The sequence below is a fragment of the Mycobacterium appelbergii genome (genome assembly GCF_032883035.1).
Classification (GTDB): Bacteria; Actinomycetota; Actinomycetes; order Mycobacteriales; family Mycobacteriaceae; genus Mycobacterium; species Mycobacterium appelbergii.
This window is the reverse complement of the sequence record NZ_JAMQTH010000013.1, coordinates 115,344-171,767: the sequence shown is the minus strand read 5'-3', so window position 1 is coordinate 171,767 and position 56,424 is coordinate 115,344. Positions and strand designations below refer to the sequence as shown.

At 65.7% G+C, this 56,424-nt stretch carries 58 protein-coding genes and 1 pseudogene (1 of these 59 cut by a window edge); 39 read left to right on the top strand and 20 right to left on the bottom strand.

Going from position 1 to position 56,424, the window contains the following annotated elements; genetic code table 11:
• Positions 1-1,104, bottom strand: the 5' portion of a protein-coding gene (locus M1247_RS27060) for a spirocyclase AveC family protein (protein WP_317159482.1). The gene continues 66 nt to the left of window position 1, outside the view; the window shows 1,104 of its 1,170 coding nt (coding positions 1-1,104); its start codon is at positions 1,102-1,104; the stop codon falls past the left edge of the window.
• Between the two features lie 168 nt (positions 1,105-1,272).
• Between M1247_RS27060 and M1247_RS27055 the strand changes: the two genes are divergently transcribed.
• Positions 1,273-1,875 (top strand): TetR/AcrR family transcriptional regulator, encoded by a 603-nt coding sequence (locus tag M1247_RS27055; RefSeq protein WP_317159481.1) that lies wholly within the window; start codon positions 1,273-1,275, stop codon positions 1,873-1,875.
• Here M1247_RS27055 and M1247_RS27050 read toward each other — a convergent pair.
• Entirely contained in the window at positions 1,872-3,014 is a 1,143-nt protein-coding gene (locus tag M1247_RS27050; protein WP_317159480.1) for an amidohydrolase family protein, read from the bottom strand. The genes M1247_RS27055 and M1247_RS27050 overlap by 4 nt on opposite strands.
• A 12-nt stretch (positions 3,015-3,026) precedes the next feature.
• Entirely contained in the window at positions 3,027-4,469 is a 1,443-nt protein-coding gene (locus M1247_RS27045) for an aldehyde dehydrogenase (protein ID WP_317159549.1), read from the bottom strand.
• Positions 4,470-4,611: 142 nt separating this feature from the next.
• Between M1247_RS27045 and M1247_RS27040 the strand changes: the two genes are divergently transcribed.
• The 11 genes from M1247_RS27040 to M1247_RS26990 all read left to right on the top strand — a co-directional run bounded on the left by M1247_RS27040 (position 4,612) and on the right by M1247_RS26990 (position 14,357).
• The gene (locus M1247_RS27040) at positions 4,612-5,883 is read left to right on the top strand and encodes an aromatic ring-hydroxylating oxygenase subunit alpha (RefSeq protein ID WP_317159479.1); all 1,272 of its coding nucleotides are present in this window, start codon (positions 4,612-4,614) and stop codon (positions 5,881-5,883) included.
• Between the two features lie 6 nt (positions 5,884-5,889).
• Positions 5,890-6,210: a hypothetical protein gene (locus tag M1247_RS27035; protein ID WP_317159478.1), complete on the top strand. Its 321-nt coding sequence runs from the start codon at positions 5,890-5,892 to the stop codon at positions 6,208-6,210.
• Entirely contained in the window at positions 6,207-7,469 is a 1,263-nt protein-coding gene (locus M1247_RS27030; RefSeq protein WP_317159477.1) for a metal-dependent hydrolase family protein, read from the top strand. Before M1247_RS27035 ends, M1247_RS27030 begins: the two co-directional genes overlap by 4 nt.
• Before the next feature lie 16 nt (positions 7,470-7,485).
• On the top strand, positions 7,486-7,938 hold the full coding sequence (locus M1247_RS27025) for a MarR family winged helix-turn-helix transcriptional regulator (RefSeq protein WP_317159476.1): 453 nt from the start codon (positions 7,486-7,488) through the stop codon (positions 7,936-7,938).
• A gap of 96 nt (positions 7,939-8,034) precedes the next feature.
• Positions 8,035-9,477, top strand: coding sequence for an FAD-binding oxidoreductase (locus tag M1247_RS27020; protein WP_317159475.1), 1,443 nt, complete (start codon positions 8,035-8,037; stop codon positions 9,475-9,477).
• 60 nt (positions 9,478-9,537) lie between these two features.
• The gene (locus M1247_RS27015; RefSeq protein WP_317159474.1) at positions 9,538-10,563 is read left to right on the top strand and encodes a 2Fe-2S iron-sulfur cluster-binding protein; all 1,026 of its coding nucleotides are present in this window, start codon (positions 9,538-9,540) and stop codon (positions 10,561-10,563) included.
• A 16-nt stretch (positions 10,564-10,579) separates the two neighbouring features.
• The gene (locus M1247_RS27010) at positions 10,580-11,323 is read left to right on the top strand and encodes an SDR family NAD(P)-dependent oxidoreductase (protein ID WP_317159473.1); all 744 of its coding nucleotides are present in this window, start codon (positions 10,580-10,582) and stop codon (positions 11,321-11,323) included.
• Between the two features lie 18 nt (positions 11,324-11,341).
• Positions 11,342-12,604, top strand: a complete 1,263-nt coding sequence (locus tag M1247_RS27005) for an aromatic ring-hydroxylating oxygenase subunit alpha (RefSeq protein ID WP_317159472.1) — start codon at positions 11,342-11,344, stop codon at positions 12,602-12,604.
• On the top strand, positions 12,601-12,942 hold the full coding sequence (locus tag M1247_RS27000; RefSeq protein WP_317159471.1) for a hypothetical protein: 342 nt from the start codon (positions 12,601-12,603) through the stop codon (positions 12,940-12,942). Before M1247_RS27005 ends, M1247_RS27000 begins: the two co-directional genes overlap by 4 nt.
• Before the next feature lie 33 nt (positions 12,943-12,975).
• Positions 12,976-13,821: a TauD/TfdA dioxygenase family protein gene (locus M1247_RS26995; protein ID WP_317159470.1), complete on the top strand. Its 846-nt coding sequence runs from the start codon at positions 12,976-12,978 to the stop codon at positions 13,819-13,821.
• The gene (locus tag M1247_RS26990) at positions 13,818-14,357 is read left to right on the top strand and encodes a carboxymuconolactone decarboxylase family protein (RefSeq protein WP_317159469.1); all 540 of its coding nucleotides are present in this window, start codon (positions 13,818-13,820) and stop codon (positions 14,355-14,357) included. Before M1247_RS26995 ends, M1247_RS26990 begins: the two co-directional genes overlap by 4 nt.
• A gap of 4 nt (positions 14,358-14,361) precedes the next feature.
• On the opposite strand, the gene M1247_RS26985 is transcribed toward M1247_RS26990, so the two are convergent.
• The gene (locus M1247_RS26985) at positions 14,362-14,550 is read right to left on the bottom strand and encodes a ferredoxin (RefSeq protein WP_317159468.1); all 189 of its coding nucleotides are present in this window, start codon (positions 14,548-14,550) and stop codon (positions 14,362-14,364) included.
• Between the two features lie 243 nt (positions 14,551-14,793).
• Between M1247_RS26985 and M1247_RS26980 the strand changes: the two genes are divergently transcribed.
• The gene (locus tag M1247_RS26980; RefSeq protein WP_410506951.1) at positions 14,794-16,629 is read left to right on the top strand and encodes an HNH endonuclease signature motif containing protein; all 1,836 of its coding nucleotides are present in this window, start codon (positions 14,794-14,796) and stop codon (positions 16,627-16,629) included.
• 267 nt (positions 16,630-16,896) lie between these two features.
• Here the strand turns inward: M1247_RS26980 and M1247_RS26975 are convergent, their stop codons facing one another.
• Together M1247_RS26975 and M1247_RS26970 are read right to left on the bottom strand one after the other, a co-directional pair.
• Entirely contained in the window at positions 16,897-18,315 is a 1,419-nt protein-coding gene (locus tag M1247_RS26975; protein ID WP_317159467.1) for a WS/DGAT/MGAT family O-acyltransferase, read from the bottom strand.
• Positions 18,316-18,339: 24 nt separating this feature from the next.
• Positions 18,340-19,563 (bottom strand): alpha/beta hydrolase fold domain-containing protein, encoded by a 1,224-nt coding sequence (locus M1247_RS26970; protein WP_317159466.1) that lies wholly within the window; start codon positions 19,561-19,563, stop codon positions 18,340-18,342.
• A gap of 124 nt (positions 19,564-19,687) precedes the next feature.
• Between M1247_RS26970 and M1247_RS26965 the strand changes: the two genes are divergently transcribed.
• Positions 19,688-21,850, top strand: a complete 2,163-nt coding sequence (locus M1247_RS26965; protein ID WP_317159465.1) for an acyl-CoA dehydrogenase family protein — start codon at positions 19,688-19,690, stop codon at positions 21,848-21,850.
• A 10-nt stretch (positions 21,851-21,860) separates the two neighbouring features.
• Here M1247_RS26965 and M1247_RS26960 read toward each other — a convergent pair whose 3' ends face one another.
• The 5 genes from M1247_RS26960 to M1247_RS26940 are packed head-to-tail and all read right to left on the bottom strand — an operon-like array spanning position 21,861 to position 26,873.
• Positions 21,861-22,658 (bottom strand): ABC transporter permease, encoded by a 798-nt coding sequence (locus M1247_RS26960; RefSeq protein WP_317159464.1) that lies wholly within the window; start codon positions 22,656-22,658, stop codon positions 21,861-21,863.
• Complete coding sequence (locus tag M1247_RS26955; RefSeq protein ID WP_317159463.1) at positions 22,633-23,526, bottom strand: 2-aminoethylphosphonate ABC transporter permease subunit; 894 nt, start codon at positions 23,524-23,526, stop codon at positions 22,633-22,635. The genes M1247_RS26960 and M1247_RS26955 overlap by 26 nt, the downstream gene beginning before the upstream one ends.
• Positions 23,523-24,689 carry an ABC transporter ATP-binding protein gene (locus M1247_RS26950; RefSeq protein WP_410506950.1) on the bottom strand — a complete coding sequence of 389 codons (1,167 nt, stop codon included), beginning with the start codon at positions 24,687-24,689 and terminating at the stop codon, positions 23,523-23,525. Before M1247_RS26950 ends, M1247_RS26955 begins: the two co-directional genes overlap by 4 nt.
• 1 nt (position 24,690) lies before the next feature.
• The gene (locus M1247_RS26945; protein WP_317159462.1) at positions 24,691-25,737 is read right to left on the bottom strand and encodes a 2-aminoethylphosphonate ABC transporter substrate-binding protein; all 1,047 of its coding nucleotides are present in this window, start codon (positions 25,735-25,737) and stop codon (positions 24,691-24,693) included.
• Positions 25,738-25,781: 44 nt separating this feature from the next.
• Entirely contained in the window at positions 25,782-26,873 is a 1,092-nt protein-coding gene (locus tag M1247_RS26940) for a TIGR03364 family FAD-dependent oxidoreductase (protein ID WP_317159461.1), read from the bottom strand.
• Between the two features lie 110 nt (positions 26,874-26,983).
• On the opposite strand from M1247_RS26940, the gene M1247_RS26935 reads away from it, so the two are divergent.
• The 8 genes from M1247_RS26935 (at position 26,984) to M1247_RS26900 (ending at position 34,180) form a co-directional block, all read left to right on the top strand.
• Positions 26,984-27,499 (top strand): HD family phosphohydrolase, encoded by a 516-nt coding sequence (locus M1247_RS26935; RefSeq protein WP_317159460.1) that lies wholly within the window; start codon positions 26,984-26,986, stop codon positions 27,497-27,499.
• A 53-nt stretch (positions 27,500-27,552) separates the two neighbouring features.
• On the top strand, positions 27,553-28,200 hold the full coding sequence (locus tag M1247_RS26930; protein ID WP_317159547.1) for a GntR family transcriptional regulator: 648 nt from the start codon (positions 27,553-27,555) through the stop codon (positions 28,198-28,200).
• 52 nt (positions 28,201-28,252) lie between these two features.
• The gene (locus tag M1247_RS26925) at positions 28,253-29,167 is read left to right on the top strand and encodes a DMT family transporter (protein WP_317159459.1); all 915 of its coding nucleotides are present in this window, start codon (positions 28,253-28,255) and stop codon (positions 29,165-29,167) included.
• 228 nt (positions 29,168-29,395) lie between these two features.
• On the top strand, positions 29,396-32,008 hold the full coding sequence (locus M1247_RS26920; protein WP_317159458.1) for a sensor histidine kinase: 2,613 nt from the start codon (positions 29,396-29,398) through the stop codon (positions 32,006-32,008).
• Entirely contained in the window at positions 32,005-32,442 is a 438-nt protein-coding gene (locus tag M1247_RS26915) for a roadblock/LC7 domain-containing protein (RefSeq protein ID WP_317159457.1), read from the top strand. Before M1247_RS26920 ends, M1247_RS26915 begins: the two co-directional genes overlap by 4 nt.
• A gap of 8 nt (positions 32,443-32,450) precedes the next feature.
• The gene (locus M1247_RS26910) at positions 32,451-32,816 is read left to right on the top strand and encodes a DUF742 domain-containing protein (RefSeq protein WP_317159456.1); all 366 of its coding nucleotides are present in this window, start codon (positions 32,451-32,453) and stop codon (positions 32,814-32,816) included.
• Complete coding sequence (locus M1247_RS26905) at positions 32,797-33,381, top strand: GTP-binding protein (RefSeq protein WP_317159455.1); 585 nt, start codon at positions 32,797-32,799, stop codon at positions 33,379-33,381. The genes M1247_RS26910 and M1247_RS26905 overlap by 20 nt, the downstream gene beginning before the upstream one ends.
• A gap of 13 nt (positions 33,382-33,394) precedes the next feature.
• Entirely contained in the window at positions 33,395-34,180 is a 786-nt protein-coding gene (locus M1247_RS26900) for an MHYT domain-containing protein (protein ID WP_317159454.1), read from the top strand.
• Positions 34,181-34,188: 8 nt separating this feature from the next.
• On the opposite strand, the gene M1247_RS26895 is transcribed toward M1247_RS26900, so the two are convergent.
• Together M1247_RS26895 and M1247_RS26890 are read right to left on the bottom strand one after the other, a co-directional pair.
• On the bottom strand, positions 34,189-34,596 hold the full coding sequence (locus tag M1247_RS26895) for a transglycosylase family protein (protein WP_458695254.1): 408 nt from the start codon (positions 34,594-34,596) through the stop codon (positions 34,189-34,191).
• Positions 34,597-34,986: 390 nt separating this feature from the next.
• Positions 34,987-35,544, bottom strand: a complete 558-nt coding sequence (locus M1247_RS26890; RefSeq protein ID WP_410506955.1) for a MerR family transcriptional regulator — start codon at positions 35,542-35,544, stop codon at positions 34,987-34,989.
• A gap of 118 nt (positions 35,545-35,662) precedes the next feature.
• Between M1247_RS26890 and M1247_RS26885 the strand changes: the two genes are divergently transcribed.
• Positions 35,663-36,562, top strand: coding sequence for an alpha/beta hydrolase (locus M1247_RS26885; protein WP_317159452.1), 900 nt, complete (start codon positions 35,663-35,665; stop codon positions 36,560-36,562).
• Here M1247_RS26885 and M1247_RS26880 read toward each other — a convergent pair.
• Positions 36,509-36,793, bottom strand: coding sequence for a hypothetical protein (locus M1247_RS26880; RefSeq protein ID WP_317159451.1), 285 nt, complete (start codon positions 36,791-36,793; stop codon positions 36,509-36,511). The genes M1247_RS26885 and M1247_RS26880 overlap by 54 nt on opposite strands.
• A 22-nt stretch (positions 36,794-36,815) precedes the next feature.
• On the bottom strand, positions 36,816-38,348 hold the full coding sequence (locus M1247_RS26875) for an APC family permease (protein WP_317159450.1): 1,533 nt from the start codon (positions 38,346-38,348) through the stop codon (positions 36,816-36,818).
• Positions 38,349-38,547: 199 nt separating this feature from the next.
• Here M1247_RS26875 and M1247_RS26870 point away from each other — a divergent pair, with 199 nt between their 5' ends.
• Genes M1247_RS26870 through M1247_RS26825 form a run of 10 tightly spaced genes read left to right on the top strand, consistent with a single transcriptional unit; the run spans position 38,548 to position 46,409 of the window.
• Complete coding sequence (locus M1247_RS26870) at positions 38,548-39,828, top strand: class-III pyridoxal-phosphate-dependent aminotransferase (RefSeq protein ID WP_317159449.1); 1,281 nt, start codon at positions 38,548-38,550, stop codon at positions 39,826-39,828.
• Positions 39,825-41,372: an aldehyde dehydrogenase family protein gene (locus M1247_RS26865; RefSeq protein ID WP_317159448.1), complete on the top strand. Its 1,548-nt coding sequence runs from the start codon at positions 39,825-39,827 to the stop codon at positions 41,370-41,372. Before M1247_RS26870 ends, M1247_RS26865 begins: the two co-directional genes overlap by 4 nt.
• Positions 41,373-41,376: 4 nt before the next feature.
• Positions 41,377-41,982 carry a BMC domain-containing protein gene (locus tag M1247_RS26860; RefSeq protein ID WP_317159447.1) on the top strand — a complete coding sequence of 202 codons (606 nt, stop codon included), beginning with the start codon at positions 41,377-41,379 and terminating at the stop codon, positions 41,980-41,982.
• Positions 41,979-42,506, top strand: coding sequence for a hypothetical protein (locus tag M1247_RS26855; protein WP_317159446.1), 528 nt, complete (start codon positions 41,979-41,981; stop codon positions 42,504-42,506). Before M1247_RS26860 ends, M1247_RS26855 begins: the two co-directional genes overlap by 4 nt.
• A gap of 25 nt (positions 42,507-42,531) precedes the next feature.
• On the top strand, positions 42,532-42,801 hold the full coding sequence (locus M1247_RS26850) for a EutN/CcmL family microcompartment protein (RefSeq protein WP_317159445.1): 270 nt from the start codon (positions 42,532-42,534) through the stop codon (positions 42,799-42,801).
• A 10-nt stretch (positions 42,802-42,811) separates the two neighbouring features.
• On the top strand, positions 42,812-43,093 hold the full coding sequence (locus M1247_RS26845) for a BMC domain-containing protein (RefSeq protein ID WP_085150254.1): 282 nt from the start codon (positions 42,812-42,814) through the stop codon (positions 43,091-43,093).
• Between the two features lie 2 nt (positions 43,094-43,095).
• Entirely contained in the window at positions 43,096-43,761 is a 666-nt protein-coding gene (locus M1247_RS26840) for a microcompartment protein (protein WP_317159444.1), read from the top strand.
• A 31-nt stretch (positions 43,762-43,792) separates the two neighbouring features.
• Positions 43,793-44,776 (top strand): phosphotransferase enzyme family protein, encoded by a 984-nt coding sequence (locus tag M1247_RS26835; protein WP_317159546.1) that lies wholly within the window; start codon positions 43,793-43,795, stop codon positions 44,774-44,776.
• A gap of 32 nt (positions 44,777-44,808) precedes the next feature.
• A complete protein-coding gene (gene fabG, locus M1247_RS26830) occupies positions 44,809-45,588 on the top strand; it encodes a 3-oxoacyl-ACP reductase FabG (RefSeq protein WP_317159443.1) in 780 nt (259 codons plus the stop codon).
• Positions 45,589-45,641: 53 nt separating this feature from the next.
• On the top strand, positions 45,642-46,409 hold the full coding sequence (locus tag M1247_RS26825) for a GntR family transcriptional regulator (RefSeq protein WP_317159442.1): 768 nt from the start codon (positions 45,642-45,644) through the stop codon (positions 46,407-46,409).
• A gap of 6 nt (positions 46,410-46,415) precedes the next feature.
• On the opposite strand, the gene M1247_RS26820 is transcribed toward M1247_RS26825, so the two are convergent.
• Together M1247_RS26820 and M1247_RS26815 are read right to left on the bottom strand one after the other, a co-directional pair.
• A complete protein-coding gene (locus M1247_RS26820; protein WP_317159441.1) occupies positions 46,416-46,673 on the bottom strand; it encodes a hypothetical protein in 258 nt (85 codons plus the stop codon).
• 39 nt (positions 46,674-46,712) lie between these two features.
• The gene (locus tag M1247_RS26815) at positions 46,713-47,747 is read right to left on the bottom strand and encodes an alpha/beta hydrolase (protein WP_317159440.1); all 1,035 of its coding nucleotides are present in this window, start codon (positions 47,745-47,747) and stop codon (positions 46,713-46,715) included.
• 77 nt (positions 47,748-47,824) lie between these two features.
• Between M1247_RS26815 and M1247_RS26810 the strand changes: the two genes are divergently transcribed.
• A complete protein-coding gene (locus M1247_RS26810; protein WP_317159439.1) occupies positions 47,825-48,487 on the top strand; it encodes a UdgX family uracil-DNA binding protein in 663 nt (220 codons plus the stop codon).
• A gap of 1 nt (position 48,488) precedes the next feature.
• On the opposite strand, the pseudogene M1247_RS26805 reads toward M1247_RS26810, so the two are convergent.
• Together M1247_RS26805 and M1247_RS26800 are read right to left on the bottom strand one after the other, a co-directional pair.
• A pseudogene (locus M1247_RS26805) lies at positions 48,489-49,250 on the bottom strand (Orn/Lys/Arg family decarboxylase); the annotation flags it as partial.
• 176 nt (positions 49,251-49,426) lie between these two features.
• Positions 49,427-49,558 (bottom strand): hypothetical protein, encoded by a 132-nt coding sequence (locus M1247_RS26800; RefSeq protein WP_317159438.1) that lies wholly within the window; start codon positions 49,556-49,558, stop codon positions 49,427-49,429.
• Between the two features lie 105 nt (positions 49,559-49,663).
• Between M1247_RS26800 and M1247_RS26795 the strand changes: the two genes are divergently transcribed.
• The 5 genes from M1247_RS26795 (at position 49,664) to M1247_RS26775 (ending at position 55,308) form a co-directional block, all read left to right on the top strand.
• Positions 49,664-50,122 (top strand): hypothetical protein, encoded by a 459-nt coding sequence (locus M1247_RS26795; RefSeq protein ID WP_064964392.1) that lies wholly within the window; start codon positions 49,664-49,666, stop codon positions 50,120-50,122.
• Positions 50,123-50,237: 115 nt separating this feature from the next.
• A complete protein-coding gene (locus M1247_RS26790; protein ID WP_064885223.1) occupies positions 50,238-51,443 on the top strand; it encodes an ImmA/IrrE family metallo-endopeptidase in 1,206 nt (401 codons plus the stop codon).
• 22 nt (positions 51,444-51,465) lie between these two features.
• Complete coding sequence (locus M1247_RS26785; RefSeq protein WP_079633040.1) at positions 51,466-52,671, top strand: tyrosine-type recombinase/integrase; 1,206 nt, start codon at positions 51,466-51,468, stop codon at positions 52,669-52,671.
• Positions 52,658-54,898, top strand: a complete 2,241-nt coding sequence (locus M1247_RS26780) for a site-specific integrase (RefSeq protein ID WP_079632868.1) — start codon at positions 52,658-52,660, stop codon at positions 54,896-54,898. Before M1247_RS26785 ends, M1247_RS26780 begins: the two co-directional genes overlap by 14 nt.
• A complete protein-coding gene (locus M1247_RS26775) occupies positions 54,895-55,308 on the top strand; it encodes a DUF6262 family protein (protein WP_064884951.1) in 414 nt (137 codons plus the stop codon). Before M1247_RS26780 ends, M1247_RS26775 begins: the two co-directional genes overlap by 4 nt.
• A 224-nt stretch (positions 55,309-55,532) precedes the next feature.
• On the opposite strand, the gene M1247_RS26770 is transcribed toward M1247_RS26775, so the two are convergent.
• Positions 55,533-56,222 carry a TetR/AcrR family transcriptional regulator gene (locus M1247_RS26770; RefSeq protein WP_064884953.1) on the bottom strand — a complete coding sequence of 230 codons (690 nt, stop codon included), beginning with the start codon at positions 56,220-56,222 and terminating at the stop codon, positions 55,533-55,535.
• Positions 56,223-56,424: the final 202 nt, after the last annotated feature.

Below are 56,424 nucleotides of genomic sequence, written 5' to 3'. Positions count from 1 at the left end.
GTCGGTGTTGATGAAGCCGGACCGCTTGGTGGGGATCGGCAGCACCGGGTCGGGGCACGGTGTGTCGGTGCCGTCACCGCAGATGCCGCCGGTGAAGTACGAACGCTTCATGTGGTCCTCGGGCCACGGGTCGGAGTGCATGCCGATCCACTGCGCGGGCAGGTTGTAGAAGAAGAAGAAACATGCACTGACGCCGGCGAAGATGGCCAGGAAGCGGACGAACTGCTGCTTGGCGAAACCGCCTCGGACCCGGTCGATTCCGCGCTCGACGACGGTACGGCCGCGGTCATCGGTGAAGAAGCGCAGGCAGCACAACGCCGCCTGGACTCCGCCCCACATCAGGCCCTCGTAGATCGGCCATTGGTAGTAGGTGCCTGCGTTGAACGACACCGAACGGATTGCGCCCGGATAGGTGTAGAACCCGATGGGCAGCATGACGAGGGCTTCCATGATGAAGTCGAAGACGAACGCCATCGCGTAGGTCGCCAGGATCAGCCGCAGGTTGCTGATGTTGGGCCAGCGGTTCTTGATCTTGCGCATGAGCCAACAGCCGACGATCGTGATCAGCAGGACACCGTAGGCGTAGCCTGGCACATTCGTCAGCAGCGGTTCGGCGACCTGTCGGCCCGGTTCTTCCGGTGAAACCCAGCCCGGGATGCTCGAGGACCACGAACCGCGATTGAACGACCAGGTGTTGTAGGTACACCAGGTGTTGAAGTAGTTCAGCAACGGATCCTGGAAGAACATCAGACCCATCGATACGAACAGCATGCCGTCCAACGTGATTCGTCGTTCTCGCCGCCAGGGTCTGATGAAGAACCACCAGATGGCGAATGGCAGCCCGACCCAGAGGACGACCGCGTTCGCGATCATCGGGATCTTCATGTACAGCGGCGGCTCGTGGATGCCGCCGGGCACCCGCTCGAAATAGGGGCCGCTGATCCAGCTGATCCACACATACAACTGCAGTGCCAGCAATGCCCCACCGACGACGGCCCAGATCTGGACCGGCTTGACCGTCGGCTGCACCTGGGCGCCGACAGCTGCTGCTCCGCCGAGCGATTCCGTCGTCGGGGGCTTCTTCTTGTTCGACAGATCGCTCACGACGCTGCCTCCTTGTGGTTCTGCGCGATATCGCGCGTGGCTCGAGTGCGGAAAGCGAGTCGGCGAAAAGTTCGCCGCAACAGGATCGTCGGGCATCGCCGCACCAAAATATACCAGTGGGTATCTGAGCATCCAAGGGGTATTTTAGATTTGTGGCAGGATCGCGGCATGGTTGAGAGATGGACGCGGGAACGGCGCCTGGAGCGCACCCGCACGCTTCTCTTGGATGCCGCAGAGGCGGTCTTTGCCGAAAAGGGCTTCACTGCAGCCACTCTCGACGACATTGCAAACGTCGCCGGCTACACCAAAGGCGCGATCTACAAGCACTTCGCCACCAAAGAGGACCTGTTCCTGGCGGTGAGCGACCGCTACTGGCGTCGCTATTTCGACAACTTCGCCGAGGTGATGTCGTCGGCACGGCAGATCGGAGCCCGTGAACTCGACGAGATCGCCACCCGGTGGCGCCAGCTGAGCCGCGACCGCGGCGCCGAGCATGCCGCGTTGGGCCACGAGTTCACCCTCTACCTGCGCCGCAATCCCGAGGCACGGGAGCGGGTGGCCACCAAACGGGCCGAGGTCGTCGAGGCCCTCGGCCGCTTCATCATCGAGGGCGTCGACCGCATGGGCGCAACGCTGCGGATGCCTCCGCTGACGTTCGCCCAGGTACTGATCGCCACGAGCGAGGGCGTGGTGCTGGGAAGCGAACTCGACGACGTCGATCTCTACCGACCGATGGTGGAGATGTACGTATCGGCCATCAATCTGCCCTAGAAAACCCGCACCTGCCCTTCGAGCACCGGAACCGTTTCGGGCAGTTTGTAGGTCGCAATACCGTTGCGGAACATGACATTCTCGCGCGCATGCTCCGGTAGGTGCTTGACCAGCCAGCGCGGATCGTCAAAGGTCCAGTGCGGGTAGTCCGACGAGAACAGCAGAATCTTCTCGCACTCCATCCACTCGAATGCACGCGACAGTTCGGTCTTGTCCTCGGGATAGTCGAGCGGCTGCGTGGTGAATTTGATGTGGTCCTTGACGTATTCACTTGGCTTACGCTTGATGTCCATCCACGACTTACGCTTGTCGTAGATCGCATCCATGCGCCACATCAGCGGCAGGATCCAGGTGAACGCGTGCTCGACGAACACGATGCGCAGGGTCGGGAAGCGGTCGAAGACGCCGTCGAAGATCAGGCTCATCACCTGATTGGCTGCGAGCAGTGAATAGGTGACCATGAAATCGTGGTTGTAGCTCGGGAACCCGACGGGCGGCATCGGCAACTCGTCGTGATGGCTGCGCGACAGATGGCAACTGACGGTGATGTCGTGTTTGGTGGCCGCGGCCCAGACCGGGTCGTAGATCGGATCACCCCAGGACGGGCGGTTCTCGGCCTTGATCAACACCTGCGCCATGTACGGGTGACCGGCCCACCGCTCGATCTCGCGTGCGGCGGCCTCCGGCGCTTCGATTGCGACGCAGATGGATCCGCGCCACCGCTCGTGCCAGTTGTTGTGGCTGTCCAGCCAGTGATTCGCCTGCCAATCGTTCAGTGCGCAACTCATGGCGTGATTGGGCTCGGGCAGGCGCGCGGGGTAGGCGCCGGGTTCCAGGATCGCGATGTCGGCGCCGGCCTCCATGATCAACTGCCGAAACGCGAGATCGGGGCTGCTGCCGGGGAATCCGCCGTCCGGAGGGAAGGTGTCCGCGCGCATCGCGTAGGCATGCGCATAGTCGGGCGCGTCGTAGTAGATCTGATCGCCGACCTCGCGCGCCTCGTAATACTTGCTGCGCCACGGTTCCGGGATGTACTGGCCCAGCTCGCCGCGGGCGGGCACGGGGTGCACATCGGAGTCCACGCACCTGACCGCGATCCGTTCGGTGGCCGGGATTCGGGGTGACGCTGTCGTTGTCATCTGGTTCTCCCTTCAGGCGCCGGCCGCGACGGCGATGGACTTGGTGTCGAGGTAGCTCTCGAGCCCTTCGCGTCCGAGTTCGCGGCCGTATCCGCTGTCCTTGATCCCGCCGAACGGTGCATACGGATCCATTGTGTACCCCTGGTTTACCCCGAAGGTGCCGGTCCGAACACGTTCGGCGATCCCGACGCCACGCTCGGGATCGGCGGTCCACACCGAACCGGCCAGCCCGTAGTCGGAGTCGTTGGCGATCGCGATCGCCTCGTCCTCGTCACGGTAGGCGATGACGGTCAGTACCGGACCGAAGATCTCTTCGCGGGCGATGCGCATCGAGTTGTCCGCGCCGGCGAACAATGTCGGCCGGACGTACCAGCCGGTGTCCAGTCCGGCGGGCTGTTCGGCGCCGCCGACCACCAGGCGGGCACCCTCGTGGCCGCCGATCCCGATGTAGTCGCGCACCCGGTGCTGCTGCCGCTGCGACACCAGCGGACCGAGTTCGGTGGCCGGGTCCGCGGGGTCACCGACGACGAGCGCGCTCATCCGTTCCGCCAGGGCATCGACGAACTCCTGTTCGCGGGCGGCGGGCACGACGATTCGGGTGAGCGCATTACAGATCTGGCCGCTGTTCGACAGACTCGCCGCGCGCACCCCGGCAGCCACGGTCTCGGGGTCGGCGTCGTCGAGGATGATGGCCGCAGATTTGCCACCGAGTTCCAGGCTCACTTTCGTCAGGTTCCCCGCACAGGCTGCGGCGACGGCCCGGCCTGCGGCACTCGAGCCGGTGAACGACACCTTGTCGACACCCGGGTGGCTGACCAGGTGGGCACCGAGGGCAGCATCGCCCGGCACGACGCTGACGAGGCCGTCGGGCAGGCCGACCTGCCCGAGCATCTCGGCGAGCAGCAACGCGTCCAGCGGCGACTCCGGCGCCGGCTTCACCACCACCGCACAACCGGCCAGCAGCGCGGGAACCAGCTTCGTGATGATCAGGAACTGCGGCATGTTCCACGGCACGATCGCCGCGACCACGCCGACGGGGTCTTTCCGGAGATGGACATCCGACCCGAAGAATCCGGTGCGCACGTCCTGCCACGGGTATGTCTCGGCGAGGCCGCAGAACGCCGACATCATCATCGCGGGCAACCCGACCTGCGCGCGCTGGGCGAACCGGATCGGGGCGCCGATCTCGCGTGAGATCAGCTCGGCCATCTCGTCGCGCCGCTGTCCGTAGAGCTCAGCGAGGCGCCGCACGGCCGCTATGCGCTCCTGAGGTGGGGTCCGGGGCCACGGCCCGTGATCAACGGCGGCCCGCGCCGCGGCCACCGCGGCATCAACCGCGGCGGGCTGGGCCGCGGCGATGCGCGCGATAAGCAGCTCGGTGTGCGGCGAGATCACCTCGATCGTGTCCGCCTCGTCGTCGCTTCGGCTCCAGTCCGTATCGACGCCGATGCACATTCCAAGATGTTGATCCACCGCGGATCCTCCCGCCTCAGTCGCTTCCGATTATGGGCCGTCACCCACACGAATATCAACTACTTGTCATTAATCTGCCGACCAGATAGCGTCGGCGCCAAGCCACTGTGGGACAGGAGTAACGATGCCGCGTTTCCCGAAGCCGCCGGAGGGCAGCTGGACAGAGCACTACCCCGAACTGGGCACCGAACCCGTGTCCTATGAGGACTCGATCAGCCCGGAGATCTACGCGCTGGAGCGCGAGGCGATCTTCAAACGGGCCTGGCTCAACGTCGGCCGCGTCGAGTCGCTGCCCCGCAAGGGCAGCTACGTGACCAGGGAACTGGCCGTGGCCAACACCTCGATCATCCTGGTACGCACCACCTCCGGGGAGATCAAGGCGTACCACAACGTCTGTAGGCACCGCGGAAACAAGCTGGTGTGGAATGACATGCCGCGCGAGGAGACCAGCGGGGTGTGCCGCCAGTTCACCTGCAAGTACCACGCGTGGCGTTACGACCTGGACGGAAACCTGGCCTTCGTACAGCAGGAGGAGGAGTTCTTCGACCTCGACAAGTCCCGCTATGGCCTGGTGAAAGTGCACTGCGAGGTTTGGGAAGGGTTCATCTTCGTCAATTTCGCGACGACGCCCGAGCAGTCGTTGCGTGAGTTCCTCGGCCCCATGGTCCTTGGGCTGGAAGGCTATCCGTTCGACCGGATGACCTCCAGGTGGCAGTACCGCTCAGAGGTCAACGCGAACTGGAAGCTCTATATGGACGCGTTCCAGGAGTTCTATCACGCACCGGTTCTGCATGCGAACCAGTCGCCGACGGCCTATTCGAAAGCGGCGGCCGAAGCCGGTTTCGAGGCCCCGCACTACCGTCTCGACGGACCCCATCGGCTGGTGAGCACTTCGGGCGTGCGCGCCTGGGAGATGGCCGACGAGATGCGCAAGCCCATCGAGGACATCTGTCAGAGCGGATTGTTCGGCCCGTGGGACAAGCCTGACCTGGGCCCGATGCCTGCCGGACTGAATCCGGCGAAATGCGATCCGTGGGGCCTGGATTCGTTCCAGTTGTTCCCGAACTTCGTGATTCTGTTCTGGGGCCAGGGTTGGTACCTGACCTACCACTACTGGCCGACGTCGTACAACACCCATATCTTCGAGGGCACCCTGTATTTCCCGCAGCCGCGGACTCCGCGTGAGCGCATCGGCCAGGAGTTGGCGGCCGCCTCGTTCAAGGAATACGGCCTTCAGGATGCAAACACGCTGGAAGCGACCCAGACGATGATCGAATCCCGCGCGGTGGACAGATTCCTGCTCAACGACCAGGAGATCCTGCTCCGGCACCTGCACAAGGAGACGGCCGCCTGGATCTCCGAATACCAGCAGCGGACCTCGACAGTGGGAGTGTGATCACCCGTGTTACCAGTCGAATTCGCCGACCTCGAGCCGTTCGCCGGCTGGTGTCTGCCCACCGAGGCGCAACGCTATGCCAAGCGACTGTCCAGTTCGATGACCGACATGCAGGCGTTCTACGACGCGATCACCGCACGCGCGGAGGAAGCGATCGCCTACTGCGACAAGTTCCCGCTAGACGACTTTCCTGATGACGTCCTGGCGCTCATGCACATGCTGTATTCGATGATCACCGTGTCCTTCCCGGCGGAATGCTGGAAGCAGCCCCGGGTTCCCGATTCGGGCGCCACGATGCTGGACTGCGTAGCCGAGCCCGTTCCATGACAGAGCGCATCGTCTTGCGCGCAGCGCGGTGGGCCGATGTCGATGCGCGAGCAGTCCGTTCGCCGGCAGTGGTGGTGGTCGAGGGTAACCGCATCACCGATGTCAATCCCCCAGGGCCGCTGCCCGATCCGGCCACCGTCATCGATCTCGGCGACGTCACGCTGTTGCCCGGTCTGATGGACATGGAGCTGAACCTGCTCATCGGCGGGCCCGGCGGTCTCGAGGGCCTGCCCACGCCCATGCACGGCGTTCAGGACGATCCGGCCTACCGCACGTTACGGGGTGCGGTCAACGCGCGCACCACGCTGGATGCCGGTTTCACCACCGTTCGCAACCTCGGTCTGATGGTCAAGACCGGTGGATACCTGCTCGACGTGGCCTTGCAACGCGCGATCGAGCAGGGCTGGCATGCGGGGCCCCGTATCTTTCCGGCCGGCCATGCCGTCACGCCGTACGGCGGACACTTGGACCCGACAGTGTTTCAGCGGCTGGCTCCGGGGATCATGCCCCTGTCCGTGGCCGAGGGCATCGCCAACGGGGTGCCGGACGTGATCGCCTGTGTGCGTTATCAGATCCGGCACGGCGCCAAGCTGATCAAGGTGTCCGCATCGGGCGGGGTGATGTCGCACAGCACCGCCCCCGGTGCCCAGCAGTACTCCGACGCCGAGTTCGCCGCCATTGCCGACGAGGCGCACCGCGCGGGGGTCCGGGTCGCCGCCCATGCCGTTGGTGACACCGCGATCCGGGCCTGCATCCGCGCCGGCATCGATTGCATCGAGCACGGCTTTCTGGCCAGCGACGAGACCATCCAGATGATGGTCGACCACGGCACCTTCCTGGTCTCCACGACCTATCTCACCGACGCGATGGCCATCGACCGCATCGCACCCGAACTGCGCAAGAAGGCACTCGAGGTGTTCCCCCGGGCGAAAGCCATGCTGCCCAAGGCCATCGCGGCGGGGGTCCGTATCGCCTGCGGCACCGATGCCCCCGCCATCCCGCACGGGCAGAACGCCAAGGAGCTGGGCGCGTTGGTGGACCGCGGCATGGCCCCGATGCAGGCGATCCACGCGGCCACCGTGGTGGCCTCGGAGCTGATCGACGCCCAGGACGAACTCGGCAGGCTGGCCCCGGGATACCTCGCCGACATCATCGCCGTGCCCGGTGATCCCTCAGCCGACATCGCAGCCACCCTGGATGTCACGTTCGTGATGAAGGACGGGCAGGTGCACAAACAGCCCGCTGCGCTAACGTCGTAGTGACACAGGACGGATCATGGAACTCACCGACAACATCTTGTGGCTGCTCAAGCAGGCCTTCTACTTCTCGTTGACCACGGTGAACGAGGCCGTCAGCGACCACGGCGTGAGCACGGCCCAGATCGGCGTGCTGCGGCAGTTGTCGAACGAACCCGGACTCTCCGGGGCCGAGCTGGCACGCCGGCTGCTGATCACCCCCCAGGGCGTGCAACTGGCACTGACCGCACTGGAAAAGCGCGGACTCGTCGAGCGCAAACAGAATCCCCAGCACGGCCGCATTCTGCAGGCCTTCCTCACTGATGAGGGCCGCGCGGTCGCCGCCGCGGTGGTCAGCGACGCGATCGCCGCCCATCAACGGGTGTTCGGGGTGCTGACCGACGAGGAGCAGCAGACGCTGCGCGACCTGCTGAGCAAGGTCGTCGAAAAGGGCACCGGACACGAGCTGTTCGACGATCACGTCGAAAACTAGGCCCACCCGTTTCGCGCCATCCATACCGGTATCGCATTGATAGATACCAAAATTCACATGGACATGCATCTTTAGACGGATCTACCATCCCGGGTTGTGACTGTTTCGGGCACGGACGCCGCGACGCCGGGCGACCTGATCAGACGCTTGACGGATGTGGTCGGGACCTCCGGGATCGTCACAGCCCCGGCCGAGATGGCCGGCTACCTCACCGACTGGCGCAGTGCGTATGCGGGGGCCGCGCTGGCCGTCGTGCGACCCGCCAGTACCGAGGCGGTCGCCGGAGTCATGCGGTTATGCCATCAGACCGGCACCGCCGTCGTTCCACAGGGCGGCAATACCGGGATGTGTGGCGGCGCCGTGCCCGACTCCACCGGACGCCAGCTGCTGGTTTCACTGACCCGCATGCGTCGGATACGCGACGTCGACGTCGCCAACCAAACCATCACTGCAGAAGCCGGTGCGGTTCTGCAGGCGGTGCAGGAAGCGGCGGCCGGTGCCAACAAGATGTTTCCGCTCTCCCTTGGCGCACAAGGTAGTTGCACGATCGGTGGAAACCTCGCCACCAACGCGGGTGGCACAGCGGTGCTGCGCTACGGAACGATGCGCGACTTGACCCTCGGGCTCGAAGTGGTACTCCCCGACGGTCGAATCTGGAACGGGCTGCGCGCACTTCGCAAGGACAACACGGGCTACGACCTGAAACAGCTCTTCATCGGAGCTGAAGGCACGCTCGGGATCATCACTGCTGCGGTCCTGAAACTGTTTCCGGCGGTGCGCAGCCGTGCCACGGCGTGGGTAGCCATACCCGAGACACAATCGGCAGTGGACCTGATCGGTGTGGTCCGCGAGGTCGCAGGCGACCGGTTGACCGGATTCGAGATCATGTCTCGCCAGAGCGTGGACTTCGTGCTGCGCCACTCACCGGGCACCCGCGATCCGTTCGCTGATCGGCATCGGTGGTATGCGTTGGTGGAGCTCAGCGATTCACTGCCAGAAGCCGGTCTCGACGACGTGATCGCATCGGTGTTGGAGGTAGCGGTTCAGCGAGACCTGATCGCCGACGCAGCAATAGCATCGTCACCGGCTCAGGCCGCGGCGCTATGGGCGCTGCGGGAAGGCATTTCGGAAGCTCAGAATCACGAGGGGCCCAGCCTGAAGCACGACGTCACCGTCCCTGTCAGCAGCATCTCGCAATTTGTCGAACGCACCGACCGAGCGCTCGAGAAGGTTGTCCCGGGCATCCGAATCGTCACCTACGGCCACGTCGGCGACGGCAATCTGCACTACAACCTCAGCAAGCCGCCGGGATACAACGCCGACGACTTTCGTGCGCGAGCGACTGACCTGGCCGGCGTCATCTACGACCAGACGGCGGCTTTCAACGGCAGCATCAGCGCCGAGCACGGCCTCGGACAATCCAAGCGCGACGTCATCGCCGACTACAAGGACAGCTGCGAACTGGACCTGATGCGTGGCCTCAAGCAACTGCTGGATCCGCGAGGGCTGATGAACCCGGGAAAGGGAGTTCCGGACTGACGCGTGAGCATGTTATCTAGTACTTGATATTGATAACAAGTAGTTGATATTCTCGGGTGGATGTCCGATCCCGTCACCACCCCGGTCGAGGGCTTCACGCCGCTACGCGTCAAGCACGTGGTGCGTGAAACCCCGGACGCGGTATCTCTTGTGTTCGACCGGCCGGCGATAAGCGACTTCGGTTATCTCCCTGGCCAGTTCGTCACGCTGCTGGTGCACGTGGACGGGCGGGAGCACCGGCGCTGCTACTCCATGTCATCCTCGCCTGCCCTCGACGAGGACTTGCGGATCACCGTCAAGCGAGACCGGGACGGCGTCGTGTCCAACTGGCTGAACTCCACCGCGGCCGCGGGCGACCAACTGCACGTCGCGCCCCCGCAGGGCCGGTTCGTGCTGGGCGACCAGGACCGCGAGCTGGTGGCCTTCGCCGGGGGCAGCGGCATCACGCCGGTGTACTCGCTGCTGCGGTCAGCCCTGGAGACCACCGACCGGGCCTCCCGGTTGTTCTATGCCAACCGCAGCCGCTCGTCGATCATCTTCGCCGACTCGTTGACGGACCTCGAACAGCGCCACCGCACCCGCTTCCACGTGCGCCATCACGTCGATGACGACCATGGCCTGGTCACGGCCGCCCAGGTCGAGGCGTTCGCCACGGAAACCGCCGATGCCGACTTCTATGTCTGCGGGCCCGCACCGTTCATGGACACCGTCGAGAAGGCATTGATCTCAGCGGGAGTCGCCGGTGACCGACTCCGCCTTGAGCGGTTCACGGTCAGCTCGACCGTCGACAGCCCGACAGCTGCCGCGTCCCTCACCGAAGAGGTGACCATCGAGCTGGACCGGCGCACGGTCACCGTGCCCTACCGGAGCGGAAACACGTTGTTGCAGACCGCACGCATGGCTGGTCTGCGAGCCCCGTCATCATGTGAAACAGGTTCGTGCGGAACGTGTATCGCACGGGTGACCGAGGGCAGTGCCCAGATCCTGAACAACGACGCGCTCGATGACGACGAGATCGCCGACGGTTGGGTCGTCACCTGCCAGTCTTTGCCGACCAGTCGCACAATACGGGTGGTCTATGACTAAGTACGAGGAGCACAAGATGACGCAGGTATCCGTGGTGACCGGCGGCGCGTCGGGCATGGGCGAGGCGACGTGTCACGAACTCGGCCGCCGCGGGTTCAGTGTCGCCGTCGTCGACCTTGACGAGGCTGCGGCCCAACGGGTTACCGATGACCTGAGGGCGGCGGGGGTGACCGCGGTCGCGATCGGCGTCGACGTCACCGACAGCCGGGCCGTGAACCAGGGCTTCGACAAGATCCGGAGCGAACTCGGTCCCGTCAGTGCCCTGGTCACCAGTGCCGGTGTATTCGGATACTCGCCGTTCCTCGAGATCACCGACGAGACGTGGGCACGGATCATCGAGGTCAACCTCACCGGCACGTTCTACTGCTGCCGAGCCGCACTCCCGGACATGATCGAGGCGAACTGGGGCCGGATCGTGATGATCTCGTCCTCGAGTGCGCAGCGGGGATCACCGTTCGCCGCGCACTACGCGGCCTCCAAGGGCGCCGTGATCACGCTGACGAAGTCGCTGGCCCGTGAGTACGCCGCACACGGCATCACGGTGAACAACATCCCACCCTCGGGGATCGAGACGCCCATGCAGCACCAGTCCCAGGCGGCCGGATACCTGCCGTCCAATGAGCAGATCGCCGGGAACATCCCGCTGGGCCGCTTGGGATCCGGCGCGGATATCGCTGCGGCAGTGGGCTTTCTGTGCTCGGCGGAGGCCGGCTTCATCACCGGACAGGTACTCGGTGTGAACGGCGGGGCAGTGATGTGAAACGAAAGGAAAGTTCGCATGGTGCAATGGACTAAGCCGACCGAGGGCTCCTGGACGGAGCACTATCCCGAACTAGGTACCGGCCCGGTGTCATTCCGCGACTCGACGTCACCGGAGTTCTACGAACTCGAACGCGAAGCGGTGTTCAAGCGGGCCTGGCTCAACGTGGCGCGCGTCGAGGAAACACCGCTTGTCGGCAGCTACGTGACCAAGGAGATCGAGGCCGCCCGCGCGTCGATCATTCTCGTCAGGGGCAGCGACAACCACATCCGGGCGTTCTACAACCTCTGCCGTCATCGCGGAAACAAGTTGGTGTGGAGTGACTTTGCCGACCAGCAGGCCTCCGGGGTTCGAGAAACGTTCGAGTGCAGGCAGTGTGGTTGGCGCTACAGCCTCGACGGGAGCCTGACCCACGTTCCCGAGGACTCCCGGTTCTTCGGATTCGACCGCGCCGACTACGGGCTGGTGCCTGTGCAGTGCGATGTGTGGAACGGCTTCGTGTTCATCAACTTCGATCCCGAACCGAGGCAGAACCTGCGCGAGTTCCTCGGCCCGATGATCACGGGCCTGGACGACTATCCATTCGGCAAACTCACCGAGCGCTACGACTGGGTCGCGCACAACAACAGCAACTGGAAGATCTTCGCCGACGCCTTCCAGGAGTACTACCACGTGCCGGCACTGCATACCCAGCAGGTGCCGCCAGAGGTACGTAAACCCAACGCAGGCTTCACCTGCGGGCATTTTCAACTCGACGGCCCGCACCGGGTGGTGTCCACCGCAGGGACCCGCCGCTGGCTCCTGGCCCCGGAGTACATGTACCCGATCGAACGGGCCACGCAGAGTGGGCTGGTCGGCCCCTGGCGGACCCCGGACATCGGTGAACTGCCCGCGGGGCTGAACCCCGGTGGCATCGAGCCGTGGGGCATCAGCAACTTTCAGATCTTTCCCAATACCGAGATCCTGATCTACGGCGGATGGTATCTGCTGTACCGGTATTGGCCGACCTCACACAACACGCATCGCTTCGAGGCCTACACCTACTTTCATCCCGCCCGAACGGTGCGTGAGCGCATCGAACATGAGGTCGCTGCGGTGGTGCTCAAGGAATTCGCCTTGCAGGACGCGGGCATGCTCGGCGGCACCCAGGCGGCCCTCGAGTACGGCGTCGTCGACGATTTCCCGCTCAGCGACCAGGAGATCCTGGTGCGTCACCTGCACAAGGTGGCGGTCGAGTGGGTGGACGACTATCAGCGCGAGCGCAACAAAGTCGGGGTGTGACCATGTCAGAAGCCATGTTGCCCAGTGCTTTCGCGGAGCTCGAAGAATTCGCTCCGACCTGGTGTCTGGCCACCGAGACCGAACGTTGGAATGCCCGTGTGTCGTCGGACATGAGACAGATGGAGAAGTTCTACGACGCATTCTTCCCACGACTCGAAGAGGCGATCGAGTACTGCGACAAGTTCCCGCTCGACGGCCTTCCCGAGGATGCGCTCAATCTTCTACACCTGATCTATTCGCTGATCATGGTGGCGATGTCGGTGGAGATCATGCACCAACCCTCCCCCGTCGATGCTGCGGATGCCGTGATGATCCGCACCGGTGAACCCGTGCCATGACCCGTTACCGAAACCAGAGATAGGGACACCCCGATGAGTCTGCTCACCATCACCAAACTCACCGAGTCCGTCGGTGCCGAAGTCAGCGGCGTGGACGCCGACCATCTGGCCTCCGACGAAGGCCTCGGCCTGGCCATCCTCGACGCGCTAGAAGACAACGGTGTCCTCGTCTTCCGCGGCCTGAACCTCGATCCCGAGGCCCAAGTGGCTCTGTGTCGCCGGCTCGGCGACATCGACCACTCCGCCGACGGTCATCATCCTGTGTCGGGCATCTATCCGATCACCCTTGACACGTCGAAGAATTCGTCCGCAGCGTATCTGAAGGCGACGTTCGACTGGCATATCGACGGGTGCACGCCGCTGAAGGACGAGTGCCCACAGAAAGCCACTGTGCTGTCCGCGGTGCACGTGGCAGAAACCGGCGGCGAGACCGAATTCGCCAGCGCCTATGGAGCATACGAGACGTTGCCCGATGCCGAGAAGCAGCGCTACGAGGCAATGCGAGTGGTGCACTCACTGGAAGCCTCGCAGCGCCGGGTCAATCCCGACCCCACCGAAGAACAGTTGATGCGGTGGCGCGCACGCCCCACTCACGAGCACCCTTTGGTATGGACGCACCGCAGCGGCCGTAAGTCGTTGGTACTCGGTGCCTCAACCGATCACATCGTGGGCATGGAACCCGCCGAGAGCCAGGCACTGCTCGACGAGTTGCTCGCACATGCCACCGCGGGCGACAAGGTCTACAGCCACCGCTGGTCCGTCGGCGACACCGTCATCTGGGACAACCGCGGAGTGTTGCACCGCGCAGCCCCGTACGACCCGAACTCCCCACGTGAAATGCTGCGCACCACGGTGCTCGGCGACGAACCGATCCAGTGACACGTCCAGTTCGGTTGACGCCCTTACCCTCTGCACAATGGAACGACGGCACCCGTGCGGCGCTGTCGTCGCTCATCCCCGCGGAGCGGGCCAACCCGGAGGGTGCCGGCAATGTGTTGGCCACGTTGGTCCGCCACCTCGATCTGACGCGCGCCTACCTTCCGTTCAATGCCTACCTGCTACGCGAATCTCGTCTGACGCCGCGCATTCGGGAAGTCGCGTTGCTGCGGATCGTCCTTCGCTGCGACTGTGACTATCTCTGGTTCCACCATCTGCCCATCGCGCAGCGGGCCGGCCTGACCGATCACGATATCGACGGCATCCGCACCGCCCGATGCGCCGACGCGCTGGACGACGTGGTGGTCCGCGCCGTGGACGATCTGGTCGCCTTCAACACCATCACGCAGTCGACGTGGGACCGTTTGGCCGATCACCTCGACCGCGAACAATGCATGGACCTGGTGTTCACCATCGGCGGGTATCAACTCCTCGCGTTGGCCGTCAACACCTTCGGAGTGCAGGACGAGCGGACTTGACGGGCTAACTGCGCTTCAGCGCTGTCCGGGGGCATTCGGCGACTGCACGCGCGGCCTGCTCTTCCAATTCGATGGGCACCGGATCCATTTTGACGACCGAATAGTCGTCGTCATCGAGTTCGAACAGGTGCGGTACGAGGTTGACACAGACCGCGTTTCCTTCGCAAAGGTCCCGATCCACTTCGATTCTCACGTCTCGACCCATCGCAATCTACAGTTTATCCAAATCAATCTTGTATAAACTGTAGCGCGCGTTGCGCCACCGCGAAAGGGCCTATCGCGCACCTGGCCGCCAATCCCCCTTCAGGGTTCAGAGCGAGCAAGCGTCACTCTCCAAATGCGGGGCCTGCAAATATCTTTGACCCCTCTGGCCCCAGTGACCCCTGCAGTGCTGGACGGGGCTGTTTTTGTCGGTGGTCGAATGTATGTTCGATGAATGGAGGGTGGTGTGGTCGCGGCGATAGCGGGGTTGCGGGCGGCGTTTGACGCGTTCGCCGCCTGCGAGGTGGGCTCGTTGACCCGCGCTGAAGTGTTCGCTGTGCTCGATGAGTACGAGGCGCTGCGCTGCCAGGTGCCCGCCGTCTCCCACCGACTGCTGGCCCAGCTGCAAACTGATTGTTCACCGCGGGAGTTGGGGGCCAAATCCTGGAACGAAGTGCTGCGGATCCGGTGGCGACTGTCGACCGCTGAGGCCGGCCGCCGGCTGGGCGAGGCGGCCGAGTTGGGGCCGCGGCGCACCCTGACCGGTGAACCGTTGCCCCCACTGTTGGCGGCGGTCGCCGCCGCCGAGCAGGCCGGGCTGATCAACGCTGATCACGTCAAAGTCCTGCGCGAGGTGATCGGTCGGCTGCCCGGGTTTATCGACCCCACCACCTGTGAGCAGTTTGAAGCCGACCTGGTCCGCGTCGCCGTCGGGGTCGGGCCCAAAGAACTCAAAGACACCGCCGAGTTGCGGTTGTTTCTGCTCGACCAGGACGGCCCCGAACCCGATGAGACCGAACGTGAACGCAAACGCGGGGTCACGATGGCCAAACAGGGCCGCGACGCGCTGACCGATCTGACCGCCCGACTGAGCCCCGAACTGGCTGCAGTCATGGAAGTGCTGTTCGCCAAGCTCGCGGCCCCCGGCATGTGCAATCCCGACGATGAGGAACCCTGTACTACCGGGATCCCGACCCAGGCCCAGATCGACAACGATCACCGCAGCCTGGCCCAACGCCAACACGACGCACTGATCGTCATCGGACGGATCGCGTTGATGAGCGGGGATCTCGGTCAGCTCAACGGGCTACCCGTGTCGGTGATCATCCGCACCACCCTGCACGATTTGGAATCCCGCGCCGGGATCGGCCACAGCGGTGGTGGCACCAGGCTGCCGATCAACGATGTCATTCGGATGGCAGCCCACGCCAACCACCACCTCGCAGTGTTCGACCGGGCCACCGGATCCGCGTTGAATCATTTCCGGGCCCGGCGCATCGCCTCCCCGGCCCAGCGGATCATGCTGATCGCCCGCGACGGTGGCTGCACCAAACCGTGTTGCACCGTGGGTGCCTACGGCAGCCAGGTCCACCACGCCGTGGCGGATTGGGCCGACGGTGGCTACACCAACGTCGATGACATGGCCCTCGCGTGTGGGCCCGACAACCGTCTGGTTCACTCCGACGGCGGCTACACCACCACCATCACCAACACCGGCGAAGTCGCCTGGCACCCCCCACCAGCACTGGATCACGGCCAAGCCCGCATCAACTACCACCACCGCCCCGAACTCCTGCTCACCCCACCCCAAAACCCCGAGCCCAACCCGAAGCCCGAGCCAGAACCGAAGTGCGAGCCAGAACGGCAAGCAGAACCCGAACCGGCGCCGGAAGCAGACCGCGAAGCAGAACCCGAACCGGAGTGCGAGCCAGAACCCGAACCGAAGTCCGACACAGGACGCGAGCCACAGTGGAACGCGCAACGCGAACCACACGGGAACACAATCGCAGACCTCGACTGGCACCCCCAGTCAATCCCAATATGTGACCTCGAAGCGATCCTGGAATGGGACCGCGAATGGGCCAACATGCATGACCAGCCCACCCCAACCCCACCGAGTACCGATGACCTCCACGACCCGGCCCCGCTCAGCCCGTGGATTCCCCTGGACTGGCTCGACGACGCCCCCACGGCGATCGACTCCAAACCCGACACCGGCGCCTACCCCGACCCCCGGCAAACCACCAGCACCACCTACGCCCACAGCAACAACCAAGCACGCGGACCCTGAGATCTACGCAAGCCCGGGGCTTGCCCCGAACCCGCGCGGTCCTCGGACCGATCCTGATGACACACGCCCGCCCCGGGGCATGTGCCACCTTGCCGAGCCTGATCCGCATATACCCGGGTACCACGCCGCCGACACCCGAGATGACCCGGCCACCCCCAGACCTACCTCACCGACAGCAACAACGACGAAACAGACTGTCAACCAACACGATACGGCGCCGCGTGGCCTGTTGTCACGCAGGGACACATGCGGTGTCGATGGCTGGGACTACTGCGGCATAGCGGTCTCGACGACCGTCAGTTCTTCGGAAAGCCCTGCGATGGTTCGGATGTCACGAAATTCGTCGAGCATCGCGTCGGTGACCTCGTGCGGGTCCTCGACAGTGGCGTCGTCGGCGATCACTGAGATATTGAGCTGATCCACATAGCTCCACACCGTGATGTTCAAGCCACTGCCCGCAGTGATGGGGCCCACCGAGTAGATCTCGGTGACCGTCGCTCCGCCAACCTTGCCGCGCTCGCGTGGGCCGGGCACGTTGGAGATGTTGAGGTTGAGCACCTTGTTCTGACCGTCCTGGTTGGACAGCCACTTGAACGCCGCCTGCACCGGTGCCGGTGGCATGTACGCAGCCCAGCGCGCGATGAGCTCGGGGCCGATCAACTGGTGGCTCTCCTTGGCCAGGCTGGCGGCCGCGCGCGACCGCCGCACCCGTTCGGCGGTGTCAGGGACATCGACCGGCAATGCCACCAGCACGCCGCTGAACCGGTTGCCCCAGATCCGGTCCGTGGAGAAGTCGAAGCTCATCGGCACCGAGGCCAACAACGGATGGTCGGCTTTGCCGTCGTAACGCAGTGACAATGTGCGCAACGCTCCCGAGGACATCGACAACACCAGGTCATTGATCGTGATCCCGAGCTTTTTACTGGTCTCTTTGACGTCGGAAAGCGCCAGCGTCGCGGTTGCGAACAAGCGGGTCGGGGTCAATACGTGGTTCATGAAGCTGGGTGGCGGCGTGAACGGGCGGGTCAGCTGGGGCGAAAGCTTGCGGCTGCTGCGTCGCACCCGTCCGACACCCTGCGCGGTGTAACTGATGGTTGCGGGCAGCCGGCCGATCTGGCGCAGGTGATCACGGAACGCCGAACGCACCAGCTCACTGCCCGACGGCGCCGGATCGGTGGCGTAGGAATCACGGTCGCGCTGCGGGCCCTGCTGCAGGTCCATCCCGCGGGCCAGCAGATTGGCCGATGCGACGCCGTCGGCGAGCGCATGGTGGATCTTGTTGACCACGGCGATGCGCCCGTTCGCCAGGCCTTCGACGAAGTACATTTCCCACAACGGACGGCTGCGGTCCAGCGGCGTGCTGGCGATCTCACCGATGGCCTCATCCAACTCACGCCGGCCTCCCGGTGCCGGCAACCGCCATGGCCGGACGTGGTAGTTCAGATCGACGTCGCAGTTCTCCCGCCACATGGGGTGGTGGAACTTGAACGGAATGTCGACGAGCTGGTAGCGGAACGGGTCCAGCTTGTACAGGCGACCGTGGATCACCTCGCGGAACTCGTCGATGCCGAATGTGCGGTCGCCGATACCCTCGATATCGATCACCGCGATCTTCAGCGTGTGCATGTGCACGTTGGGCGTTTCGGTGTACAGCAGGAACGCGTCCCACCCGCTCAATCGCTTCACTGGGTACCTCCTGTGTGGAGGCGTCTATATAACCGCTTTAGCCCGCTCAAGCGTCCGGTTTCGGTGAATTTGGTTGAGGAACAGGCCAATTGCGGTTGCCATCGAGCCGGCACGGGCTCCGTCGGTCATATCGAAGGCGTGTCCCGCACCGGGAAGTTCCATGTAACTCACGGGTGCCCGCGAGACCGCTTTGAGGCGGTCTACGAAACTGCGCGCCTGAGCCACCGGGATGACGGTGTCTCCGGTGCCGTGGATGACCAGGAACGGTGGCGCATCGGGGTGAATCTGGGCGATCGGTGAGGCCTGCCGGAAGATTTCGCGGTGGCGGTCGATCCTGCGTTTCACCACCACACGTTCCAGGAAGTCCACGAAATGGGCGCGCTCGACGGTGGAGCGGTCCTCCCAGTCGTAGCGGCCGTAGATGCCCACCACGGCGTCGACTGAAGTATCCGATCCGTCCGGCAGATCTCCCTGCAGGTCCGGGTGATTCGGGGTGAGCCCGGCCAGCGCGGCCAGGTGCCCGCCGGCCGAACAGCCGGCGATCGTCACGAAGTTGCGGTCTCCGCCGAACTTGTCGACATTGGCTCGCGCCCAGGCGATTGCGGCTTTCACATCGGCGATGTGGCGTGGCCAGCGGTGGTGCGGTGCCACCCGGTAATCGATCGACAGGCACACCCAACCGCGCTGCGCCAAGTGCGACATCAGCGCGTAGCCCTGCAGCATCCGGCTGCCGTGCACCCAGGCGCCGCCCGGCACGAACACCATGACCGGGGCGGGCGTGTTGGGAAGTTCAGCGGGCCGCCACACGTCGAGCAGTTGCGACGGACTGTCGCCGTAGCGCACCGAAGTCCGGTACACATCGCGCCGGTAGCCGAGGCTGTTCCACAGCGGCGGCACATTCTGCGGGGCCGGCCAGTCGGTGGCCAGGTCGGCGGCGGACACCACACCGCGCAGCGCCTCCTGGGCGATCGCGTTTGTCTTGTCCCGCTCGGCCTTCTTGATCTCGGCGTTCCCCGGGGTCAGCCACGATTTGGCCGACGCCGTGACGAACTCGGGCATATGGCGGAAACCCCACACCCCCATGGCCGCCATCGCGCCCAGTGGCTCAAGATGCTTGCCGACGATCGGCAGCGAAGCCGACGCGACGCTCAATGCCAGCATATGGTCAGCAGGCTTGGCGTGCAGCAACCAACGGACCCTGCCGGCTAACGTTGCTCCGGGGTACCGGGCGTCCGGTCGTGCCGTCATTGCGCGAGCCTACCTCGCGGGTTGAGCAAGGGCAGACAACTCGACTGGTCTGTCTACACCCGGATCGAAGTGTGACCTGGATCACCTATACCTGGGCGGGGATGTCCCGTTAGCTTCGCTAATCGTGAGTAAGTCTGCGCTGGCCATCACCGAAGAACATCAGGACCTCGCCGACGCGGCGTTCGGGCAACTGAACCGGCTGGACAGCCGCTCGGCTGCCCGGGCGACATTGGCCGACCCGGGCCGCTATCCTGCCGAAATATGGTCGGCCGGAGCGGATCTCGGCTGGACCGGGTTGGCGATCGCTGAGGAGTACGGCGGATCGGGATTCGGCCTGCCCGAACTGGCGGTGGTAGCCGAGGTGGCCGGCCGCGAACTGTGCCCGGGGCCGTTCCTGCCGAGCGTGGCCGCGGCCGTGGTCATCGACCGCTGCGCAACCGATTCGGTTCGGACAGAGCTTCTTCCAGACTTGGCCGGCGGGGCGAAGGTCGCAGCTCTGGGGCTGGCAGGCTCGCTGACAGCCGGGACGGACGGCCTGCTCGGCGGGGAGTGCAACGCAGTGTTGGGCGCGCCCGATGCCGACGTGCTGGTGCTGACCGCGGGCGAGGACGTCGTCATAGTCGACGCGAACGCCCCCGGGGTCACGGTCAGCGCACTCGAATCTCTGGACACCACCCGCAGCATCGGCTCGGTCACGATGCAGGCTGTGACTGTTCCCGCAGACCGGGTGTTGCACGGTGCAGCCCGGTCGGCCCGCACCGTGTTCCGCATCCTGGCCTCGGCCGAGGCGGTCGGGGTGTCCTGGGCTGCACTGGACATGGCGGTCGAGTACGCCAAGGTGCGTGAGCAATTCGGGCGCACCATCGGCACCTTTCAGGCCGTAAAACACCACGCCGCGAACATGCTCGTCGCGGTCGAGCAGGCTACCGCCGCGGTGTGGGACGCCGCCCGCAGCGACGATCTCGACGGTGCCTGGTTCGCGGCCGCCGTCGCGGCGTCGCACGGGTCCCATGCTCCAGTGTTCAACGCCGAAACCAACATTCAACTGCACGGCGGTATCGGGTTCACCTGGGAGCATGACGCCCACCTGTACCTACGTCGAGCCAGGACGCTGGCCGCGGTGCTCGGCGATGGCGCCGATCCCCTGCTCGACGTGGTCGAGGGCCAGCGCGCCGGGCGGGCGCACGGTGCGTCGTTCACCCTGCCTGCCGAGGCCGAGAACTACCGGCAGGCCGCGCGCGACGCCGTCGCCGCCGTGCAGGCCCTGCCTACCGAGAGACAACGCGACTTCCTGGTCGACTCCGGATATCTGGTGCCGCACTGGCCGAAACCGTGGGGCCGGGCAGCGGACGTGCTCGAGCAGTTGGTGGTCGAAGAGGAATTCGCTGACGTCGAACGCGCCGACATGGGGATCACCGGCTGGGTGACGCTGACCATCGCCCAGGCCGGGACCGATGAGCAGCGGGAGCGCTGGGTGAAACCGGTGCTGCGCGGCAAAGTGATGTGGTGCCAGCTGTTCTCCGAGCCGGGCGCCGGTTCGGACGCCGCGGCGGTACGCACCGCGGCGAAGAAGGTCGACGGTGGCTGGCGGGTGACGGGGCAGAAGGTGTGGACCAGCCTGGCTCAGCAGTGCCAGTGGGGTCTGGCCACCGTGCGCACCGATCCTGACGCATCCAAGCATGCGGGCGTGACCATGATGGCGATCGATATGAAAGCCCCTGGGGTGACGGTCAATCCGTTACGCGGACTGACCGGCGACGCCCATTTCAACGAGGTGTTCTTCGACGACGTGTTCGTTCCCGACGCCGACGTGGTGGGCGGGGTCAACAAGGGCTGGCTGGTGGCCCGGGCCACGCTGGGTAATGAGCGGATCTCGATCGGCGGCGGGTCCGCCGCACCGACCGGGTTCGGCGCCGATGATCTGGTGGCCCTGCTCGACTCGGCGGCCGACGGCGCCTGCTACGCCCGTCGCGCCGGCGAGGTGATCGCTGTCGGCCACACGCTGCGGCTGCTCAATCTGCGCCGCGTCAGCCGGGCCATCGCGGGCGCCGAGCCTGGGCCGGAAGGCAACGTCACCAAGCTGCTGGTGGCCGAACACTCCCAACGTTTGACCGAACTGGGCATGGACCTGGCCGGCTCAGCGGCGGTGTCGGGGTGCACCCCGCGGTTGACGCGGGCATACCTCGGCAACCGGGCGATGACCATTGCCGGCGGGACTTCAGAGATCACCCGCAACACCATCGCCGAGCGGATCCTCGGTCTCCCCCGGGATCCGCTGCTCAAGTAAGCGGTGAGCGCTACCGGACAGCGGCACGACCCCGGATGCGACCGAGCCCGACCAGCGCAAGCAGAGTCACCAGCAGCAGGATCGTGGTGCACGCCGCGGCCTGGAACGCCTGGCCGCGGTCGGTAAGACCGAAGATGGTCACCGGCAAGGTCTTCCATGTCGCGGGATACACCATCACCGTCGCGCCGAGCTCACCCATCGACAGTGCCACCGCCAAACCTGCAGCTGCTCCGAGCGCGGGCATCAACAGTGGCAGCGTCACCCGGGTGAGTACCCGGGCTGAGCCTGCGCCAAGGGATTCGGCGGCCTGCCGGTAGGCCGGATCAAGCCGGTCCAGGGCCGCTGATACCGCACTGAACGCGAACGCCAGCACCAGCACGGCGTGCGCCAGGATAACGATCCAGCGCGTGCCGCCGAGCAGCAGGGGCCGGGAGTTGAAAGCGATCAGCAGGCCGAGGCCGATGGCCACCGATGGCACGGCGATCGGTAAGTGGAACACCGCATCGGTGAGCCGGCGCAACCACTTCGGGCAGTCCCGGGCCGCCAGCGCCGCCCACGTGCCGAGCACCAGGGCGATGCCGCCGGCGATGAACGCGGTCTGCAGGCTCACCGAGAGACTCGCCAGGTTCTCACCGGACAGTGCATCGCCGATGTGGGTGAACCCCAGGTTCGAAGGCAGCGCTGAGGTCCACGCCCCGGCCAGGCCTGCCAGCAGCACGGTGGCCAGCGGCGCCACGAACACCACCAGTACCACCGCCGTGAACACCGTCAGGACGAGCGCCCTACTTCGCCGCGTCCACAGCAGCATCGGCCACTCCCCTTCCGGTCGTCATGCGGGCGAACACCATCCGGTACACCACATACAGGCTCAGCGACAGCACCACCTGCACCGTCGCGATCACCGCGGCACCGGGCAGGTCGAAGGTGACGATGCCGCGGGTGTAGATCAGCACCGGCAGGGTGATGACACCCTTCGCCCCAGTGAACAACACGATGCCGAACTCGTTGAGCGTCAACAACAACACGAGGCTTCCACCGGCCATCAACGCGGGCCACGCCTCGGGCAGCACCACCGAACGCAGCACGCGCAGTGGCGAGGCACCAAGGCTGGCCGCCACATCGAGTTGTTCGCGGGGTAGCAGCGCAAACGACGCGAGCAGCGGGCGCACCACAAACGGGGTGAAGAAGGTGATCTCGGCCGCGATCACCCCGGCCGGGGTGTAGAGGAAGTTCACCACGGGAGAGTCTCCACCGGTGAAACTCAAGATCGCGGCATTGACCGCACCTGCCGTCCCGTAGAGGAATGTGAACGCCAGTGTGATGAGGAACGACGGCAGTGCGAGCACGGTGTCGATGAGCCTGCCCACCACCTGCGATCCCGGGAACGGGACGAAGGCCAGCACCACGGCGAGGAAAGTGCCGAGGACCAGGCAGCCGACCGTCGAGGTCGCCGCGATCGCCACGGTGCGCCACAACGCATCCCGGAACGATTCCGAGCTGAGCACGTCGGTCCAGATGGCGGGGGTGGCCGCCGCGCCGAACACCCGCAGCAGCGGATAGAGCACGACGCCCAACACCAGCAGCAACGGTGGAAGGGCCCAGAACAACGCGCGTGAACGCCGGGGCGCGGTCCGATCCGGTGCCTGAACAGGGCGTTGGTCCAGCAGTGCGGTCACGTGGGGGCCTGCACCAGGACGCCTGCCGGTTCCGGGATTCGCACCCCGATCTCGCTGCCCACCTCCACCTGGGCTTGCCCGGGCACGTCGACTTCGATCAGCTGATCGGGCAGCCCGTTGACCGAGGCCACGACCCGCGTCGTCGCGCCGCGCCAGACTGCGGCGTTGACGGTGGCTCGCAGTGCATCCCTGTTTCCGAGCGAGACGAGCTGCAGCGCGTGGGGGCGGATGCACAGTAGCGCCGCGGATCCGGGTTCCCAGTCGTTCTTGCCGACGGCCGGTTGCGGCGCCTCTGCACTGACGGTCCGATTGGCCACCGTCACCAGTGCGGACGTTCCGATGACGCGGCCCACGGTGCACGGGATCAGGTTGGCACCGCCCAGAAACGCCGCCGTGAAGCTGGTCGGTGGGCGCTTCCACAGGTTCTCGGCGGTGTCGACGTCCATCAACCTGGCATTGTTCATCACCACGATGCGGTCGGCCAGCGCCAAAGCCTCGGACTGGTCGTGGGTGACGTACAGCATGGCGGTGTCGGGCAGCGCAGATTTGAGCTGCCGCAGTTCGGCGAGCATGGATTGGCGCAACTGTGCGTCGAGCGCGGCAAGTGGCTCATCGAGCAAGAGCACCTTGGGCCGGATGGCCAGTGCCCTGGCGATCGCGATGCGTTGCTGCTGACCGCCGGAAAGCTCACGGGGCAGGCGCTTTCCGTACGCCGCCATGCCGACCATGCCCAGCGCTTCGGCCACTCGCGACCCGATGTCGGCACGCCGGACACGCTGCGCCTTCAGGCCGAACGCCACATTGTCGGCCACCCGCATGTGCGGAAACAGCGCATAGGACTGCAGCACCACACCGATACCCCGCCGGGCCGGCGGCAGATCAGTGATGTCACGGCCGTCGAGTCGGACCGTTCCGGACGTCGGCCGCACGAACCCCGCGAGGGCACCCAGTGCGGTGGACTTCCCCGACCCGCTGGGTCCCAGCAGCGCGACCGTCTCACCGGCGGCGACCTTCAGGTTGAAGTCGACCAGCGCTTGGGTTACCCGCTTACCCCGGCCGTACGACACCCCGACACGATCGAATGTGATTGCCGGAGTGCGCGGCTCGGTAACTTGCCGACCTTTGACACCTACCCGGAGTTGCCCCAGCCCGCTCTCGGTCATATCAGTTACCGGTGGCCTTTTGATAGGCGGCGAGATCACCGTCGAGGTCGGCCAGCACCGCGTTCCAATCCGGCACCCACAGCTGCACTCCTTCGAGCACTGCGGCGGGGGTATTCGGTTGGGGCGCACCACTGGAGGCGAGATCTTCGCGGACCGGGATGCCCAGCGCCTCGGTCTCGACGGTCTTCTGCACATCCTCGGACAGTAGGTAGGCCAGCAGCTTCTTGGCGTCTTCGGCGTGCGGGGCCCCCTTGGTCACGCCGGCGACGTAGGGCAGTGAGACCGTGGTGCGCTTGCCGTCGTGCGCCGGGATGAAGATGGTGAACTTCGACCCGTCGTTCTTGATCGAACCGAGGTTCATCTGCACATCGCCGTTGGCCACCAGCAGTTCTCCGTTGCTGACCTTCGGCTGGAGCTTTCCGGTCGACGAGGACGGTCCGACGTTGTTGGCCTGCAATCTGGTCAGATAGTCCAGCGCGCCGGGCCTACCCCGCAGATGCTGCAGCAGCACCAGCACGGCGGTGCCGTCACCGGCCTGCCCGGGTGTCGAGTACTGGAGCTTGCCCTTGAACTGCGGGGCGAGCAGGTCGTCCCAGCTGGCCGGGGCGGGCTCGGCCGCCGGATTGGCGATGAAGCTGAGCGCGTTGTTGACGATCGGCACGTAACGCCCGTCGGGGCCCACCTGATCGGCGGCGATGCCGGCCGCGTCGGCTCCGCTGGGCACGAGAAGCCCTGAGGAGTCGGCCTTCTGGATGAACGGGGGCAGGGTCACCAGCAGGTCGGCCTGTGGGTTGGACTGCTCTTTCTCCACCCGGGAGACCACCTCGCCGGATCCCGCCTCCACCAGATTCACCGCGATGCCGGTCTCCTCGGTGAACGCGTCGAAGGTGGACTTGTACCAGGTCGCCAAACCGTCAGCACTGTAAACAGTGAGCGTGCCCGCCTCACCGGATCCGGTCGACCCGGTGCCGCCGCACGCCGCGGTCAGTGCAGCGGTCAAGGCGAGCGCCGCGATCGCGGTCATCCGCCGGATACGTTGTGATTTCATGTGTTCCTTCTTTTCCTGATTCACAGTCCGATGAGGTCGGCACTCTATTCGGCGATCGCGGGGCCCAGCGTCATACCGCGCCCACCCGGCCCGGTGATCACCCACAGGTCGTCCTCCGGCGCAGCTCGGCACACGAGTTGGTGCGCGTCCAGGCACTGGCTGTAGACGCCGGCCCAGCGCTGCCGGATCGGTGGCAGTGTCCTGCCGAGGAACCGCTCGACGACGTCGACCAGGTAGGCGTACGGGGATTCATGGACGTCGAAACCGAATGGTTCCTCGTACTCATGGGTGTCACCAATGGTCAGCCCGCCGTTTGCGCGCTGCACACACAGCAACTGCATCCGTTGCTTGTCGGCTACCGCGTTCTGAGATTGACTGCTGCGCAGGGTGTCCAGCGCCGGCCCGGCGAAACCCGGGTAATAGCGGAAACTGTCGGCGTCGGCGATCGCGGTGGTCAGTGGCTCATCCAGCGGTTCGGTCTGCATCATCTGCAGACGCACCCGGCGCACGGGCAGCTCACCGGCGATGTCGCGGACCAGCCCGCCGTGCGCCGCGCCGGCGCAGACCAGAACCAGGTCGGCCTCATACTGGTTACCGTGATCATCGCGGACGACGCGGTTGCTCACCGAGCGCGCCTCGGCACCGGCCACGAACTCGTATTGCTCACTGGCATACAGATATCGCCGGATTGCGGGGAGTGCATGACGGGGTTCCACCGCCGCGTCCAGGGCGCAGTGCAGACCACCGACGAACTCCCCGCGCAGAGCCGGGTTGACCGCGGTCACCTGTTCAGGTTCCAGCAGCGTGAAGCCGCGGTGCCCGGCGTCCGCGCTCTCGGCCGCCTCTACCGCGACGGCCAGTTCGGCCGGGGTACGCAGCAGCGTGATCGATCCGGTGGGACGGAAACCGATGCCGGGGATGTCGGCACCGAGTTTCTCCCACAGCTCCCGGGCGCGCAGCGCGGCATCGAGTTCGGCCGTCGACCGGCCCGACACCCACACCAGGCCGAAGTTGCGGACGGTCGCCCCGCGCGCCTCGGTTTCGCGTTCCAGCTGTGTGACGTGATGTCCGCGGTGCACCGCTTCGACGGCGTGCATGGTGCCGAGGATGCCGCCGCCAATGATCGTCACCCGCATGATGGTTGAGCCTCTCGGCCGATCACGACCATGCAGCCACCTGCGCGTGTTGACCCGCAGAACAGCAGGTTAACAATTGGTATAGACCAAAACCCGGTACGCTGTGGCCCATGCGAGACATGGCGGAAGTCAGTCGGGTACTGCACTCGCTGCGCGGAGTCTGGGACGAAGACGCCGTCGACGAACTCGATCACGCGCTGCAGTCCGCGGCCCGCGCGATCGACGACGGGGCCGACGATGAGCTGACTCTTGCGGCCGCCCTGCACGATCTGGCACACAGCCCGCTGTTCGACGGACCGGGCGCCGATCAGCATGACCGTTTCGCCCGCGACTGGCTGACGCCACGTTTCGGCGCGCGGGTCGGTTGGCTCGCCGGTGCGCACGTTGCGGCCAAGCGTTACCTGGCCGCGTTCGATCCCGCCTACGCCCTCTCGGACGTGTCGGCAGAATCGCTGCAGCGTCAGGGCGGCCCCGCCGTCGACCCCGCCTACACCAACCATCCCTGGTGGGCGGATGCCCTGCGCCTGCGCCGCTACGACGATGCGGCCAAGGATCCGTCGGCAGGTGGCGCGACGATCGATACGGTGTTGGCCATCGCCGAACGTGTTGCCCGGCAGGGCGATTGAGGGTGCCCAAACCGCTACCCAAGCCGTACCTCATCCGCACGGCGCTGGACGACATGCTCGCCGGCCTCACCGAAGGCGACCCGGTGCCTGCCGAACGCGAGCTGGCCCTGCGCTTCGGCGTGGCCCGCGAAACCGTGCGCCAGGCGTTGCATGAGCTGCTGGTGGCCGGCCGTGTCGAACGACGCGGCCGCGGCACCGTGGTTGCACGCCCCAAACTCACTCAGCCGCTCGGGTTGCAGTCCTATACCGAGGGCGCGATGGCGATGGGACGGGTGCCCGGTCGCGTGCTGGTGACCTGGGATACCGTTGGCGCGACGGCGGAACTTGCTGCGGGACTGGATGTTCCAGCCGACGCACCGGTCATGCATTTGGAGCGGGTGCTGCTGGCCGATGACCAGCGGATCGGGCTGGAGAGCACGTACCTGTCGGCCGCCAGGTTCGGAGCGCTGGAGAACAGCTTCGATCCCACCACCTCGTTGTACGCGGCGATCCGCGCGCGGGGTGTGCAGTTCGGCTCGGCCACCGAGCGCATCGAGACCGCACTGGCATCACCGCGGGAGGCCGAGCTACTGGAGTCGACCACGGCCATGCCGATGCTGCTGCTCAACCGCCGGTCGGTGGACACCGACGGCCTGCCGATCGAACTCGTGCGTGCGTTGTATCGCGGAGACCGGATCGCGTTCGAGACCCTGCTGGCGTAATCGTCGCCGAGATGCTGTTGAGGTCGCGGCCGTCAATGGGTACGCGTCTGACATGGACGCGCCATGGACTGCACTCCGGGCACCTGAGCTGGCGATGTCTGCGGGTGCCTTGGCGGTCTCCGCGTCCGCCATCTTCATCGACCTGTCCGGCGCGTCACCGGGAACGGCATCGTTCTACCGCTGCGTGCTGGCCTTGCCCGTGTTGGCCTGGCTTGCTCTGCGGGAGCGTCGACGCGACGCCCGCCGACCCCCACGGTTGATACTGCTGGCCTCGGTCGCGGGAGCATGTTTCGCCGGGGACATGCTCCTGTGGACACAGGCGATCCTCGAAGTCGGCGCCGGACTTTCGACCGTACTGGTCAACGCCCAGGTGGTGATCGTGCCGCTGCTGGCGTTGGTCATCGACCATGAGCCGGTGCACCGTCGCTACCTCATCTGCCTGCCGTGGCTGATTCTGGGCGTCGTGCTCACCGGCGGTGTGCTGGAGCACGGGGTGTCAGGGTCGGACCCCGTGTGGGGCACCGTGCACGCGATCGGGGCCGCCGCGTGCTATTCCGGTTTCCTCTATCTACTGCGCCGAGCTGGGCGACACGGTCCTGTCCTACAGTCCTACAGTTTGGTCATCGTCGCGGCCTCCATCGTGTCCCTGCTCGCCGGAGCGCTGTGGCACGGCGTCGATATGACGCCTGGTTGGGTCACGATGGGCTGGCTGGCCCTGACCGCCCTGTTCGGTCAGGTGCTGGGCTGGCTGCTGGTCGCTCGTGCGACACCCCGCCTTTCCAGCGACGTCGGATCGGCACTCCTGATGCTCACCCCGGTCGGTGCGTTGGTGCTCGGCGTGATCGTCCTGGCCGAGCGGCCGAGTGGCCTGCAGTTGTCGGGCGCATTGGTCATGCTGATCAGCGCTTACGCGGCCACCACCGAGCCGAAATGGCTTCGCGGCCTAATTCGACGGCACCGCTCGTGACCGGTCCGGTCGACGGCTCCGCAGCGGGGCACCGGCGAGAATCGCAGCATCCTCTTAGATTGCGGGCAAAGCCGCATGTAGACGCGTGGCACACCGGCGGGCGCAGCGCCAGCGAACCCGCGACAGTGAGCCCCGTCGATGCAGAATCGTTATCGTTCATTTAGCATCTGCGTTGGCCGAGGTACTCCTACCTGAACGTCAATTTTCTCGGCGAAGGGTGGTGCGGCAGTGGATGCAAATGATCCGAAAGACGGTGAAATTGCACATCCGACCGTGTCGCGAGCGTCGATCGAGGGCTGGCCGCTGCGATGGAAGGTCGCGGCGACGCTGATCCTGCCCATCGTGCTCGCTGCAACGTTCGGCGCAGTCAGGATCTACAACGAGCTCTCGGCGGCATCGAGGTTGGGTATCGCGTCCGACAACGCGGTGATCGTGGTGCCAGCGGTCGAGTTGGTCGACCGGCTCGACCAGCTCGCGTACGCCGGCGCAACCGGCGCGCCGATCGAGGAACCGCTCGCACAGTTCGACGAAAGCGCGGCTGCTCTCACGTCGATGATCACCTCGGCGGACTTCGACTCGAGCGTCGCCACCGAGCTGACCACCGCCTCCTCGACGGCCAAGGAACTGCGCGACGAGATCAGCTCGGGCCCGGTGCCGCAGCCCGAGATCGCCGAGCAGGGGCAGGCTGTGGCGACCGGGGTGATCTCCGCGATCGCGAAGACGACGGCGACAGCCGACGACAGCGCCGTGCGCCCCCTTGCGGACCGGTTGGTGACCGCACTCGCGGCGCAGCGGGCACTGACGACCCAACGGGTGCTGGTCGCCACCCCGAGATTCGTCGATTCGGTCGGGCTGCGGACCGAGGTGGCCGACGCGGCAGGTGCCGAAGCGGCAGCGATCGACCGGCTCGCCCAGCTGACGACCGGCGACGACGTTGCGGCTTTGCGCGAGGCATCCGATGTTCGTCGCGACGCCTACACGCAACCGCTCAGCGAATCCGTGTCCGCGCCCGGTTTCACCGACGCGATGCAAGCAAGTGTCGACCAGTACCGCGCGATGACCCAGCAACTTGCGTCCGATCTCGACCGCACACTGCATGCCCGGGCCAACGCCCTGCGGTCCGACGCCCTCCGCGACACCGCGATCATCCTCGGTGCGGTGCTGATCGCACTCGTCTTCGCACTTGCCGTCGGCCGTTCCCTCATCCGGTCGATCAGCCGCCTGCGCCGTGGCGCACTACAGGTCGCGCAGGTCGAGCTGCCCGAAGAGATCGAACGGCTCAGCAAGGGTGGTGGCATGCCGGAGGTCACGGCATTGCCGGTGCGCACCAAGGAAGAGATCGGACAGCTGGCCCGCGCGATCGACGACATCCACCTGCAAGCGGTCCGGCTGGCCGGCGAGCACGGTGTCCGCCTGCAGATCGGCGACATGTTCGAAACCCTGTCCCGTCGAAGCCGCTCGCTCGTCGAACAGCAGCTGGCACTGATCGAAACCCTTGAGCTCGACGAGGACGATCCGGTCCGGCTAGAGCATCTGTTCCGACTCGACCACCTCGCGACCCGCATGCGCCGCAACGGCGACAACCTGCTCGTTCTTGCCGACACGGTCGAACGTCACCGCATCTCAGCCCCCGTTCCGCTGGGGGACGTGCTGCGCGCCGCGATGTCCGAGGTCGAGGATTACCGGCGGGTCCAGGTCGGCCATGTCGTCGACGTCTCGATCCTCAGCTCCGCGGCCGGCGATGTCGGCCATCTGATCGCGGAACTGCTGGACAATGCGCTGCGGTACTCCCCGCCGGATTCGCCGGTCGTGGTGACGGTCGGCCGTGCGGTCGACGCGGGGCTCCTGGTCGAGATCGCCGATCGGGGGCTCGGCATGCCCGCCGACGACTTGAACGCCGCGAACGAGCGGCTGGCGCTCGGCGGCGAGGTGACGTCCGAGACTGCCAAACGGATGGGCTTGTTCGTCGTCGGGCGGTTGGCACGACGCCACGACGCCACGACGCGGCTCCGCGCCACCACCGGTTCGTTGTCCGATCAGCCTGGTGTGACCGCCAGTGTGCACCTCCCTGGCACGCTGGTCGCCGCGCCGGACGGGATCGTCGATGCCCCCGGCGATCGGCATGCGGATTCGTTCGCGGCCGCACCGCAGCGGTCCACCGGTGATCGGCAGGCAGCCGGTGCCGAACCGGGCGCCGGTGCGCTCGATCGCCTCGATGCCGGCTCGCCGCCGACGGCAGGGACGGGTGAGGCGCGCGCCGCATCCAACTCCAATCGCGGCACGCTGCCCAAGCGCTCCCCCGGTGCCAGCGGTGTCAACGGCCTCGCCGCCCCCGCAGCCCCGGTGCCCGCCACCGAGGGACAGCCACGCTCGAATCCACTCTCCTTCTTCACCGCCGCGCCAACTCCGTCCCAGGCGACCCCGGCCACACCCGATGTGCCGACTCCCCCCGAGCCCGCCTTGGCCGCCGAACCCGCTCCTGCGGATGTCGAGTCCGAGAGCTCACCGATATTCGAACGGATGGCCTCCGAATGGCTGATGGATCCGACGTCGCGGGAATCCCGCGATCAGGCCTGGGCGAGCGCCGCCGATGCCGCGTGGGCCGCCGCCGCGAAAGCGGTCGAGCAGGAACCCAAGCGCCATACCGAATCCGGGCTGCCGATCCGCGAACGCGGTGCACGCCTGGTGCCCGACGATCTCAGGCCGGAACCGGCCGCCAGGGCAGGCGTGGGACACGACCCCGCGGCGATCCGCGACATGTTGAGCCGACAACTGGCCGGTGTGCGCAGGGGCCGGGCCGAAACCGATGCAGCAGACCGCCGACTCGAAGGAGACCGATGAACACCGGTACGCAACCACAGGCTGGCTCTGCTCCGGCGACGAAGCGGACCCTCGACTGGTTCGTGTCCAACTTCGTCCGTGACGTGCCGGGCGTGACACACGCGATTCTCGTCTCGGCCGACGGTTTGCTGATGGCCTCTAACTCACACCTGCCTGCCGATCGCGCTGAGCAATTGGCCGCCGTGACATCAGGTTTGGCGAGCTTGTCGACGGGTGCTGCCCGGCTGTTCGAGGCGGGCAACGTCCGCCAGTCGATCGTCGAGATGGACGACGGTTTCCTGCTGCTGATGGGTGTCGGCGACGGATCATATCTCGCAACGCTGGCGCAGGTCTCGTGTGATGTCGGGCAGGTCGGGTATGAAATGGCGTTGCTCGTCGACCGGGTGGGCAAGACCATTCAGGCGACCCCACGCTCCGCACTGGGCGTTCGATGACGCTCAGCATGGACAGGGCCGGACAGAAGCAATCAGCAAGTCGCGCCAGACCGTACACGCTGACCGGCGGGCGGACCCGCGCGCGGATCGAGATACCGATCGAGGCATCGGTGGAGGCCCTGGTGTCGAGCGGGGAGCTCGAGTGTGCGCCGGGGGATGCTCCCGCCGTCATCATCCGGTTGTGCGGTGACCGGCCGTCGATCGCCGAGATCTCGGCATACGCCGGTCTGCCTGTCGGGGTGACAAGGGTACTTGTGGGCGATCTGGTGGAGAGCGGCCATCTTCGCGTTCACGCCACACTGACCGACCATACGACCGTTTCGGAGCGGCGCCGACTGATCGAAAGGACCCTCAGTGGATTACGCGCACTCTGACTCCGACGTGACGAGGTCGTCGACGAAGATCGTGATCGCCGGCGGCTTCGGGGTCGGCAAAACCACGTTCGTCGGCGCCGTGTCGGAGATCGTGCCGTTGCGCACCGAGGCCCTCGTCACGACCGTCTCGCAGGGCTACGACGACCTCGAAGCGACCCCGGGCAAAGAGACAACCACGGTGGCAATGGATTTCGGCCGGATCACGATCGCAAGCGACCTCGTGCTCTACTTGTTCGGCACCCCAGGGCAACGCCGGTTCTGGTTCATGTGGGACGACCTGGTCCGCGGCGCGATCGGCGCGGTGGTGCTGGTCGACACCCGCAGGCTCGAGGACAGCTTCGCGGCCGTCGATTTCTTCGAGGCACGCAGCCTCCCATTCCTGGTGGCCGTCAACAAGTTCGACGATGCCCCGACCCACGCCACCGAAGATCTGCGTGAGGCCCTGGCCGTGTCCCCGAACGTGCCGATCATCAGTGTCGACGCACGCCAACGTGATTCGGCGAAGAACGCGTTGATCGCCATCACCTCGTACGCACTGGATCGTCTGACGACGACAGTGCCCTGATAGGAACTGATTCATGAACCATCACGTGCACCACTTCGACATGGGCCTCTGGCTGCTGTTTCTGGCCTACATCGTGTCGGTGACCGGCTCGGTCGTCGGGCTGGCCTGTACCCGCTGCGGCGCCGCGGCGGCCAACGAACGCGACCGGCTGCGCTGGCTCCTCATGGCGGCCATCGCCATCGGCGGCGTCGGGATCTGGCTCATGCATTTCATTGCGATGCTCGGCTTCGCAATCCCGAACAGCGTGGTCCGCTACCACCTCGGCTGGACGGTCGCCTCTGCGGTGCTGGCGATCTCGGCGGTATTCGGCGGATTGGTCACCATCGGCCGCACCTTCGATCTGCGCCGGCTCATCGCCGGTGGTGTGATCACCGGCCTGGCGGTCGCCTCGATGCACTACACGGGCATGTGGGCGATGCAGATACAGGGCACGATCTCCTACGACAAATTTCTGGTCGTCCTGTCCTTCCTCATCGCCATCGTCGCGGCGACGGCGGCGCTGTGGTTCACCCTCGCGCTGAAGTCACCTGTGCTGCGATTCGCCGCAGGGCTCGTGATGGGCGTCGCTGTCGTCGGCATGCACTACACGGGCATGGCCGCGGTCCGGGTGACCGTCGATCGCACCGCACCGGTTCCCGGTGGGCCCGAGGCATTCTCGTTCCTGTTCCCGGTCTTCGTGATCGGCTTGCTGGCGCTCGTCGTTCCGATCACCGCCGTGATGCTGGCGTCCGATCGCGGCGCGAATGCCACGCAATCCAGCTCACGCCCCGTCGCTTCGGCGGCAGGCAAACACCGGTAGGCCCGGCCTCAGGTGAACGGCTTGAGGATCTCGGTGCACAACCGCGGCAGTCGACCGATGGGTATCCACCCGACCAGTTGCCTGCATGTCCCCGCCACCTGAGCGACCGGCCCGCCGCATACCGGCCACGCTCCAATGCCCTGGGTTTGCAGCACATTTCGGGCGACCCGGATCTGTTCTTCACGACTTGCCGCGGCCGGAGAGCCGACGCCCCCGTTCGATGCCCAGGTCGCCGGGGTGAACTGAAGACCGCCATAGAATCCATTTCCGGTGTTCGCCGACCAGTTCCCGCCCGATTCGCATTGAGCCATGGCATCCCAGTTGGGCTCCGCGTTGGCAACGGGGGTTGCCAACACCTGAGCGCCACCGAGCAGACCGACCAGCGCGGCCGCCGCGACGGCCATCCGCCCCCTCATGCTGACCCCTCCGTCATGTCGGATTTTGCTTACCCGTGATTCCAGGCTTACGGATGGGGCGCAAATAAACCAGGCGGACGAATTATCCTCACAGGGTTCTATGAGCTGCCTTATACCCCATGAGGCCTATGGGGCCAGTGTGCGTAACGGGACTTGCCGCATTTGACACGATGTTTACGCAGGTAGCGGGGATTATGAACGATCGACCCCCGGGCGTGTCGCGCCGCGTCCGCCGGAGGCAAGCTTCGGCGAGGGAAATTAAGGGGCAGAAGTGTTAATTGTGTTTGATGATGCAATTGATGTAATTGTGATTTGAGTGGTTTGTTTGCTGCCAGTGGCTGAAGTTATAAATGTGGCCTATGAGGTTGGCGGTCTGTCCGTGCTGCGTGCTCATGCGTCGGCGCGGAATACCGGCCAACACAGGGTCGTCGACCACTGTGCGGAATCGTCTGTGTCCCAGTAGAACCGCTCGTAATACTCGCGCAGCGGGCCCTCGACACTGATCTCGTGGCGGTTAATGACCACTTCCTGCACCCGCCCCGCTGACCGCACACCGCGATCGACCGGGATGAAGACCGTCGCGGTGATCGCGGCCGCGGATGTCGCTGCGACGCTGAGATGTTCGATCGGCGGGCCTGCGGAGTTCCCTGCGGGCCGCTCGAGAATCGCCCGCAGCGATTCGACTGCCGTGCGCGTCTCGGCGAGCTGGTTTTCCAGCCGCTGGAGATAACCGGCGATCAATCGGTTGCGATCGGTGGGCGCCGAGGTCAGCACCGCACGCACGTCGGCGATGGGCATGCCCAACTGACGGAGCCGGCGTACCACCTGGGCGGTCGGCACCTGCGCAGGGGTGTAATACCGGTAGCCGGTGGACGGATCCACGCGGTCCGGTTCCAGCAGGCCGACGTCGTGGTAGTGCCGCAACGTCTTCACCGACAACTGCGTCAGCCAAAGTCACCGATGGATACGTCAATGGTCACGCGATCAGTGTGATGTCTCCTGCAAGGGGAGGCTCAAGGCGCGGTATCTGGTACCGAAATCAAGCACACGCGGTAGAACTGACTGTGTGACAGCCACCACCGCGACCCGGTTTCATCCTGACCTGGAACGTATCGCCCGCTTCATCCCACGTCAGGTGGTCACGCGCACCACGTTGCCGGTCTTCCAGCGGATGACGGGCCTGATGGGACGGCGCGCGGCGGAGGGTGTCGAGGTCCTGACGCTGACCTCGGGCGTCGGGGTGCGGCTGTACCGGCCGTCGGGCGCCACGGTACCGGGCCCCGCGCTGTTGTGGCTGCACGGCGGAGGCTACGTGTTGGGCAGTGCGGCACAGGACGACGCGCTGTGCAGTCGGTTCGCCGATGAACTCGGCGCCACGGTCGCCTCGGTGGAATACCGGCTGGCCCCGCAGCATCCCTACCCGGCCGGCCTCGAGGACAGTTACTCGGCGCTGACCTGGCTGGCGGGCCTGCCTTCGGTGGATCCGGCACGCGTGGCCGTCGGCGGGGCGAGCGCCGGTGGCGGTCTGGCGGCGGCGCTGGCCCTGCTCGCCCGCGATCGCGGCGAGATCGCCCTGGCCTCGCAGCTGCTGGTGTATCCGATGCTCGACGACCGCAGCGGGCACGCACTCGGCCTTGACCATCCGGGGCACCGGCTGTGGACGCAGGGCAGTAACAAGTTCGGCTGGTCGGCGTACCTCGGCACCGCCGATCCTGCAGTCGCGGTGCCGGCCCGGCAGGAGGATCTGTCTGGTCTGCCGCCCGCGTGGATCGGTGTCGGCACCCTCGACCTGTTCCACGATGAGGACCTCAGCTATGCCGAGCGGCTACGCGCCGCCGGGGTGCCCTGCCAGGTCGAGGTGGTCGACGGTGCCTTCCACGGCTTCGACCAGATCGCGCCGAAAACCGCGGTGTCACGCGCGTTTCTGGCCAGCCAGACCGAGAGCCTGCGGGTCGCGTTCAGCTGATCGTGAACGCCGCTCCCGGCCGAGGTGCACGCACGCCTTCTCCACCAGGGCGCGATCGGTGGCAGGCAACGACCGCAACCGCGCCACCAGATCTGTCACCAGCCTGCTGAACCGGTCACGGAGTTGCTCGACCGTCATGCCGAACTGATTCCAGACTTCGTCCTCGCGTGGACCCCCATATGGAGCCCACGCGAGGACGAACTGCAGTATCCGTCGATCGAACGAATCCATCAGCGTTCAGTTGGCCGAACCACTAATCCCGTACCACGGTGTCTTCGAACACGACCCGGCCGATCAGCTCATACCGCCGCGGGTCGCGCAGCTTGAAGTACGTGGCCATCGCGGCGCCGAAGATGAACAGCCCCACCACAATCCACGGTGTGAGGGTGAACAGCAGGGTGCCGGAAGCGGTGCCCGCCGCGGCGTCTTTGTGCTCCCACAGCAGGTAGACGACATAGAGCATCCCGATCCCACCGAGCCCCGGTGCGACCAGGGTCTTGAACCAGTGCTTGGACACCGGGTGGTTCTTGCGGATGTGGAAGTAACTGATCACCGAGAACGCGCACAGGGACTGCACAATCAGGATCGCCATGGTTCCGAGGATCGCCAGCAGCGTGTACATGTGGATGTAGGGATCCATGCCGGCGAACAGGAATGCCAGGATGATCACCAGCGTGATACCGCTCTGGACGAACGACGCCACATAGGGCGAGCCGTGCGTGGGATGGGTCGCGCCCAAGGTCCTCTGCAGCTTGACGGACAGCCCTTCGCGGCCGAGTGCGTACAGATACCGCGACGCACAGTTGTGGAAGGCCATGCCGCAGGCGAACGAACCGGTGACCAGCAGGATGTTGAACAGGGTGATCGCCCAGTCGCCATAGGTGGAGCGCACCGGACCGAAGAAGATCTCCGATGCGGTGTCGGCGTTCTGGGCCAGGTCGACCGCTTTTTCCGGGCCGGTGCCTGCGATCGCCATCCAGGATACGAACACGTAGAACAGGCCGACACCGAGAACGCTGAGCATGGTGGCGCGGGGGATGATCCGCTTCGGGTCCTTCGACTCCTCGCCGTACATGGCGGTCGACTCGAACCCGACCCACGACCAGAATGCGAAGAACAGGCCCAACCCCGCACTGGCACCGGCGATCGCCGCGGGCTGGAATGCCCCGATGGGGTTCAGAATCTCCCCGACCGCGAACCCCTTGGGGCCGCCGCCCTTGAACAGCACGGCCAGCGCACCCAGGGACAGCATGAAGATCTCGGTCACCAGGAAGACACCGAGCACCTTGGCGGTCAGGTTGACGTCGAAGTAGGTGAGGATCGTATTGGCCGCCAGCATGAGCAGCGCCGGCACGATCCAGTGGATCTGGACGCCGAACTGCGATTGCAGGAGGTTCTGGAAGAAGAAGGAGAAGATTCCGATCAGCGACGCCTCGAACACCACGTAGGCCATGGTGATCAGCCCGCCGGCGGCGAGTCCGACGATGCGACCCAACCCGTGGGAAATGTAGCCGTAGAAGGCGCCGGTCGTGGTGATGTGCTTTGCCATCGTTGCGTAACCGATCGCAAACAGCCCGAGCACGATCGTTGCGACGATGTAGCCCGCCGGAGCATGTGAACCATTTCCGAAGCCGACCGCGATCGGGACGTTACCGACCATTGCGGTGATCGGCGCGGCGGTCGCGACCGCCATGAAGATGACGCCGAGGGTGCCGACGGCGTTGCGTTTCAGGCGTTGTACGTCATGAGCTGCATCTTTGCCGCCCGTGACAGCTTGTTCGGTCATCTACTGCCTTACCTTCCAGACTCACAGTGGGTAGTCGGTGTGGCGTGGACCACATCACGAACCTTACGTATATTGGCACTACCAAATGCTCACCGCAACCCCCAACCTCAACCATTGACAGAAATGGTTGCAACCGTTTACGGTGAGGGCCATCACAGCTACCGAGTAGCTCAGGGGAAGTAGCTCAAGAGGGAGCCGCATGTACGACTACGGCACATTCGCGTTTGAGTCGAAGGCCGAGGTCCTGGAACGGGCCAAAACTTTCTGGAATCCGGACAAGACCCAGTTCTGGACCGACACCGGGGTCGACCTGGTGATCGACCGCCGCGAGGGCTATTTCCTGTGGGACATGAGCGGGCGTCGCCTGATCGACATGCACCTCAACGGCGGCACCTACAACCTGGGTCACCGCAATCCCGAAGTCATGCAGGCGATCACCGAGGGCATGGAGCACTTCGACGTCGGCAATCACCATTTCCCGTCGGTCGCCCGCACCGCGCTGGCACAGCGGCTGATCGAATCGGCGCCGGCCTCACTCAAGAAGGTGGCCTTCGGGTCAGGTGGTGGTGAGGCCATCGACATCGCGCTCAAGAGCGCGCGGCACGCCACTCAGCGCCGCAAGATCGTCTCGATCATCAAGGCCTACCACGGTCACACCGGCCTGGCGGTGGCCACGGGCGACAGCCGGTTCGCCAAGATGTTCCTGGCCGATCAGCCCGACGAGTTCATCCAGGTGCCCTTCGGTGACATCGCTGCGATGGAGCAGGCCCTGGCGGGCAACGATGTCGCCGCGGTGATCATGGAGACCATCCCGGCCACCTACGGATTCCCGCTTCCCCCACCGGGTTACCTCGAGGCGGTCAAGGCCGTCACCGAAAAGCACGGCGCGCTCTACATCGCCGACGAGGTGCAGACCGGTCTGATGCGGACCGGCGAGATGTGGGCTATCACCAAGCACGGCATCGAGCCCGACATCCTGGTCACCGGAAAGGGCCTGTCCGGCGGCATGTACCCGATCACCGCGGCCCTGCTGGGCGACCGCGCCGCGCAATGGCTCGACGAGGACGGCTTCGGCCACATCTCCACCTTCGGTGGTGCCGAACTCGGTTGTGTCGCAGCCATCAAGACCATCGAGATCAGCGGCCGCCCCGAGGTGCGCTCGATGGTGCACTACATCGCCGACATCTTCGATCAGGGCCTGCGCCGCATCCAGGCCGACTATCCGGGCTGGTTCGTCGGTATCCGACAGAACGGCGTGGTGATCGGGTTGGAGTTCGATCATCCCGAAGGCGCCAAGTTCGTGATGCGCGAACTTTACGAGAACGGAGTGTGGGCGATCTTCTCGACATTGGATCCCCGTGTGCTGCAGTTCAAGCCAGGTCTCCTGCTTTCGCGGGAACTGTGTGAGGACGTTCTGGACCGCCTCGAAGTAGCGGTCGGCCGAGCCAAGACCGCCGCTACGTCACGGAGGGCCTCATGACTTCCATATCGCAGGCCGGGCACATGCTCGAACGCGCCGGCTGGGCGGGCGCGGCGTACGCCGACTACGACGCGGCGGCCGTGTCGAGAATTGTTGCCGCTGTGGCCGATGCCGGTTACGCGCACGCTGAACGGTTCGCCACCGAGGCAGTCGCCGAGACCGGCATGGGCGTGGTCGCCGACAAGGTGACCAAGAACCGGGCCTGCTCACGGGGCATCGTCGACTACTACAGCGGCGAAGACTATGTGTCGCCGCGGGTGGACACCGCCCGCAAGATCGTGGAACTCCCCCGCCCCGCCGGCGTGGTGCTGGCACTGACACCGACGACCAATCCCGTTGCCACCGTGTACTTCAAGGTGATCCTGGCGCTGATGACGCGTAATGCCGTCGTCGTCGCCCCGCACCCGCGAGCCAAGCAGTGCTCAGCCGACGCCGCCCGCGTGCTCGCCGAGGCGGCGGTGGCCGCAGGCGCACCCGACGGCATCGTGCAGGTGGTCGACGAACCCTCGATTCCACTGGTGCAGGCGTTGATGGCCGATGAACGCACCGACGTCATCGTCGCGACCGGTGGAACCGGGGTGGTGCGTGCGGCGTATTCGTCGGGAAACCCGGCACTGGGCGTAGGCCCCGGTAACGTGCCGGTGTTCGTCGACGCCAGCGCCGACATCTCAGCTGCCGCACAGCGGATCGTGGACAGCAAGGCGTTCGACAACTCCGTGCTGTGCACCAACGAATCGGTGCTCATCGCCGAGGACGCCATCGCTGACAAGTTGCGTTCGGCGTTGACCAGGGCCGGCACCCACATCCTCGACGAGGACGGGGCGCGACGGCTGCGCGCGTACATGTTCGCCGATGGGCACCTCAACACCGAGGTGGTCGGCCGCGACGCCGCCTGGATAGCCGGACAGGCCGGGCTGCGGGTCACCCCGAAGACCCGGGTGCTCATCGCGCCGTTCGACAATGTGATCGCCGAGGAGATGCTGGCGCACGAGAAGCTGTCGCCGGTCCTCGGCATGACCACCGCGGCCGACGCGGCGCGTGGCATCCGGGCCGCCCGCGCCGTGGTGCGGATCGGCGGGGCCGGTCACTCCGCTGCCATTCACAGCGAGAATCCGGCGGTGATCACCGATTTCGCCGCACAGGTCCCGGTGTTGCGGGTGTCGGTGAATGTCGGTAACAGCACGGGCAGCTCCGGACTGGACACCAACCTGGCACCGTCGATGACCATCGGTACCGGATTCATGGGGCGCAGCTCGATCGGCGAGAATCTGCAGCCCGAGAACCTGATCAACTGGTCCCGGATCGCGTACAACAACGAACCCGGCGTGGTGATGGGCAATTTCGCGGGCATCAGCCCGTGGCACTCACCGGCCGGTGCGGTGCCCGAGTATCCGCGGGCCTCCAATGACCGCGACGGAGCCCCGGTTACTCCGCGGCGCAACCACCCCGCTCCCACCCGGTCGACCGATCCTGGCCTGGACGTGCTGCGCGCCGAACTGCGCGCGCTGGTCGTCGAAGAACTCGCACAACTGATCAAGAGGTAGGGCTGTGGCTGAACTGCGTTCGTTTATCTTCATCGACCGGCTGCAACCGCAGACCATGTCGTATCTGGGCACCTGGATCAAGGGTGCGCTACCCCGGGCCAACATGGCCGCCCAGATCATCGAGGTGGCACCGGGTCTGGACATCGAGGGCGTCACCGACGTCGCACTCAAGCACGCCGAGGTCAAGGCCGGAATCCTGGTGGTCGAGCGACAGTTCGGCTACCTGGAATTCCACGGGGAGACCGGTGCGGTCAAGGCCGCGGCCGATGCTGCGCTGGATGAGCTGGGCGGCGATATAGGAAGCGCGGTGCCTCCTCGTGTCCTGGCCTCCCGAATCATTTCCAGCGTCGACCATCAGCACGCATTCCTGATCAACCGCAACAAGATCGGCTCGATGGTGCTGCCGGGCGAATCGCTGTTCGTCCTGGAAGTCCAGCCCGCCTCGTATGCGATCCTGGCCACCAATGAGGCCGAGAAGGCCGCCGACATCAAGGTCGTCGACTTCCGCATGATCGGCGCCACGGGCCGGGTGTACCTGTCCGGCACCGAGGCCGACATCCGTCAGGCCGCCGACGCCGCCAGGGATGCGCTGTCCAGGAGCACCCCGTGACCCTCGACCGCAACGAACTGCGGGCCCTGGTGCGCGAGGTGGTTCGGGACGCGGTGGCCGGATTGTCCACCGCCACACCGGCACCAGCACCTCCAGCATCCCCGCCACCTGCACCGGCCGCACAGACCGTGGCCGGATTGTCAGCTTCGCCGACCGCAGCCGAGCAGATCGGCGTGAGCCCGACCGGGCCCCAGGCTGTCGAGGGCCGCAACCGCGTCGAAACGGTCCGCCTGGCCAAGGACTCCGACCTGGATGCGTTCGTGCGGAAGTTGCTGCGGCTCTTCGACAGCCCGAAGACCCGCGCCGATCTGAAGACCGGGCGGCTGAGCTTCCGACTGGCCGGCGGCGCGGGCGCTTCCGGCGGTGGTGCGGTCCACCGCGTCGACAGCGGCGCCGTCACCGAACGCCATGTCGCCGACCTCGCCGGCGGCACCCTGGTGCTCGGCCCCCGGGCCGTCATCACCCCGCTGGCCAGGGAGAAGGCCCGCACCCTCGGCATCACGATCCAGAAGGAGCGCCGATGATGTCCCCATCGACGAAGGAGCGAATGTGATCGCAGCAGTTGTCACCGGCAATGTGTGGTCGACCCGGCGCATCGACGGCATACCCGCCGGCGCGTTCCTCGAGGTCGAGGTCGACGGCACCGGCTCCACGATGGTCGCGTTCGATGTGCTCGGCACCGGGGTGGGCGAGCACGTCCTGATCGCCCAGGGTTCGGTGGCCGCAAACTGGTTCACCGGCACCCCGCCGCCGGTCGATGCGCTCATCATCGGATCCATCGACGCCAACCCCAGCGGTTCGTCACCGCGCAACAAATAAGGAGAAACCCATGTCCAGCAATGCAATCGGGCTGATCGAGACCAAAGGTTACGTGGCCGCGCTGGCCGCCGCAGACGCCATGGTGAAGGCCGCGAATGTCACCATCACCGACCGTCAGCAGGTCGGCGACGGACTGGTGGCCGTCATCGTCACCGGTGAGGTCGGCGCTGTGAAGGCCGCCACCGAGGCCGGTGCGGAGACCGCATCGCAGGTTGGCGAACTGGTCAGCGTGCATGTCATCCCGCGGCCGCACAACGAGCTCGGCGCCCACTTCTCGGTCTCCAGCAAGTAGCCATGGCTACGCCCGTAACTGCGACCGAGACGGCGCAACGGACCGACATCAGGGTCTACCTGCTGGTGGAGGATCTGCAGCGCCAGTTCGCCGCTTACCTCGGTACACCCACCCGTGCCCGCGGCTACCCACCGTATGCGGGTGAACACGCGCTGATCGTCGAGGTGTCCCCCGCCCTGGCGATCGAGCGGGTGATCGACCTGGCGCTACGCGAGGTTCCCGGCATCCAGCCCGGAATCCTCTACGTGGAACGGCAGTTCGGGGTGCTGGAGATCCACTCCGCCGATCTGTCCGACGTACGCCGAGCCGGGGAGGCGATCCTCACCGGAACCGGCAACAAGGCGGCCGATCAGCTGCGGCCACGGGTGCTGTACCACGACATCATCGAAGACATCACCGACCAGCATGCGGTGATCCTCAACCGCAACCGGCAGGCATCGATGATCATGCCCGGCCAATCACTGCTGGTCTACGAGATGACCCCGGCGCTGTTCGCCGCCGTGGCCGCCAACGAGGCCGAGCGGGCAGCCCCTGGGCTTACCGTGGTGGACGTGCAGATGATCGGAGCGGCGGGTCGGCTCTACATCGGCGGCAGCGTCGCCGATGTCACGGTGGCTCGTGATCGCATCACTGAAGTACTGGCCGGGATCGAAGGGCGGGAACACTGATGAGCGCTTGCGCGAAGAGGAGACGAGACTGATGAGCGTGATCTCCGATGACATAGCGGTCGCGCAGTTGGCGCTCGCGCAGTACGACATCTCACCCGAGGCGTCGCTGCGGCTGCTCAACCTGTCGGAGAATGCCACCTATCTGGTGGAGGATGACGGTACCCAGTCCATCCTGCGGGTTCACCGGCAGAACTACCACCGGCCGCACGAAATCGAGTCGGAACTGGACTGGCTGGATGCGCTGCGCGTGGACAGCGATGTCACCGTTCCGACTGTGCTTCCAGCCCAGGACGGCCGCCGGCTGGTCACCGTCGAGGTCGACGGGATGCCCCGCCACGTCGTGCATTTCGACATGGTCGGTGGCGCGGAGCCCGATGAGGACTCCGTGACGGTCCACGATTTCCATACCTTGGGGCGGATCACCGCTGCGTTGCACGAACATTCGCAGCGCTGGGTCCGGCCCGCCACGTTCGGCCGGTTCGCCTGGGACTGGGAGCACAGTCTCGGCGAGCAGCCCAGGTGGGGCCGCTGGCACGATGCCGAGGGTGTCGGACCGTCTGAGCGTGCGGTGCTGGAGCGCGCGCAGGCCCTGCTGCGGGACCGGCTCGAGGCCTACGGCACCGGAGGAGACCGGTTCGGGCTCATCCACGCCGACCTGCGGCTGGCCAACCTGCTGGTCGACCCGCCAGCGATCACTGTGATCGATTTCGATGATTGTGGGTTCGGTTGGTATTTCTACGATTTCGGCACCGCTGTGTCGTTCATCGAGGATGATCCGGCGCTACCGCAGTGGCAGGAATCGTGGGTTGCCGGCTACCGCTCGCGCCGGGAGTTGCCCGTCGAGGACGAGGAGATGCTGGCCTCGTTCGTGTTGTTGCGACGGCTGCTGTTGCTGGCGTGGATGGGAAGTCACAGCCACTCCAAGGAATCGGCCACCAAAGCGATCAGCTATGCCGCAGGAAGCTGCGCGCTGTCCGAGCGTTACCTCAGTTCCAACGGCCTGCGATTGACCTGAGCGGGCCCGACAACCATCTGAAGGACACACCTATGTTCAATTCTCTGCAGGGCCGTTCGGCCGTCGTCACCGGCGGCAGCAAGGGCATCGGACGCGGCATCGCCGAGACGTTCGCCAACGCCGGTGTCGACGTGCTGATCACCGGGCGCAACCAGGCGGACCTGGACAAGACCGTCTCGGCACTGGCCGGTGCGCCCGGCCGGGTCAGTGCGCTGAGCGCCGATGTGTCCAGCCCCGAGGACGCCCGTCGGGTGGTCGGAGAAGCCGTGCAACGTCACGGCGCGCTGGATATCGTCTGCGCGAATGCCGGCATCTTCCCGTCCGGACGGTTGGAGGACCTCACCCCCGAGGACATCGAGCAGGTGCTGGCGGTCAACTTCAAGGGAACCGTGTACATCGTGCAGGCCGCCCTGGCGGCGCTGACCGACAGCGGCCACGGCCGCGTCGTGATCACCTCGTCGATCACCGGCCCCATCACCGGCTATCCCGGCTGGTCGCACTATGGCGCCAGCAAGGCTGCGCAGCTGGGTTTCCTGCGCACCGCCGCAATGGAGCTCGCCCCGAAGAAGATCACCATCAACGCGGTGCTGCCCGGCAACATCGTGACGGAGGGCCTGGACGATTTGGGCCAGGAATATCTCGACCAAATGGCCTCGGCGGTGCCCGCTGGTCGGCTCGGTTCGGTCGCCGACATCGGCAACGCGGCATTGTTCTTCGCCACCGACGAGGCGGCCTATATCACCGGCCAGTCGCTGGTCGTGGACGGCGGTCAGATTCTGCCGGAATCACACCTCGCAATCGCCGAACTCTGAGCGGCGCCCGGCTAGAATTGGTTGTACCAATAACGGGTTAGGGAGGGGCCGGGGTGGCAGCCCAGAGCGAGGAGTTGCGACGGCGGATCGTCGCGGACATCAATGCGGGCGCTCCCGGCGCCAAACTGGGCAGCGAGCGTGACCTCGCCGAGCACTACGGCACCAGCCGCTCGAGCCTGCGTCAGGTGCTCGCCGCACTGGAGGAAGCCGGACTGGTACAGCGGGTGATCGGCCGGTCCGGCGGTATCTTTATCAGCCACGGCCAGGTCGAACGCAACCTTTCCGATGTGGTCGGGGTACCGGCCTTCCTGGCCAATCAGGGCTACGTCGCAGGCACCCGGGTGCTCTCGACGCGTATCACGACGCCCGACCAGGCCACCAGGACCGCGCTCCGACTGGGCCCCGGCGACTATGTCGTCGAGATCCACCGGGTCCGGCTCGCCGACGGTTCACCCATCTCGCTGGAACACGCCCAGTTCCCCGCCGATACGTTTCCCGGGCTGCTCGAACAGCAGCTGGGCGGGTCCCTGTACGAAATGCTGGAATCTCACTACGGTTTGGTGACCGCGCGGGCCGATGAGCGCATCGAGGCGGTCAACGCCACGAGCAGCGAAGCCACCTTGCTCGGGATCAAACCGAAGGCTGCGCTGCTGCTGATCACCCGGGTCACCTATGACCAGAACGGCACGCCGTGCGAGTTCTCCCGTGACCTGTTCCGCGGGGACCGCACGGCGCTGGCCGTGACCGCACAGGGGCGCGGTATCGCCGCGCGACCGGACGCCAACACCGCCTCGGTCACCCTGCAACGTCAGGCCGGCTGAGCGGATTCAGTCGACCACAGAATAGAAGGAGCCATCGTCGTCGGGCGGACCCTGCGCGGGCCGATCCGGGACCTCGGCTCCGAGCTTTTCGTCGAGCGATTCCGATCCGTCCGGTTTGTCGGTTTTGTCGGCGCCGTGCCACTCCTGCGGGGGATCCACCACTTCGTCGCCGTCGGCCTTTGGCGCAACCTCCTCGGAATCTGTTGCCTCACTTGGTGGCAAGGTATCGTCGGGAGCCGCGGTGCCATCATCGGGATCAGTCATCCTGGTTGGGTGCCCGCGACGGGCATCCGAGAAACACCGTCAGGCCGGCTGTTCGGTGTCCTCGGAAAGTGCGTGCCTCTGGCGCCGGTGGGTACCGGTCACCTCTTTGACGAAGTCACCCACATAGCCGATGGCACGGCGGCCTTCCGGCAGAATGTCGGCAGCCAACGGGAAGTCGTGTACCTGTCCGCGCCACAGATGCAGATCGCACCGTCGATCGGCATCGGTCAGCCGTTCGGCGAGTAGTTCCGAATCCGCCAGCAGCGATTCGTCGGTGCTGACATGGATCGCGACCGGCGGCATCTCGGAGAGATCGGCCACCGCCGGGTCGAGCACCTCGCGCCGTCCGGCCCGTTGTTGCGATCGCATCACGTGACGGTTGAACGCGGAGAACGCCGCGGCCGTGAACATCGAGCACCGGGAAATGTTGCGGTGACTCAGTTTACGCGCCGGATCGAGATCGATCAGCGGCGATACTACAGCCACCCCTGCCACCGGTGGAGCACCCTCTGCGATCGACCTCAAAGTCGCCGCGAGAGCGAGGAAGCCACCCGCGGAGTCTCCGGCGATGACAATTCGGCGCGAGTCGTAGCCGCAGCGACGCAGCCACCACAGCCCGGCCAACGCGTCCTCGACCGCATCGGCAAGCCCGCATGCGGGCAGCATCCGGTAACCGACGTTGAGTACCAGCGCATCAGCGGCCCGCGACAATCGCGCCGCCATACTGCGGTGGGTGTTGAGTCCGCAGGTGAGGAACGCGCCGCCGTGCAGATACAGGATCGCGGTTCGCGTCGATGCCCCTGATGCCCGCACGAACTCGGCTGGGCAGTTCGGTAGCTGTATTGCACGGACACTGGCCGTCACGCGCCGCGGTATGAGTCCGACGAAACCGTCGATCGCGCCCAACGGCCAGGCCACATCTGGTAGTAAAGCCCACACCCGCACAGCATTACGCACGGCCAGGCGGCAGGCCGTGTTCAGCGCAAAGGACTCGGCACTGCGGCGGCGGTGCAGTATCCGCTTGCCACGGGACTTCCCCAGTTCATCGTCCTTCGAGGACGCTTGCTCGGTCATCTCGATCAGCTCCTTGTACTCCCACGCATACCCGCACCGGACAATTTGAACCGGCAAAATGTGGGTACTCCCCCGTCATGGCAGGAGCGCAGGAGTATGTGCCCCCGACATTGAAGTTGGACGCGCTGGCGTCCGCGGCGGATGAATGTCGAGGCTGTGACCTGTACCGCGACGCCACTCAGACGGTGTTCGGTGCGGGCCGTCGAGATGCCCGGATGATGCTGATCGGGGAGCAGCCCGGTGACAGGGAGGACCGCGCGGGTCTACCGTTCGTCGGGCCCGCGGGACGGGTGCTGGACAAGGCCCTGGAGGCGGCCGGAATCGACCGCGAGGGCCTGTATCTCACCAATGCCGTCAAACACTTCAAGTTCAGCCGAGCCGAAGGTAGTAAGCGTCGCATCCACAAGACTCCAAGCCGCACCGAGATGGTCGCGTGCCGGCCCTGGTTGTTCACCGAACTGGCAGCCGTCGAACCGGATGTCGTCGTTCTGCTCGGTGCGGTCGCGGCGAAATCGCTGTTCGGCAGCGATTTTCGGGTCACCCGTCATCGCGGCGAGGTGCTGCACCTGCCGGCATTCAACACAGCGGTGGCCACTCTCGACCCGCTCGACCCCGCGGTCGTCGCGACGGTGCACCCGTCGTCATTGCTACGGGGGCCAAAGGAGGACCGGGACAGCGCTTTTGCGGGTCTGGTCGCAGATCTGCGCCGGGCAGGCTCGCTGTGCAAGGCGCCCGCATGATTCAGGATGCGACGACCCGCACGGTCTTCAGTTGAGGGTCGGCGGGATCGGGCAGGTTCATCCCCGCCTGCAGTCCCGTCACCAGATAATCGAGTACCGGTTCGTTGATCAGCTCGCCGGGCACCACAGCGGGGATGCCCGGCGGATACGGGGTGATCTGTTCTGCCGATATCCGGCCGGCAGCACGGTGCACCGGCACATCCTCGACCGGTCCGAAGAACGCGTCACGCGGGGATTTCACCGTTTCCAGTTGCAGCTCCTCCGGAGCCGGGATCTCGACCCGCGTCGGCGGATCGAAATCGACCGCGGCCTTGCGCCACCAGGACAGGCCGTCGATCAACCGCCCGACGGTATCTGCGCCGTCGGCGAACGACATGGTGGCCAGCACCCGGCGATGGTCTGCCATCCCCAGGTCCAGATGGCAGTACCTGCGCAGCCAGTCCGCGGCCTGGTAACCGGACGTGCCGGTGGCGGACACATCAATCAGCACCTGCATGCGGTCGAGGTCGTGGGAAGCCTGGACACCGAGTAGCTCATCGTCGAGCACCTCGAGGTCATCGATCTGCTCGATACTGCGCCGCGCGGCGTCGGCCAACTCGAGCGCGGCACCCATCAGCTCATGCCCATGTTGCACCATCTGCCTGCGCCAGCCGTCTATGGCGCTGTACACCAACACATTCGGACTGGTGGTCATCAGCAGGTCGGCACAGGCCGAGAGCCGGCGCTGGTCGATGAGATCGCCCTGCAGATGAAAGACCGATCCCGGCGGTTATCAGGGGTTAAATTCTCAAATAGCGTCATAGAGGTGTGTTGAACTGCGTTTTTACCTGCACTCACATGTAACCTGTTAGGTCATGGGCGGCCAGATTTTCGGCGAAAGTCAGCGGCGTGGCGCGACGTGGATTGTGGGATGCCGGGGTAAATGTTTACCCCATGGAACTACACGACGATCCGCAGCGGCTCGTGGAGGAACTCGTTCGCCAGCACGCCCAGGTTTTGGGCGAGGCGCACGGCGATCTGGCCGCGCGACATCCGGAAGTCCCGGATCGCTTTATCGATCAGGGCAGCCATGTCCGACCGATCACGGTGTCGTGCTCGGTTTTGGAAACGTTTCTGATGTCGCGGTTGCGGCGGCAGACTCCCAACTCGACTCTAAAAGTCAAGGCGGGCAACGGGATGGGGGTTCTTCTTGTCGACGAGAAGGGCTCACGGATTTATGTACGAAAGCATCCGCGAAACCGGCGGACTGGTCAGCTGATCGACACTGTGCCGTTTGTGCCGGGTGGGGAGCAGTACAGCATCGAGGAGGTGCTGGGTCACCCGATCGGCGGGCAGGAGGGTATCGCCGAGCCTCAGGCGTATCGGGAGTATCTGTTGTGGTGGCCGGACGGTCGCGGGTTTTTCGGTGGTGCGGTGCTGGCGGCGGGTCTGCTGCTCGACAATGTGGAGGTTTTGTACGGCCGGACGCCGTTGCCGCCGCCGATCATGGAGGACCGCTCGTTCAATGTTGGTCTCGGCGAGGTCGGTCGGGATGGGTCGTTGGGGACTCGGCGCCGCGACGACGACTTCGTCGACGTCGACGAGGACGCTGCGAGCGAGCAGGACGAGGAGGGCGGTCCGCCGAAATCGTCGTAGCCGTCGTGCACAGTGTTGGGTGCATGTGGGTTTCCCAACCCGGTGACGTTGAATTGAGCGCACGATGATTGAGGTTTTTGGTGCTCGGGTCCGGCAGGCCCGGTTGTTGAGGCGGATGACGGCACGGTCGGTGGTGGAAGCCACAGGCTGGAGTACGTCGCGGCAGTCCCAGATTGAGAAGTCGCTGACGGTGCGGCTCGACGACGGCGATGTTGCGGTGTTGGCGGGGTTGTTCCGGTTTCCTGCAGCGTTTTTCAGCTCGGCTCCGCAGACGCGGATCACCGCGAACGAGCTGCTGTTTCGGGCGCCGAAGTCGATGACGGTGGGTGAGCAGGAGTTTTTGGCGACGTTTGCGTCGTTGGCAGGCGATTTCCTCGGTGAGCTCGACGGCCGATCGAAGCTGCCACCGGTGAAGGTTCCGACGGTCAGTCCTGATGAGCTGGCACACAGTTCGATCACGGTAGCCGCGGCGCGTCTGCGTGAGGCGATGGGGCTGGAACCCGATGAGCCGCTTGACGATTTGATGTATGAGGCCGAGCGTCTGGGCGCCCCGGTGATTGTCCGGCGCCGGGTCGCCGGTGAATGGGAAAGCGAATTCGCCGCTACCGGTGGGCGCTCGCGTGATGAGCGGCATTTAGGGTATTCGAGTTGGGTGGGCCGGTTGCGGGACCGGCCGCTGTTGGTGTTGAGGGATAGCGACTCGTGGGAGCGGACCCGGTTCACGGTCGCCCACGAGCTCGGTCATTTGGTGTTGCACAGCCACGCCTATTGCTCGGTCAGTGCCGCCGACGAGTTGGAGGCTAACCGGTTCGCGACCGAGTTGCTGGCCCCGGCAGGGGTCATCGCAGGTGAGTTGCCGCGGGTGATGTCGCTATTGAATCTGCGTCCGCTCAAAGCCAAGTGGGGCCTGTCGTTGGGGTCGTTGATCATGCATCTGCGGGATTCGGGGCTGATCGCGCCGGACCGGGCGAAAATGTTGACCACTCAGCTGCATTCGCGGATCAACCCGGACACAGGGCACACGTGGGGTATGACGGAACCTGGGTGGGCCGACCGCGTCCCGGAGCGGCCGCGACTGCTGCGTAAGTGGGTGGAGCGCTGCTACGGCGGCGCGTCGGTGCGGATGCTGAGCGCCCGGGAAGCGATGATCTATCCCGCTGATGTGCTGGACTGGTTTTTGGCCACGCAGCGACCGGCACCGGCGACCGAGCATAACCCGGTCGCGGCCAGTGTCGGCCATGGCCGCACCGCGGCCCCACCGGCCGACGGCGGCTCCCAGGTGATCCGGTTGGACGATTTCCGGAAGGGCAGGCCGTCGTGAATGTGGTGGGGTGCGGCTGACGGTGGCACAGGTGCAGCGGGTGCGCTTTGAGGACCGACCACCCACCTACACGGTGGTCGGCGCCGACAAGTTGCCCGTGGCGCCGGCGCGCGAGTACCTGACGTTTCTGCGCGACCAAGGGGGCTCACCGAACACGCTGCGCGCCTATGCCTATGGGCTGGCGGCGTGGTGGACGGTGCTGGAAGGTACCGGTACGGCGTGGGATGACTTCCCCACCAGTCTGTTCGGTCAGTTCCTGGCCTATCTGCGCACCGGGGATCTGCCCGGGGTGGCCCGTATCGGTGAACCTGAGCAGAGATTGGTCGAGTCGTCGCTGTTGCCGCGCAGTGCGGCGGTGTTGTCGATGTACCGGTATTTCGCCGATGCCCATGACCTGGTACGCCCCTACCGGCGGTTGTACGCCAGCCACGCACGGACATCCCGGCGGGGCCGCTATGCACCGTTTCTGGCCGGGGTCGGCCCGAAACGCGAACAGGACGGGCCGATCCACCGGATCCGCAGCCTGCAACGCGCCGAAACACCGGTGCTGCTGCCCATGCAGGTCAACGCCATCTTGGATGCCTGCAGTGTCCAGACAGTCTCCGGTGAGTGGTCGGGCGGCGGGGCGGGGCTGCGTGACCGCTTGTTCTTCGCCGTGCTGGCCGAAACCGGCATGCGCATCGGTGAAGCACTATCGCTGCGCCACAGCGATTTTCATATCGCCGGTGGCGGCACCCCGTCGATACTGGTGGCGGGCCGTGATGATCATCCGCACGGGGTGCGCGCGAAATCGGGTCCGCGCCGGATCTACATCGGCGACGATCTGGTCGCCCTCTACAGCGAGTATGTGTGGCAGTTGGTGGCCGCCGGCGCGGATGTCACGGTCGGCGACCTGGCGTCGTGTTTCGTGTTCGTCAACCTGGTGCGCGGCGTGCGCTACGCCCCGCTGCGACCGGAAACCGTCTACGACAAGGTCGATCTGATCACCGCCCGCCGCGCCGATGCGTTGCCCGAGCAGTGGACGCCGCACTGGCTGCGCCACACCCACGCCACCGCGCTGCTGCTGGCCGGGGTGGATGCGCATGTGGTGATGCGCCGTCTCGGGCACGCCGACGTGCAGACCACGTTGTCGACCTACGGCTGGGTGACCGCCGACGCGCAGATGCGCACGCTGGCCGAATGGAAGAACTATGTCGCCGGGTGGAAGGTGAACCGTGACGGGCAATGACAGTCCTGCACCGGCGCACACCGCACCGACCTGCGGTGCCGCCGGGGGTAGGTGGGCACAGCAGTGGCAGCAGGTACCCGCGCAGTGGCGCAGGCTGGTCTATTACCTGGATACCGCCCCCGCCGACACGGTCTTTCAGCGCAACCCGCGCTACCGGCCCACCCCGGACGGTCACGACTTCACCCCACACGGTGTGCCGCAACGGTTTTGCGAGGAGATCGCGTGGTGGGTGTGGCTGTGCGGGCACGAACAACGTCGCAAGATCGAGCCGTCGCTGCTGAAATGGACCAGCGGTGCACTGAGTATCGCCGCCGCCGACTACCACCAGCGGCACCGGCGTCACCCGGTCAGTATCGCTGATCTGAACGCCGAGGCCATCGTGCGGCACGGTGTGCGCGAGTTCGAGCGCCGCACCGGTCGGCTGCCCTCGGCCGGGTTTCGGCGCAACGTGGCCAGTTTCATCGAGCACCTGCACCTGTATGTGTCGGTGCGCTGCACCGACCGGCCATGGTGGGCTCATGACATCTGGGATCTTGACGCTGATCCCAGAATCCCGCAGCGTGAGCACGAACCCTGCCACGACCAGGTTGCCCGACTCGGCGGGATCGAACCGGCCTGGCTGCGGGAAGGGGTGCGGTTCTGGCTGCGCACCTGCTTGACGGCTGAACTGCTGCGCTGGTCGTCGGTGATCGCGCGCGCCCGCGGCTTCACCCGCCACTTGGGCCCGTTCCTGGCTGAACGCGGGATCGATGATCCGGTGATCAGCACCGACCGGGCGGCGCTGCGGCTGTTGTTCACCGAGTTCACCGAGTACCTGAAATCACCTGCCGCGCGGGCCAAACCGGAGCGTCCGCTGTCGGCGGCGGCGATCTCGGTCGTCCAGTCCAAGGTTCAGATGTTCTACACGTTCATGGTCGATCATGCCGAGGAAGCCGCGGCCGCGACCGGGGATCCTCGCTGGAGCCGGTTGACCGACACCCATACCCGGTTGTGGGGTGCGGCGTTTCGCAGCCGACGCCGCAGCGGCGGCCGGGAGCTGACCTGGTTTTCGACCGCCGAGCTGCAGCGGATGTTGTGCTATCTCGACGTGCTGGCCGCCGATGTGGGCAAACCGGTGGTCATCACCCATCTCGATTCCACGATCTCGGTCGTGTCCGGTCTCGGCGATCCGCAAGCGGCCCGTATCTGGTTGCTGCAAGCGTTGACCGGGCGGCGGGCCTCAGAGATTCTGATGCTCGATTTCGACCCGCTGCAGCCGATCCCGGGTCATGACCGCCCCGTGGGAGCCGCCGACGATCCCGATGGGTTCGTGGCCAAACTGCGCTACCAGCAGACCAAAGTCGACGGTGTGGTGCCCACCATCCTGGTCGAGCAGGCCGTGGTCAACGTGATCAGCGAGCAGCAAGACTGGATCCGGGCGCGCTACCCACAGCTGGAGCCGAAGTACCTGTTCCTCGGGGTGCGCTACCAGCACCAGGGCCAGCGACCACGCAGCTATGACTCCTACAGCCGGATCCTCAATCGGCTCGACACGATCCACGGCCTCACCGACACCGCCGGCCACCCGCTGCGGTTCTCCCAGACCCACCGGTTGCGCCACACCCGGGCCACCGAGCTGCTCAACGACGGGGTGCCCATCCATGTGGTGCAGCGCTACCTCGGGCACGCCTCGCCGGCGATGACCCTGCGCTATGCCGCCACCCTGCAAGCGACGGCCGAAGCGGAGTTCCTGCGGCACAAAAAGATCGGCGCTCATGGCGCCGACATCGCCATCAGCCCGTCTGATGTCTATGACATGACCCAGCTCTCGGCGCGTACCGACCGGGTGCTGCCCAACGGCGTGTGCCTGCTGCCGCCGGTGGCCACCTGCGACAAGGGCAACGCCTGCTTGTCGTGTGGGCATTTCGCCACCGACGCCACCCACCTCGACGAACTGGTCGACCAACGCGTCAAGACCTTGACGTTGATCGACGTCCGCCGCGAGCAGTACCGTGCACGCACCGGGCGCGAGCTCACCGACGACAACGTGTGGATCCACGAGCGTCGCCGCGAAATCGCCTCGCTGGATGCCATCCTCGACCGGCTCCACCGCGACGACGTGACCGATGACGGCGCGAACAGCGTCGCGGGTGCCGGTACCGCCAACCGGGCACCCACCCTGCGCACCGCGACCCGGGGAAGTCACGAATCCGTGCTGCGCAAGGCCGATCCGGACACGCCGCGATGAGCCGCCCCAAGCCGCCACCGCCCACCCAGAAGGCACTCGATGCGCTGGACCAATACCGCCGGGCCCGCAGCGATGAGAAGCGCCGCGACATCGAGAAGGCGATCGCCTACCTGCGCAAGACCAACGCCGACATCAACTTCTCCACCGTGTCCCGCCGCGCCAAGGTGTCCCGCAAAACCATCTACAAACACGACGACCTGGTGACCGTCATCGAGCAATACCGCGGCCGGCATACCGACCGAGAACCGGCATCGACTGGCCGCGAAACCAGCATCCACGCCGCGCTGCGCCACACACTCGCCGCCAAGGACAAAGAGATCGCCGCACTCAAAGCCACCGTCGCAGAACAACAATCAACCATCGAGCTGCTCTACGGCCAACTCGACACCCTGCAGGAACAGACCCCCTGAGCCCAGTGCTACGGAGGCGTTCGCGAGCGGTCACGGTGACGGCCGGTGCCGGGCCATGAGTGAGACCTTCCTGGCCTCCTGGGCCAGCTCGTGAGGTGCCCGTCGGCCCGATTGCCAGGTCATCGACGGGATTTGGCCCGTCGGGCTGTGGTGGGGAGATCTATCCAGGGCGTGTCGGTGTCTGCCGATCGGCCAGTCGCTGAACCGTCGGCGGCGGACCGGCTTTAGTCGGCGGTGACCGCCACGGCATTGTCGCCGGGCGGTGTGGGTGCGGTGGGGGTGGTTTTGCGTTGATGCGTGGCGAGGAAGTCGTCGACGATGCGTGTGGTGTCGTGGGGGGTCATGGTGTGCAGTCCGGTCATGCGGGCGAAGGCGAGCGGCCCGATCAGTTGGCACAACGCCAGGGTCAGGTCGAAGTCGTCGAGTTCGACGCGGGCTTCGGCGCTTTGCAGAATGGCGTCGAAGGGTTGTCGATATTGGTCGACGACTCGTGCCCGCAGCGTGCCGGCCGCGTGTTCACCGCCGGTGTGGTCGGCTGTTGCGGTGGGACCGAGGGACAGCCAGGCCAGCATGGTGACGTGTAGCGGGGCGTCGGCGAACAGCGCCGCCTGACGGGTGAGCAGTTCGATGAGGCGTTCGCGCACCGTCCCGCTGGCCGGTGCCGGCGGGGTGACTTGGGGTAGCAGCCGTTCGAAGGTGGCCGCCAGCAGGTGCGACGAACTGCCGAAGTGGCGGTAGAGGGTGGTTCGGGCCACCTTGGAGGCCTTGGTGACCGCCTCGACGGTGACGGCCTCGACACCACCGGTACTGAGCAGCGCGGCCGCGGCGTCCAGTAAGCGATTGCGGGACCGGGTGCGGCGGGGGTCGATATCGTCGTCTTCGTCGTGGACTCGATCCGGCTGGCTGCTGCTCACACTCACTCTCCTCGCCGCTTCCCCCTTTATGGCCAACGGTTCCGCCCGCCCGACACTTATGGTACCAACAGTAGCGTAGCGAAACTGATCGTACTGGAGGTATCGGGTGTCCGAGCACGTGCCGTGTCGGGATGCGGTACCCGACGGTGACCGTGAGGTTGGGCCGCCCGCGGAACCGTTGCCCGCCCACACCCCGAACTGT

Bases quoted from the DNA above. Each gene is read 5' to 3' on its own strand.
- M1247_RS27055 (WP_317159481.1), top strand. From the start codon at position 1,273: ATGGTTGAGAGATGGACGCGGGAACGGCGCCTGGAGCGCACCCGCACG.
- M1247_RS27050 (WP_317159480.1), bottom strand. From the start codon at position 3,014: ATGACAACGACAGCGTCACCCCGAATCCCGGCCACCGAACGGATCGCG.
- M1247_RS27045 (WP_317159549.1), bottom strand. From the start codon at position 4,469: ATGTGCATCGGCGTCGATACGGACTGGAGCCGAAGCGACGACGAGGCG.
- M1247_RS27040 (WP_317159479.1), top strand. From the start codon at position 4,612: ATGCCGCGTTTCCCGAAGCCGCCGGAGGGCAGCTGGACAGAGCACTAC.
- M1247_RS27030 (WP_317159477.1), top strand. From the start codon at position 6,207: ATGACAGAGCGCATCGTCTTGCGCGCAGCGCGGTGGGCCGATGTCGAT.
- M1247_RS27025 (WP_317159476.1), top strand. From the start codon at position 7,486: ATGGAACTCACCGACAACATCTTGTGGCTGCTCAAGCAGGCCTTCTAC.
- M1247_RS27015 (WP_317159474.1), top strand. From the start codon at position 9,538: ATGTCCGATCCCGTCACCACCCCGGTCGAGGGCTTCACGCCGCTACGC.
- M1247_RS27010 (WP_317159473.1), top strand. From the start codon at position 10,580: ATGACGCAGGTATCCGTGGTGACCGGCGGCGCGTCGGGCATGGGCGAG.
- M1247_RS27005 (WP_317159472.1), top strand. From the start codon at position 11,342: ATGGTGCAATGGACTAAGCCGACCGAGGGCTCCTGGACGGAGCACTAT.
- M1247_RS26995 (WP_317159470.1), top strand. From the start codon at position 12,976: ATGAGTCTGCTCACCATCACCAAACTCACCGAGTCCGTCGGTGCCGAA.
- M1247_RS26980 (WP_410506951.1), top strand. From the start codon at position 14,794: ATGGAGGGTGGTGTGGTCGCGGCGATAGCGGGGTTGCGGGCGGCGTTT.
- M1247_RS26970 (WP_317159466.1), bottom strand. From the start codon at position 19,563: ATGACGGCACGACCGGACGCCCGGTACCCCGGAGCAACGTTAGCCGGC.
- M1247_RS26960 (WP_317159464.1), bottom strand. From the start codon at position 22,658: ATGCTGCTGTGGACGCGGCGAAGTAGGGCGCTCGTCCTGACGGTGTTC.
- M1247_RS26950 (WP_410506950.1), bottom strand. From the start codon at position 24,689: ATGACCGAGAGCGGGCTGGGGCAACTCCGGGTAGGTGTCAAAGGTCGG.
- M1247_RS26945 (WP_317159462.1), bottom strand. From the start codon at position 25,737: ATGAAATCACAACGTATCCGGCGGATGACCGCGATCGCGGCGCTCGCC.
- M1247_RS26940 (WP_317159461.1), bottom strand. From the start codon at position 26,873: ATGCGGGTGACGATCATTGGCGGCGGCATCCTCGGCACCATGCACGCC.
- M1247_RS26935 (WP_317159460.1), top strand. From the start codon at position 26,984: ATGCGAGACATGGCGGAAGTCAGTCGGGTACTGCACTCGCTGCGCGGA.
- M1247_RS26930 (WP_317159547.1), top strand. From the start codon at position 27,553: ATGCTCGCCGGCCTCACCGAAGGCGACCCGGTGCCTGCCGAACGCGAG.
- M1247_RS26925 (WP_317159459.1), top strand. From the start codon at position 28,253: ATGGACGCGCCATGGACTGCACTCCGGGCACCTGAGCTGGCGATGTCT.
- M1247_RS26915 (WP_317159457.1), top strand. From the start codon at position 32,005: ATGAACACCGGTACGCAACCACAGGCTGGCTCTGCTCCGGCGACGAAG.
- M1247_RS26910 (WP_317159456.1), top strand. From the start codon at position 32,451: ATGGACAGGGCCGGACAGAAGCAATCAGCAAGTCGCGCCAGACCGTAC.
- M1247_RS26900 (WP_317159454.1), top strand. From the start codon at position 33,395: ATGAACCATCACGTGCACCACTTCGACATGGGCCTCTGGCTGCTGTTT.
- M1247_RS26895 (WP_458695254.1), bottom strand. From the start codon at position 34,596: ATGAGGGGGCGGATGGCCGTCGCGGCGGCCGCGCTGGTCGGTCTGCTC.
- M1247_RS26880 (WP_317159451.1), bottom strand. From the start codon at position 36,793: ATGGATTCGTTCGATCGACGGATACTGCAGTTCGTCCTCGCGTGGGCT.
- M1247_RS26875 (WP_317159450.1), bottom strand. From the start codon at position 38,348: ATGACCGAACAAGCTGTCACGGGCGGCAAAGATGCAGCTCATGACGTA.
- M1247_RS26870 (WP_317159449.1), top strand. From the start codon at position 38,548: ATGTACGACTACGGCACATTCGCGTTTGAGTCGAAGGCCGAGGTCCTG.
- M1247_RS26865 (WP_317159448.1), top strand. From the start codon at position 39,825: ATGACTTCCATATCGCAGGCCGGGCACATGCTCGAACGCGCCGGCTGG.
- M1247_RS26845 (WP_085150254.1), top strand. From the start codon at position 42,812: ATGTCCAGCAATGCAATCGGGCTGATCGAGACCAAAGGTTACGTGGCC.
- M1247_RS26840 (WP_317159444.1), top strand. From the start codon at position 43,096: ATGGCTACGCCCGTAACTGCGACCGAGACGGCGCAACGGACCGACATC.
- M1247_RS26835 (WP_317159546.1), top strand. From the start codon at position 43,793: ATGAGCGTGATCTCCGATGACATAGCGGTCGCGCAGTTGGCGCTCGCG.
- fabG (WP_317159443.1), top strand. From the start codon at position 44,809: ATGTTCAATTCTCTGCAGGGCCGTTCGGCCGTCGTCACCGGCGGCAGC.
- M1247_RS26820 (WP_317159441.1), bottom strand. From the start codon at position 46,673: ATGACTGATCCCGATGATGGCACCGCGGCTCCCGACGATACCTTGCCA.
- M1247_RS26815 (WP_317159440.1), bottom strand. From the start codon at position 47,747: ATGACCGAGCAAGCGTCCTCGAAGGACGATGAACTGGGGAAGTCCCGT.
- M1247_RS26810 (WP_317159439.1), top strand. From the start codon at position 47,825: ATGGCAGGAGCGCAGGAGTATGTGCCCCCGACATTGAAGTTGGACGCG.
- M1247_RS26800 (WP_317159438.1), bottom strand. From the start codon at position 49,558: ATGGCTGCCCTGATCGATAAAGCGATCCGGGACTTCCGGATGTCGCGC.
- M1247_RS26795 (WP_064964392.1), top strand. From the start codon at position 49,664: ATGGGGGTTCTTCTTGTCGACGAGAAGGGCTCACGGATTTATGTACGA.
- M1247_RS26790 (WP_064885223.1), top strand. From the start codon at position 50,238: ATGACGGCACGGTCGGTGGTGGAAGCCACAGGCTGGAGTACGTCGCGG.
- M1247_RS26775 (WP_064884951.1), top strand. From the start codon at position 54,895: ATGAGCCGCCCCAAGCCGCCACCGCCCACCCAGAAGGCACTCGATGCG.